At 59.1% G+C, this 57,472-nt stretch carries 53 protein-coding genes and 1 tRNA gene; 28 read left to right on the top strand and 26 right to left on the bottom strand.

Annotated elements, in window-relative coordinates; translation table 11 throughout:
* Window positions 1–61 precede the first annotated feature (61 nt).
* The 5 genes from secG to CPY51_RS22275 all read left to right on the top strand — a co-directional run bounded on the left by secG (window position 62) and on the right by CPY51_RS22275 (window position 5,969).
* On the top strand, window positions 62–526 hold the full coding sequence (secG, locus tag CPY51_RS22295; RefSeq protein ID WP_111162428.1) for a preprotein translocase subunit SecG: 465 nt from the start codon (window positions 62–64) through the stop codon (window positions 524–526).
* Between the two features lie 132 nt (window positions 527–658).
* A complete protein-coding gene (locus CPY51_RS22290; RefSeq protein ID WP_275540492.1) occupies window positions 659–2,296 on the top strand; it encodes a CTP synthase in 1,638 nt (545 codons plus the stop codon).
* Window positions 2,297–2,449: 153 nt separating this feature from the next.
* Window positions 2,450–3,499 (top strand): HoxN/HupN/NixA family nickel/cobalt transporter, encoded by a 1,050-nt coding sequence (locus tag CPY51_RS22285; RefSeq protein ID WP_111162426.1) that lies wholly within the window; start codon window positions 2,450–2,452, stop codon window positions 3,497–3,499.
* Window positions 3,500–3,576: 77 nt separating this feature from the next.
* Window positions 3,577–4,107: a FecR domain-containing protein gene (locus CPY51_RS22280; protein WP_111162425.1), complete on the top strand. Its 531-nt coding sequence runs from the start codon at window positions 3,577–3,579 to the stop codon at window positions 4,105–4,107.
* 11 nt (window positions 4,108–4,118) lie between these two features.
* Window positions 4,119–5,969 carry a CHASE2 domain-containing protein gene (locus CPY51_RS22275; RefSeq protein ID WP_111162424.1) on the top strand — a complete coding sequence of 617 codons (1,851 nt, stop codon included), beginning with the start codon at window positions 4,119–4,121 and terminating at the stop codon, window positions 5,967–5,969.
* Between the two features lie 9 nt (window positions 5,970–5,978).
* Here CPY51_RS22275 and CPY51_RS22270 read toward each other — a convergent pair whose 3' ends face one another.
* Window positions 5,979–7,847, bottom strand: coding sequence for an adenylate/guanylate cyclase domain-containing protein (locus CPY51_RS22270; RefSeq protein WP_244598755.1), 1,869 nt, complete (start codon window positions 7,845–7,847; stop codon window positions 5,979–5,981).
* A gap of 257 nt (window positions 7,848–8,104) precedes the next feature.
* Entirely contained in the window at window positions 8,105–8,701 is a 597-nt protein-coding gene (locus CPY51_RS22265; RefSeq protein ID WP_111162423.1) for a LysE family translocator, read from the bottom strand.
* 58 nt (window positions 8,702–8,759) lie between these two features.
* Between CPY51_RS22265 and CPY51_RS22260 the strand changes: the two genes are divergently transcribed.
* Window positions 8,760–9,671 (top strand): LysR family transcriptional regulator, encoded by a 912-nt coding sequence (locus tag CPY51_RS22260; protein WP_244598754.1) that lies wholly within the window; start codon window positions 8,760–8,762, stop codon window positions 9,669–9,671.
* Window positions 9,672–9,696: 25 nt separating this feature from the next.
* Here CPY51_RS22260 and CPY51_RS22255 read toward each other — a convergent pair whose 3' ends face one another.
* A complete protein-coding gene (locus tag CPY51_RS22255; protein ID WP_111162422.1) occupies window positions 9,697–10,785 on the bottom strand; it encodes a citrate synthase/methylcitrate synthase in 1,089 nt (362 codons plus the stop codon).
* Window positions 10,786–10,869: 84 nt separating this feature from the next.
* Here CPY51_RS22255 and CPY51_RS22250 point away from each other — a divergent pair, with 84 nt between their 5' ends.
* Window positions 10,870–12,009, top strand: coding sequence for a citrate synthase (locus tag CPY51_RS22250; protein ID WP_111162421.1), 1,140 nt, complete (start codon window positions 10,870–10,872; stop codon window positions 12,007–12,009).
* A 356-nt stretch (window positions 12,010–12,365) separates the two neighbouring features.
* On the top strand, window positions 12,366–13,397 hold the full coding sequence (gnd, locus tag CPY51_RS22240) for a phosphogluconate dehydrogenase (NAD(+)-dependent, decarboxylating) (RefSeq protein WP_111162419.1): 1,032 nt from the start codon (window positions 12,366–12,368) through the stop codon (window positions 13,395–13,397).
* A 106-nt stretch (window positions 13,398–13,503) separates the two neighbouring features.
* Here gnd and CPY51_RS22235 read toward each other — a convergent pair whose 3' ends face one another.
* The 5 genes from CPY51_RS22235 to CPY51_RS22215 are packed head-to-tail and all read right to left on the bottom strand — an operon-like array spanning window position 13,504 to window position 18,973.
* Window positions 13,504–14,718 carry a molybdopterin molybdotransferase MoeA gene (locus tag CPY51_RS22235; RefSeq protein ID WP_111162418.1) on the bottom strand — a complete coding sequence of 405 codons (1,215 nt, stop codon included), beginning with the start codon at window positions 14,716–14,718 and terminating at the stop codon, window positions 13,504–13,506.
* On the bottom strand, window positions 14,715–15,215 hold the full coding sequence (moaC, locus tag CPY51_RS22230; RefSeq protein ID WP_111162417.1) for a cyclic pyranopterin monophosphate synthase MoaC: 501 nt from the start codon (window positions 15,213–15,215) through the stop codon (window positions 14,715–14,717). Before moaC ends, CPY51_RS22235 begins: the two co-directional genes overlap by 4 nt.
* 1 nt (window position 15,216) lies before the next feature.
* Window positions 15,217–16,032, bottom strand: coding sequence for an indole-3-glycerol phosphate synthase TrpC (gene trpC, locus CPY51_RS22225; RefSeq protein ID WP_111162472.1), 816 nt, complete (start codon window positions 16,030–16,032; stop codon window positions 15,217–15,219).
* A gap of 14 nt (window positions 16,033–16,046) precedes the next feature.
* Window positions 16,047–17,063: an anthranilate phosphoribosyltransferase gene (gene trpD, locus CPY51_RS22220; RefSeq protein ID WP_111162416.1), complete on the bottom strand. Its 1,017-nt coding sequence runs from the start codon at window positions 17,061–17,063 to the stop codon at window positions 16,047–16,049.
* Between the two features lie 17 nt (window positions 17,064–17,080).
* On the bottom strand, window positions 17,081–18,973 hold the full coding sequence (locus tag CPY51_RS22215; RefSeq protein ID WP_111162415.1) for a peptidylprolyl isomerase: 1,893 nt from the start codon (window positions 18,971–18,973) through the stop codon (window positions 17,081–17,083).
* A 166-nt stretch (window positions 18,974–19,139) separates the two neighbouring features.
* On the opposite strand from CPY51_RS22215, the gene CPY51_RS22210 reads away from it, so the two are divergent.
* Window positions 19,140–19,421, top strand: coding sequence for a hypothetical protein (locus tag CPY51_RS22210; RefSeq protein WP_111162414.1), 282 nt, complete (start codon window positions 19,140–19,142; stop codon window positions 19,419–19,421).
* Between the two features lie 64 nt (window positions 19,422–19,485).
* Here the strand turns inward: CPY51_RS22210 and CPY51_RS22205 are convergent, their stop codons facing one another.
* The 6 genes from CPY51_RS22205 to CPY51_RS22180 form a co-directional block, all read right to left on the bottom strand.
* Entirely contained in the window at window positions 19,486–21,258 is a 1,773-nt protein-coding gene (locus CPY51_RS22205) for a GNAT family N-acetyltransferase (RefSeq protein WP_111162413.1), read from the bottom strand.
* Between the two features lie 149 nt (window positions 21,259–21,407).
* Window positions 21,408–21,899, bottom strand: a complete 492-nt coding sequence (locus CPY51_RS22200) for a hypothetical protein (protein ID WP_111162412.1) — start codon at window positions 21,897–21,899, stop codon at window positions 21,408–21,410.
* Window positions 21,900–22,038: 139 nt separating this feature from the next.
* A complete protein-coding gene (locus CPY51_RS22195; protein ID WP_111162411.1) occupies window positions 22,039–23,394 on the bottom strand; it encodes an HlyD family type I secretion periplasmic adaptor subunit in 1,356 nt (451 codons plus the stop codon).
* Between the two features lie 5 nt (window positions 23,395–23,399).
* Entirely contained in the window at window positions 23,400–25,589 is a 2,190-nt protein-coding gene (locus CPY51_RS22190; RefSeq protein ID WP_111162471.1) for a type I secretion system permease/ATPase, read from the bottom strand.
* A 342-nt stretch (window positions 25,590–25,931) separates the two neighbouring features.
* Window positions 25,932–27,980, bottom strand: a complete 2,049-nt coding sequence (locus tag CPY51_RS22185) for a hypothetical protein (RefSeq protein WP_111162410.1) — start codon at window positions 27,978–27,980, stop codon at window positions 25,932–25,934.
* A gap of 138 nt (window positions 27,981–28,118) precedes the next feature.
* The gene (locus CPY51_RS22180) at window positions 28,119–29,195 is read right to left on the bottom strand and encodes a fibrinogen-binding protein (RefSeq protein WP_244598753.1); all 1,077 of its coding nucleotides are present in this window, start codon (window positions 29,193–29,195) and stop codon (window positions 28,119–28,121) included.
* Between the two features lie 1,079 nt (window positions 29,196–30,274).
* Between CPY51_RS22180 and CPY51_RS22175 the strand changes: the two genes are divergently transcribed.
* The 4 genes from CPY51_RS22175 to CPY51_RS22160 all read left to right on the top strand — a co-directional run bounded on the left by CPY51_RS22175 (window position 30,275) and on the right by CPY51_RS22160 (window position 34,684).
* Complete coding sequence (locus tag CPY51_RS22175; RefSeq protein WP_111162409.1) at window positions 30,275–31,063, top strand: helix-turn-helix transcriptional regulator; 789 nt, start codon at window positions 30,275–30,277, stop codon at window positions 31,061–31,063.
* Between the two features lie 394 nt (window positions 31,064–31,457).
* Complete coding sequence (locus CPY51_RS22170; RefSeq protein WP_111162408.1) at window positions 31,458–31,922, top strand: MarR family winged helix-turn-helix transcriptional regulator; 465 nt, start codon at window positions 31,458–31,460, stop codon at window positions 31,920–31,922.
* A complete protein-coding gene (locus CPY51_RS22165) occupies window positions 31,915–33,141 on the top strand; it encodes an HlyD family secretion protein (protein WP_111162407.1) in 1,227 nt (408 codons plus the stop codon). The genes CPY51_RS22170 and CPY51_RS22165 overlap by 8 nt, the downstream gene beginning before the upstream one ends.
* The gene (locus CPY51_RS22160) at window positions 33,134–34,684 is read left to right on the top strand and encodes a DHA2 family efflux MFS transporter permease subunit (RefSeq protein WP_111162406.1); all 1,551 of its coding nucleotides are present in this window, start codon (window positions 33,134–33,136) and stop codon (window positions 34,682–34,684) included. Before CPY51_RS22165 ends, CPY51_RS22160 begins: the two co-directional genes overlap by 8 nt.
* 69 nt (window positions 34,685–34,753) lie before the next feature.
* Here the strand turns inward: CPY51_RS22160 and CPY51_RS22155 are convergent, their stop codons facing one another.
* The 3 genes from CPY51_RS22155 to CPY51_RS22145 all read right to left on the bottom strand — a co-directional run bounded on the left by CPY51_RS22155 (window position 34,754) and on the right by CPY51_RS22145 (window position 36,340).
* Window positions 34,754–35,308: a DNA-3-methyladenine glycosylase gene (locus CPY51_RS22155; protein ID WP_244598752.1), complete on the bottom strand. Its 555-nt coding sequence runs from the start codon at window positions 35,306–35,308 to the stop codon at window positions 34,754–34,756.
* 66 nt (window positions 35,309–35,374) lie between these two features.
* Complete coding sequence (locus tag CPY51_RS22150) at window positions 35,375–36,118, bottom strand: CbtA family protein (RefSeq protein ID WP_111162405.1); 744 nt, start codon at window positions 36,116–36,118, stop codon at window positions 35,375–35,377.
* 12 nt (window positions 36,119–36,130) lie between these two features.
* Window positions 36,131–36,340, bottom strand: coding sequence for a CbtB domain-containing protein (locus tag CPY51_RS22145; RefSeq protein ID WP_111162404.1), 210 nt, complete (start codon window positions 36,338–36,340; stop codon window positions 36,131–36,133).
* 240 nt (window positions 36,341–36,580) lie between these two features.
* Between CPY51_RS22145 and CPY51_RS22140 the strand changes: the two genes are divergently transcribed.
* Complete coding sequence (locus CPY51_RS22140) at window positions 36,581–37,156, top strand: histidine phosphatase family protein (RefSeq protein WP_111162468.1); 576 nt, start codon at window positions 36,581–36,583, stop codon at window positions 37,154–37,156.
* Between the two features lie 81 nt (window positions 37,157–37,237).
* On the opposite strand, the gene CPY51_RS22135 is transcribed toward CPY51_RS22140, so the two are convergent.
* The 4 genes from CPY51_RS22135 to CPY51_RS22120 form a co-directional block, all read right to left on the bottom strand.
* Window positions 37,238–37,618: a DUF6481 family protein gene (locus CPY51_RS22135; RefSeq protein ID WP_111162403.1), complete on the bottom strand. Its 381-nt coding sequence runs from the start codon at window positions 37,616–37,618 to the stop codon at window positions 37,238–37,240.
* Window positions 37,619–37,674: 56 nt separating this feature from the next.
* Window positions 37,675–37,890: a hypothetical protein gene (locus CPY51_RS22130; protein ID WP_111162402.1), complete on the bottom strand. Its 216-nt coding sequence runs from the start codon at window positions 37,888–37,890 to the stop codon at window positions 37,675–37,677.
* A 132-nt stretch (window positions 37,891–38,022) separates the two neighbouring features.
* Window positions 38,023–38,232 (bottom strand): cold-shock protein, encoded by a 210-nt coding sequence (locus tag CPY51_RS22125; protein ID WP_111162401.1) that lies wholly within the window; start codon window positions 38,230–38,232, stop codon window positions 38,023–38,025.
* Window positions 38,233–38,512: 280 nt separating this feature from the next.
* Window positions 38,513–39,541 (bottom strand): fatty acid desaturase, encoded by a 1,029-nt coding sequence (locus tag CPY51_RS22120; RefSeq protein ID WP_111162400.1) that lies wholly within the window; start codon window positions 39,539–39,541, stop codon window positions 38,513–38,515.
* Window positions 39,542–39,865: 324 nt separating this feature from the next.
* Here CPY51_RS22120 and CPY51_RS22115 point away from each other — a divergent pair, with 324 nt between their 5' ends.
* From CPY51_RS22115 to CPY51_RS22090, 6 genes are all read left to right on the top strand, one after another.
* Window positions 39,866–40,810, top strand: coding sequence for a transglutaminase family protein (locus tag CPY51_RS22115; RefSeq protein ID WP_111162399.1), 945 nt, complete (start codon window positions 39,866–39,868; stop codon window positions 40,808–40,810).
* A 46-nt stretch (window positions 40,811–40,856) separates the two neighbouring features.
* Window positions 40,857–41,669 carry a transglutaminase-like domain-containing protein gene (locus tag CPY51_RS22110; RefSeq protein ID WP_111162398.1) on the top strand — a complete coding sequence of 271 codons (813 nt, stop codon included), beginning with the start codon at window positions 40,857–40,859 and terminating at the stop codon, window positions 41,667–41,669.
* Window positions 41,670–42,022: 353 nt separating this feature from the next.
* Window positions 42,023–42,265: a DUF6894 family protein gene (locus tag CPY51_RS22105; RefSeq protein WP_111162397.1), complete on the top strand. Its 243-nt coding sequence runs from the start codon at window positions 42,023–42,025 to the stop codon at window positions 42,263–42,265.
* 98 nt (window positions 42,266–42,363) lie between these two features.
* Window positions 42,364–42,612 carry a BON domain-containing protein gene (locus tag CPY51_RS22100; protein ID WP_111162396.1) on the top strand — a complete coding sequence of 83 codons (249 nt, stop codon included), beginning with the start codon at window positions 42,364–42,366 and terminating at the stop codon, window positions 42,610–42,612.
* Window positions 42,613–42,860: 248 nt separating this feature from the next.
* Entirely contained in the window at window positions 42,861–45,521 is a 2,661-nt protein-coding gene (gene ligD / locus CPY51_RS22095; protein WP_111162395.1) for a DNA ligase D, read from the top strand.
* 91 nt (window positions 45,522–45,612) lie between these two features.
* The gene (locus tag CPY51_RS22090; protein WP_111162394.1) at window positions 45,613–45,816 is read left to right on the top strand and encodes a hypothetical protein; all 204 of its coding nucleotides are present in this window, start codon (window positions 45,613–45,615) and stop codon (window positions 45,814–45,816) included.
* Between the two features lie 27 nt (window positions 45,817–45,843).
* Here CPY51_RS22090 and CPY51_RS22085 read toward each other — a convergent pair whose 3' ends face one another.
* From CPY51_RS22085 to CPY51_RS22075, 3 genes are all read right to left on the bottom strand, one after another.
* Window positions 45,844–46,698 carry an alpha/beta fold hydrolase gene (locus CPY51_RS22085; protein WP_111162393.1) on the bottom strand — a complete coding sequence of 285 codons (855 nt, stop codon included), beginning with the start codon at window positions 46,696–46,698 and terminating at the stop codon, window positions 45,844–45,846.
* 86 nt (window positions 46,699–46,784) lie between these two features.
* On the bottom strand, window positions 46,785–47,675 hold the full coding sequence (locus CPY51_RS33530; RefSeq protein WP_244598751.1) for a hypothetical protein: 891 nt from the start codon (window positions 47,673–47,675) through the stop codon (window positions 46,785–46,787).
* A gap of 223 nt (window positions 47,676–47,898) precedes the next feature.
* Window positions 47,899–48,399, bottom strand: coding sequence for a YciE/YciF ferroxidase family protein (locus CPY51_RS22075; RefSeq protein WP_111162392.1), 501 nt, complete (start codon window positions 48,397–48,399; stop codon window positions 47,899–47,901).
* A 257-nt stretch (window positions 48,400–48,656) separates the two neighbouring features.
* Here CPY51_RS22075 and CPY51_RS22070 point away from each other — a divergent pair, with 257 nt between their 5' ends.
* The gene (locus CPY51_RS22070) at window positions 48,657–48,968 is read left to right on the top strand and encodes a hypothetical protein (protein WP_111162391.1); all 312 of its coding nucleotides are present in this window, start codon (window positions 48,657–48,659) and stop codon (window positions 48,966–48,968) included.
* Between the two features lie 67 nt (window positions 48,969–49,035).
* Here CPY51_RS22070 and CPY51_RS22065 read toward each other — a convergent pair whose 3' ends face one another.
* Entirely contained in the window at window positions 49,036–49,275 is a 240-nt protein-coding gene (locus CPY51_RS22065; RefSeq protein ID WP_111162390.1) for a hypothetical protein, read from the bottom strand.
* A gap of 102 nt (window positions 49,276–49,377) precedes the next feature.
* Window positions 49,378–49,467, bottom strand: a tRNA-Ser gene (locus CPY51_RS22060).
* Between the two features lie 330 nt (window positions 49,468–49,797).
* Between CPY51_RS22060 and CPY51_RS22055 the strand changes: the two genes are divergently transcribed.
* The 7 genes from CPY51_RS22055 to CPY51_RS22025 all read left to right on the top strand — a co-directional run bounded on the left by CPY51_RS22055 (window position 49,798) and on the right by CPY51_RS22025 (window position 57,230).
* A complete protein-coding gene (locus CPY51_RS22055) occupies window positions 49,798–50,751 on the top strand; it encodes a septal ring lytic transglycosylase RlpA family protein (RefSeq protein WP_111162389.1) in 954 nt (317 codons plus the stop codon).
* Between the two features lie 114 nt (window positions 50,752–50,865).
* Window positions 50,866–52,056, top strand: coding sequence for a D-alanyl-D-alanine carboxypeptidase family protein (locus tag CPY51_RS22050; RefSeq protein ID WP_111162388.1), 1,191 nt, complete (start codon window positions 50,866–50,868; stop codon window positions 52,054–52,056).
* A 154-nt stretch (window positions 52,057–52,210) separates the two neighbouring features.
* Window positions 52,211–52,903 (top strand): dTMP kinase, encoded by a 693-nt coding sequence (tmk, locus tag CPY51_RS22045; RefSeq protein WP_111162387.1) that lies wholly within the window; start codon window positions 52,211–52,213, stop codon window positions 52,901–52,903.
* On the top strand, window positions 52,900–53,934 hold the full coding sequence (locus CPY51_RS22040) for a DNA polymerase III subunit delta' (protein WP_111162386.1): 1,035 nt from the start codon (window positions 52,900–52,902) through the stop codon (window positions 53,932–53,934). The genes tmk and CPY51_RS22040 overlap by 4 nt, the downstream gene beginning before the upstream one ends.
* 123 nt (window positions 53,935–54,057) lie before the next feature.
* Window positions 54,058–55,608: a methionine--tRNA ligase gene (metG, locus tag CPY51_RS22035; protein ID WP_111162385.1), complete on the top strand. Its 1,551-nt coding sequence runs from the start codon at window positions 54,058–54,060 to the stop codon at window positions 55,606–55,608.
* A gap of 10 nt (window positions 55,609–55,618) precedes the next feature.
* Window positions 55,619–56,398 (top strand): TatD family hydrolase, encoded by a 780-nt coding sequence (locus tag CPY51_RS22030; protein WP_111162384.1) that lies wholly within the window; start codon window positions 55,619–55,621, stop codon window positions 56,396–56,398.
* A gap of 4 nt (window positions 56,399–56,402) precedes the next feature.
* Window positions 56,403–57,230, top strand: a complete 828-nt coding sequence (locus tag CPY51_RS22025) for an MBL fold metallo-hydrolase (protein WP_111162383.1) — start codon at window positions 56,403–56,405, stop codon at window positions 57,228–57,230.
* The last annotated feature ends 242 nt before the right edge of the window (window positions 57,231–57,472 follow it).

Below are 57,472 nucleotides of genomic sequence, written 5' to 3'. Positions count from 1 at the left end.
TCATGTAAAGAGCCGCGAGCTTTTCTTCATTATGCCTGCGCGAGCGGGCAGGACTGGACCCATGCAGACCGTTTTGATTGTCATTCATCTTATGATCGTGCTGGCGCTTGTCGGCGTCGTATTGATCCAGCGTTCCGAAGGCGGCGGTCTTGGCGTCGGTGGCGGCTCTGGCTTCATGTCGGCCCGAGGCACTGCGAATGCGCTGACCCGCACGACCGCAATCCTTGCGGCGCTGTTTTTCCTCACCTCGCTCGGCCTCGGCGTCCTGTCGCGTTACGAGGGCCGTCCGACCGATATCCTGAACCGTATTCCTTCGACCACCGGTCAGGGTCGCGGTGTTCTTGATTCGCTCGGCGGCGCCCAGCCTGCCAGCGGTCAGGCACCGGCAAATGGCGCGGCGCCCGCTGCTCCTGGTGCAACTGCTCCGCAGGCACCGGCTGCACAGCCGACCGCTGGACAGGCTTCTCCGGCACCCGCTCAGCCCGCACCGGCTAAAAGCGATACGGGCGTTCCGACAGGCAACTAAGCTTGTCTTGCAATAAACCTCCGGCAGGTCTTCGGATCTGCCGGTTTTCTTTTGTCGATATGCATCGTTCGCCTCCCAAAGTTCTGGAAAAGAATTTTTGGGCTGGCGGAATCGTTTGTTAGAAGGTATCCGGTGAATCCCATGGCGCGATATGTATTCATCACTGGCGGCGTGGTTTCCTCTCTAGGCAAGGGAATTGCGGCCGCGGCTCTCGGAGCATTGTTGCAGGCCCGTGGTTATCGGGTCCGCTTACGCAAACTGGACCCCTACCTGAACGTGGATCCCGGGACGATGAGCCCGACCCAGCATGGCGAGGTGTTCGTCACCGACGACGGCGCGGAAACAGACCTCGACCTTGGCCACTACGAGCGCTTCACCGGCCGCTCGGCGACCAAGACCGACAACATCACCACCGGCCGCATCTACAAGAACATCATCGATAAGGAACGACGCGGCGATTATCTCGGCGCGACGGTGCAGGTCATTCCGCATGTCACCAACGAGATCAAGGATTTCGTGACCGAGGGAAATGACGAATATGATTTCGTCATCTGCGAGATCGGCGGCACGGTTGGCGACATCGAGGCCATGCCTTTCATGGAAGCGATCCGCCAGCTCGGCAATGACCTGCCGCGCGGCACCGCGGTTTATGTCCACCTGACGCTGATGCCTTACATCCCGGCTGCGGGCGAGCTCAAGACCAAGCCGACGCAACATTCGGTCAAGGAACTGCAGGCACTGGGTATCCACCCCGACATTCTGCTGGTGCGCGCCGACCGTGAAATCCCGGAGGCCGAGCGCCGCAAGCTTTCGCTGTTCTGCAACGTCCGCCACTCCGCCGTCATCCAGGCCCTCGACGTTGCCAATATCTATGACGTGCCAATGGCTTACCACAAGGAAGGCCTCGACAACGAGGTGCTGGCCGCCTTCGGCATCGAGCCGGCCCCGAAGCCGCGCCTGGAGGCGTGGGAAGAGGTCTGCAATCGCATCCGCACGCCGGAAGGCGAGGTGACCATCGCCATCGTCGGAAAATATACGGGCCTGAAGGATGCCTACAAGTCGCTGATCGAAGCGCTTCATCATGGTGGCATCGCCAATCGCGTCAGGGTCAATCTCGAGTGGATCGAATCGGAGGTCTTCGAAAAGGAGGATCCAGCGCCCTATCTCGAGAAGGTCCACGGCATTCTGGTTCCGGGCGGTTTCGGCGAGCGCGGATCTGAAGGCAAGATCCATGCGGCCCGTTTCGCGCGTGAGCGTCAGGTGCCGTATTTCGGCATCTGTTTCGGGATGCAAATGGCTGTGATCGAGGCTGCCCGCAATCTCGGCGGCATTGAACATGCGTCATCAACCGAGTTCGGTGCGACTGCGGAGCCGGTCGTCGGCCTGATGACAGAATGGTTGAAGGGCAATGCGCTCGAGAAGCGCAACGCGTCCGGCAATCTCGGTGGCACGATGCGGCTTGGCGCCTATCAGGCCGCGCTGAAGAAGGGCACCAAGATTTCGGAGATTTATGGCTCGACCGAAATTTCCGAGCGTCACCGCCACCGATACGAGGTCAATGTCGACTACAAGGAACGGCTGGAAAGCTGCGGCCTTATCTTCTCGGGTATGTCGCCCGACGGCGTGTTGCCGGAGACGATCGAATATGCCGATCATCCCTGGTTTATCGGCGTGCAGTACCATCCCGAACTGAAGTCGCGCCCGCTTGACCCGCATCCGCTGTTTGCCAGCTTCGTCGAAGCAGCGCTCGAACAGAGCCGCCTCGTGTAAGACGTTGCGGTTTTGTTGACAGACAAAAGGAAGCCCGGCGTTTGCCGGGTTTCGTCGTTATAGGTCGATGGAAATTTTGGCCACTACGTCGTTTGACTATCGCATGCCAGCTGTTTCCATGCCAGTTTGCCGGCAGACACCGGGAATAGTTTGATGATCCTCAATCCATTTGACGACCGGTCCGAAAGGACCAGAACAAAGGTCGCCGCGACTTATATTTTTCTTACGGCCTTTAATATCGTGACATGGGCGTGGGCATGGTTTGCCTTTTCAGATCGCCCGACGCTTCTAGGGACGGCCTTTCTCGCGTACATGTTCGGGCTTCGCCACGCTTTCGACGCCGACCACATCGCCGCGATCGACAATGTCGTGCGCAAGCTGGTGCAGGAGAAAAAGGCGCCTTTCGCCGTTGGCTTCTTCTTCTCGCTCGGTCATTCGAGCATCGTGGTCCTCGCCTCTATTGCGATTGCGGCCACGGCTGCCGCGATGCAGACGCGGCTCGATGCTTTCCACGACATCGGCGGTGTTATCGGTACGACGATCTCGGCGCTGTTCCTTCTTATCATCGGCATCGCCAATCTTTTCGTTCTGCGAGGCATATGGGCGGCCTTTGGAAAGGCGCGACGCGGGGAGAGGATCGTTGACGAGGACCTGGATGCGCTGCTTGCCGGCAGCGGTTTCCTGGCGCGCATCTTCCGACCGATGTTCAAGGTCGTGACGCGCTCCTGGCATATGTATCCGATCGGCTTTCTGTTCGGTTTGGGCTTTGATACGGCCACCGAGATCGGCGTTCTCGGTATTTCCGCGGCTCAGGCGGCGCAAGGCATGTCCTTCTGGACAATCCTGGTCTTCCCGGCACTTTTCACCGCAGGCATGTCGCTGATGGATACCACTGACAGCGTGCTGATGACCGGCGCCTATGGCTGGGCCTTCGTCAAGCCTGTCCGCAAGCTATGGTACAATCTGACGATCACTGCTGCTTCAGTTGTCGTTGCCGTCTTCATCGGCGGCGTTGAGGCGCTGGGCCTTCTGGTGGACAAGCTTGGTCTCGAGGGCGGAGCGTGGAGCCTCGTCGGCGACCTCAACGACAACCTCGCAAATTTCGGCTATGCCGTCGTTGGAATTTTCCTTGCAAGCTGGCTGATTTCGGCCGTGCTCTATAGGGCAAAGGGCTACGATAACTTGCAAATCAGCAGCCCCTGACGCATCATCCTCATTGAAAATGGCCGCCATCAGCGCTTTCCGCTACGACAACGGCGAGATAATCCGGGAGTATGAACATGGGCCGGACAATCAGGCGCGTTCGCGTCGCACTTGCTGCGCTCTTTTGCATCGTCGGTTCCCACGCAGCGCTGGCGCAATCACCTGCAGGCTGCTCGCTGCAGCCGATCTCCGGGACATCGCGGCAGGTTCTCCATTGCAAGGGCGGGATCAGCATCACGGCTGAGGCAGGCGCGCGTTTTCAGTTGATCGACCATAACCGTGATGGACAAGTCGATGCGGTTTCGCTCAGCGAAAAAGCCGTGCTGCTCGACGTTGACAGCAAGCGGGTCAAGGGCGGCTTTGAAGTCGTGACTCCGCAGGCGATCGCCGCTGTGCGTGGCACCAGATGGTCGGTCGATGTACAGAGCGGCAAGACCTCTGTCCTGGTTCTCCGTGGCAGGGTCGCCGTCCACCGTCCGGATACGCGTGCTGGCGTGTCGTTGGGACGAGGGCAGGGCGTCGATGTCGATGGCGGCAGTAGCCCACTGGTCGTCAAGCGGTGGCCTGCGGCTCGCGTCTCCGCTCTCATGGCCCGGCTCGGCCAGTAAGACAATAAGCAATGCGCCGACCGGTTCGACAGACGTTGATTGCGCTCATCCTTGCGGCTGCCTGGGGTGCTGGGCTCGGCTTGGCTCATCTCAAGGGCGATATCCCGCTGGTTGACGGTCTGGAAGCGACATTGACGAATTTCAGGACGGTGTTGGGCGGGAAACACGCACCGCCTGATATCGTCACGATCGTTGCCATCGACGACGAAGCGGTGCGGGAGGCCGGCAGCTTTCCGCTATCGCGCGCAGCCGTCGCCAAGGTCGTCACCGCGATTGCAGCGTTGAAGCCCAGGGCCATCGCGCTCGACATGCTGCTGATCGATCCGGGGCCGGAAGACGGTGATCTAGCGCTCGCCCAGGCGCTCAAGGCGAGCAGGAGCGTCATAGCGGCGGCGGCGGTCTTTCCGGATAGCCGGCAAAGTGCTGCGAGCGGTGAGGGCCCGCTGGCACGCCTGCCCAACGCACAGGAACTGCTGTTGCCGCAGCGGCGCTTTACCGATGTGGCAGCGCTCGGCCTTGTCAACGTACAGACCGACAAATCGGGCGCGCCGCGGTTCATGCCAATGTTGTTTCTCAGCGGTGACAGGATCGAGCCGTCCTTTCCGCTGAGTGTCGCGACGGCGGCGACGGGAGCGGAGCCAGGGTTCGAACCGAACGGAGTTACAATCGGCGGACACACGGTCGCGACCGATATAGGTCAGCTGATGCCGATCTCCTTCTATGGCCCTCGCGGCACGATCCCGACGATCGGCGCTGCCGCGGCGCTGACTGGAAAATTGCCCGAGGCGTTGATCAGGGATCATATCGTCGTTGTCGGCGCGACGGTCACCGGCGGCGGCGATGTCTTTCCGACGCCGTTCGATCCCGTGCTGCCAGGTGTCGAGGTGATTTCGACCGCGATCTCCCACCTCATGGCCAATGATGGCCTGGTGCGTGATCGCGCGGTCCGCTACGTGGATTTCGGTTTCGCAGTTGCATTGCCGTTGATCCTCGTCGGTCTGCTCGCCTGGCGACGCAGCGCCATCGGGCTTGTCGCGATGCTGGCTGTGACGGTGATCTGGCTTTCGGTCAACTTCATCGCGTTCAGGAGCGGCATCTGGCTGGCGGCGGCGCTGCCGATCGCAGCGGCCGTGCCACCCGTCCTCCTGTTCGGCGGGGCGCAACTGCTTTCCGGACGGCGGCAAGCAACGCATTTCGCACAGCAAAGCGAACTGCTGCAGCGTATACAGGCGCCGGGACTTGCCGAGTTTCTGGCACGCGATCCTCAGTTTCTGGCCGAGCCGGTTCGGCAGGATGCAGCAGTGGTATTCATCGATATCAACGGCTTTACCGGGCTCAGCGAGACAATCGGTCCGAGCGCCGTGCGAGAGCTTCTGAACGGTTTCTACGATCTCGTGGACAGGGAGGTGACTGCCTGCGGCGGCGCCATCACCAGTTTCATGGGCGACGGGGCGATGATCCTTTTCGGCCTGCCGGCGCCGGCGGCGGACGACGCCGTCAACGCCGCGCGATGCTGCATTCAGCTTACACGGAGCATGCACGATTGGATCGACACACTTCCGCAGGCAAACGCATCGCGCATCGGCTTCAAAATCGGCGCCCATTTCGGGGTCGTCGTTGCCTCGAGACTCGGCGGCGGCAATCGGCAACAAATCACGGCGACGGGCGATACGGTCAACGTCGCCAGTCGCCTAATGGAGGTTGCCGCGCGACACCGCGCGGCACTGGCGATCAGCAACGAACTCCTGCTCGTGGCGCGCCGCGAGGGCGAGCCCTTCGAGGAAAACAGTCTCGAAGGGCCGATCGAAACCCAGCTGCGTGGACGCTCCGGATCGCTTTCGATCTGGCTCTGGCGAGGATAGCCGCCGGCCTCAGATTATCGGCGCGGGTTCGGCGGCAAGCGCTGCCAAAAGCTCCTGGAAACGCGGCAGCTCACGGAGTGGATCAAGATCGGAATCGTGGCTGAACCACAGCACGTGATACGCCGAGCCGTGCGGCAGCAACATTTCAAGCAGGTCAATGGCGGCATCGAGATCGCCCAGCATCGAATAGACGCAGGCTATATTATACTGGGCGACGATGTCTTCCGGGTCGATCGCGAGCGCGCGTGCCGACCATTCCCTTGCCCTGTCGGCTTCGCCAAGATGAGCAAGTGCGAGGGCACCGCGATGTGCAGGACCGGAGTTCTCCGGATTGAGGTCCAGGGCCCGCTCCGCTCGTGCAATCCCTATGCGTGCCCAACGCTCTCTTTCGGATGGTCGCCCCAGCGATCGATGGGCGCTCATCAGATGGACTGGCGACAGATAGTCGTCGGTCCGGATTTCCGCCGACCGCTCGAAGTAATAGACCGCCTCTTCGAAGCTGCCCTGCATGAACAGGCAACGCGCATAGTGGAAATTCGCCTCGTAGAGGTCCGGTTCCAGCTCCAATGCGCGCGTAAAGGCCGCGATCGCCTCTTCGTTGCGGCAGCTTTGATGCAACGCCAGTCCGCGCGAGGCGTGGGCTTCGGCAAGGTCGGGGTCGAGTTCCAGCGCCCGCGCACTCATCGCCATAATGGTTTCGAGCGGGAATTCGGCGGCGTTCCAATCCCTCAGCGCCGCATAGCAGGCAGCGATACCGGCATAGGCCCGGGCATAGTTCGGGTCCAGCTCGACCGCCTTCAGGAACATCCGACGTGCGAGCAGCAGGTAGGAACGGGTCCAGGCGTGGGAGAACTGGCGCCCCCTGAGATAATAGGTGTAGGCCTCGACGTTTGCTGTCGGTTCGCTCTCGATCGCCTTTTTCTCCTCCGGGAGCAACTTGACCTTGAGCTGGTCGACGATCGCATGCGTGATCTCGTCCTGGATGGCAAAGATGTCCGTCAGATCGCGGTCGTAACGGTCCGCCCAGAGATGGCCGCCGTTCCTGGCATCAATCAGCTGGCCGGTGATTCGAACGCGCTGTCCGACCTTGCGAACGCTGCCCTCGAGCACGAAATGAACGCCCAGCTCATGCGCGAGCTGCTTCACCTTGATGGACTTGCCCTTGTAGGTGAAGACCGTATTGCGAGCGGCGACATCAAGGCCGGATATTTTCGTCAGGTCCGTGATGATGTCTTCGGTGATGCCGTCAGAGAAATATTCCTGTTCCGGATCGTCACTCATATTGACGAAGGGCAGGACGGCGATAAGCCGCTTTCCATCGTTGGCCGACGGGGTTGGCAGCCGGCCGCGAAATGCAGAGGGCGCTCCGAATGAAATCGTGTAGACGCGAATGCTCTGGGCGATATTCTTCAGGCAATATTCGCCACGGTCGTCGAAGACCACGTCAACCCGCGATCCGACATGATCGCGGACAGAGGCCGAGACGGCGATACCACCTGGCTCCGCTATTCCTTCGAGCCTTGCGGCGACATTGACGCCGTCACCGAAGATGTCGCCATCCTCAACGATGACGTCACCGAGGTTGATACCGATTCGGAGCTCGATGCGCTGATCGCCTGGAACCCCCTTGTTGCGCAGAAACATGTTCTTCTGAATGTCCGCAGCACAGGTAACGGCATTCACGACGCTTGGAAACTCGAGCAGCATGCCGTCGCCGGTCAGCTTGACGATGCGTCCGCGGTGGGCGGCGATCGCGTTGTCGATCAGCTCGACGCGGTGCCGTTTCACCGCTGCCAGCGTTCTGGCTTCGTCGATGCCCATCAGTCGGCTATAGCCTACAATGTCGGCAGCAAGAATGGCGGTCAGACGGCGCTCCACGTGCCCTCCAAATTCTCCTTGTGGCCTAAAGCTACAATCTACCTCGATACTGTCCTGATGTCGTGCATGCCGTTCCATAAGTGCACCGCGAGGGTAAGGTTAAGCAAGGTCGCGCTGATACCTTGTTAGCGCAATCATTGCGAGATCGCATATCTGATTAGCCCGTTTGGAACTGAGGCTGGATTTCAAGCACTTCGACTAGCCCATATCCGTCGAAACACTGTGGTTTTGCAGCATATTCCGCGTTTAGAGTGTTGCTACTTCCACATCGGAATGACGGAGATGACGAGCAGGCCGGCCAAAATAAAATTGATTGTACGCCACTGCCAATCGGTCTTGAGGGCTCGACCGAGCCATTGTCCGGCCATGCACCAGAGCGACAAGGACAGCATTGCAGCGATTCCGAATGCCGATCCGAGAAAAACTGCCAGCGCAACAGAACTGTGAGTCGTTGCCGCAAACGACGCTGCCGCACTCGTCGTCATGGCCCAAGCCTTCGGATTGTACCAAAGCATCCATGCCCCGCCGAGAAAACCGGTTGGCGCGGCAATCTCGCGATTTAATCGCGGCGCGTTGCTTGCCCCGATCTTTACCGCGAGCCAGAGAAGGTAGAGCAAACCAGCCGATTTCATGGCCAGTTGTAAAGGCGGCGCTGCGAGCAACAACCCGCCGAGCCCAAATGCCGCGCCAGCCGCCATGGAGCTCAGTGCCGCGGAGATACCCATCACCAGCGGTATCGATCGGCCGAAGCCGAAGTGTGCTCCAGATGCTGTCGCCAATGTCGTGGCGCCGCCTGGGCTGACGGTGGCGACGAGCGCGAACAGAACGACAGGCAGTAGCGTCTCGATTGTCATGCCCCGCAACTCCTTGTGTATCAAAGGAATAGCGCCAGCAACCGCATTAGGAAAATTAATGTTGAAGGATGTGCCTATTAGCATCTATAATGCGGCCATGTCGCGCAATCTCGATATCAGCCTCCTGAGGACCTTCGTTGCCGCTGCCGATCATGGCAGCATGACCGTTGTCGCCAATATCCTTCATATGACCCAGAGTGCCGTCAGCCAGCAGATCAAGCGGCTCGAGGAGATGCTGGGCGAGGTCCTGCTGGAGCGGGGGAAGCGCGGTCTCGTACTGACGACAGCTGGCGAACGCCTGCTCGCAAGTGCGCGACGAATGCTCGCGCTCAACGACGGTATATGGGCCGATATGACCGATCGCCGGATCGAAGGCAGCGTGCGGCTGGGTGTCCCCTACGACCTTGTTGGCACAAGCCTTGCGCCGATACTCGGGGCCTATTCGAACCGTCATCCGGAGGTAGACATTTCGTTGGTCTGCCGATCGTCACCGGATCTGAAACTGGCGCTCGAGGCGGGCGATCTGGATCTTTGCGTCATGGAGGAGCCGCTCGGAACCACGACCGGCGAATGCCTGGCTATCGATCGGCTTGTCTGGGTTGGTGCCCGTTCGGGCAATGCCCATCGGAAGAGCCCACTCCCGGTCTCCATGGTGGCCGATACGTGCGCGTTCCGGCCAACGGTGTTCTCGGCGCTGGAAGAAGACGGCATGCGGTGGCGGACGGTGTTTGAAAACGGCAGCATCGATGCGACGACTGCTACGGTCCGTACCGATCTTGCCGTCACGGTCTGGCTTGCATCCACCGTTCCTTCCGATCTCGATATATTGGGCGCCGATGATGGAATGCCTGAGCTGCCGGCATTTTCGATCAACATGCATCTTCCCAAAGGTGCAACGGCTGCAGCCGTGGAACTTGCAAGCTATATCCGCGAGGGACTGATGCGACCGCGCCAGGTCGCTGCGGAATAGCGCAGCGCCTGACCGAATACCTTCCTCACGCCGCGCGCGGCACCGGCCCGATATAGCGAGACTGCGGCCGGATCAGGCGTCCGTCGAGCACCTGTTCGCGGGCGTGGGCGATCCATCCCACCGTGCGGCCGATAGCAAATACTCCCGTGAAGGCATCGCGTGGAAAGCCGAGGGCATCGAGCAGCAGCGCGGTGTAGAATTCCACGTTGGTCTCCAGGGGACGATCAGGCTTGCGTTCGCGCAACAGGGCAAGTGCAGCCTGCTCGACCGCTTCGGCAAGCGCCATGCGCGTGTCGTCGACTTGTCCCGCTGTCACGATCGGCCTCAGCGCGGCCTTGAGGGCGTCGGCCCGCGGATCGCGAACCCGATAGATGCGGTGGCCGAAACCCATCAGCCTCTCGCCGCGATCAAGCTCGTGGGCCAGCCAGGTGCGGGCATTTTCGGGTTTTCCAACGGCCTCGATCATGTCGAGTACCGGACCTGGAGCGCCACCGTGAAGTGGCCCCTTGAGAGCGCTGATGGCGGCAAGAACCGAGGAGGTCAGCCCGGCATGGGTCGAGGCAATGACGCGCGAGGCGAAGGTCGAGGCGTTCAGTCCGTGGTCGGAGATCGTCACCAGATAGGCATCGAGGCCGGCCGTCTGCTCCACCGTCGGCAAGGTGCCATTCAACATGCGCAGAATATCGGCAGCCTGCGAAAGACTTGCGTCAGGGCGAATGGCCGCCTTGCCGGATTTCAGACGCAGGACAGCTGGCAGGAAGACCGCAGGTGCGGCCATGAGCCGGATGGCGGCATTGAAATCCTCGCCATCCTCCAGCCGGGCAATCAGCGCGCGCATGGCTTCGACCGGCGGCAGCGCCAGTAGCGCCGGATCGGCGGCTGCGACGTGATCGAACAGTGCCACTCGAGCCGGGCCGAGCAGGGCCCGCAGTTTGCCGGCATCGAAGCCTTCCTGAAACAATCCGCCCAGTAGCAATGCAGAGACATCCTCATAGCGGCTTGTTGCCACGAGATCGTCCAGCGAGACGCCTCTGATGATGAGCCTGCCGGCAGCACCATCGACATCGGAAAGCTGTGTTTCGGCTGCAATTACATCGTCCAGTCCGCTTTTCATGATCTATCTCCTTTGACTATCGGATTAGATCGGGACTATTTTAATTGACGTCAATCTTGACCAATTAGATCAATGTGAGGCCTGATGTCGTGGCTGACTGCGGAGCAGGCTCTCGGCTTGCTCGGAACCAAACCCCAGACCCTCTACGCGAATGTCAGCCGCGGCCGCATTCGCGCCAAGGCGGATCCGTCGGATACGAGACGCAGTCTTTATTTCGGCGAGGACGTGAAGCGGCTGGCGACGCGGCATGCCGGCCGCCGCAAGAGCGAGGCGGTAGCGGCAGATGCGATCGAGTGGGGCGACCCTGTCTTGCCCTCGGCGCTGTCGACGGTTTCCGACGGCCGGCTGTTCTATCGCGGACGCGATGCGGCGCGGCTATCCGAGCATGCCACTCTGGAAGAAGTCGCGGCGCTGCTCTGGGATATGAAAGAGCCGTTGGTTCTGGCCGATTTTCAGCCAGGTGCTGGGCGCAAGCCGGCGCTGGAAGCCGCTTTCGTGGCCTTGGCTCATCGTGTGACGACGGATCTTCCATCGCTTGGCCGGTCATCGCTAGCCTTGAGGCGGGAGGCTGAGGCCGTGCTGGCCACAGTCGCCGACACATTGGCGCCGGGCACGCACGACATGGCCTTGCACGAGCGGCTTGCTGCAGCCTGGGACCGCCCCGAGGCAGCGGACATCATCCGCCGTGCGCTCGTGCTGTTTGCCGATCACGAACTGAACGCCTCGACCTTTGCTGCGCGGATCACTGCATCTGCCGGGGCGACGCTTTCAGCCGCCGCGCTCTCCGGTATTTCGACATTGACCGGCCCGCTGCATGGCGGTGCATGGCAAGGTGTCGGTCTCCTTGTCGAAAGCACGCGAAAGTTTGGCGCGCGGGAGGCTGTTCGCCGCTATCTCGCGCACGGGCATTCGCTTCCCGCATTTGGCCATCCACTTTACCCTGACGGCGATGTGCGTGCGGAGGCACTGCTGCAGCATTTTACGTTGCCGGCGATATTCGAAGATATTCGCGGCGCGGCGGAGGAAATGATCGGCGAGCGTGCCAATGCCGACTTTGCGCTTTCGGCTCTCGCGTCGGCTCACAACCTCCCAGACGATGCACCGATCATCATATTTTCTCTCGCCCGCACGGTCGGATGGCTCGCGCACGCGATGGAGCAGGCCTTGAGTGGCCGCCTTATCCGCCCCAGGGCGCGCTATGTCGGAAATCCGCTGGAGGTCTGACGACTTTAGGGCTGCTTCACGGTATCGGTCGTCTGATGCGAGAGGTTCGCCCAGGCGTCGACCAGGAGCGGGAAGTGTCTGCGAACGTGCCGGAGTGGCTGGGATCGGTTCACGTGCGCCTGAGGCGGGCGCTTGGCAGCTATCCCGCCGATTGAAATTCGATAAACGCGTCCATTTTTCACCTTGCCGTGTTCGCGGTCGATTCGGCTGCGTGCGGTCAACCGTTCATGACGCCGGTTTCGTTCTTCTGTAATGTTATCTCGGCATAGCTTTCCAACCATTTGATCGGTGGCAAATGGCTGCAAGATTCTTTATTGGATTCCTGGAATAGAAAAACCCTCCCAAGGAGATTTGATATGCAAATTGGAATGATTGGCCTCGGCCGCATGGGCAGCAACATGGTGCAGCGCCTGATGAAGAACGGCCATAGCGCCGTCGTGTTCGACGCCCGCGCTCAAAGCATCGAAGATCTCCATAAACTTGGTGCCACAGGCAGCTCGTCGCTTGCGGATTTCGTTTCCAAGCTCGAAAAGCCGCGCGCCGTCTGGATGATGTTGCCGGCGGCGATCGTCGACAACGAACTGACGAAGCTCATTCCGCTGCTCGAAGACGGTGACATCATCATCGACGGCGGCAATTCCCACTACCATGACGATATTCGGCGGGCGGCGATGCTGAAGCAGAAGGGCATCCACTATGTCGACGTCGGCACCAGCGGCGGCGTCTTCGGGCTGCAGCGCGGCTATTGCCTGATGATCGGCGGCGAAACGGCGACGGTCCAGCATCTTTCGCCGATCTTCGCGACGCTCGCGCCCGGTGCCGACGGCACTGTCGAGGGAACGCCAAACCGCACGGAAGTCGCCGCCGCCGGCAGCACGGCGGAGCAGGGCTTCCTGCATTGCGGACCGCACGGCGCCGGCCATTTCGTCAAGATGGTCCACAACGGCATCGAATATGGCCTGATGGCCGCCTACGCCGAAGGCTTCAATGTGCTGCGCCACGCCAATATCGGCCTGCAGACGGCGGAAATCGACGCGGAAACCACACCCTTGTCGCATCCCGAATATTATCAGTACAATCTCGACGTCGCTGAGATATCCGAGGTCTGGCGCCGCGGCAGCGTCATCACCTCGTGGCTGCTCGACCTGACGGCGGATGCGTTGCATGCCGATCCGGCGCTTTCGCAATATGCCGGCCGCGTTTCGGATTCGGGCGAGGGTCGCTGGACGATTTCGGCCGCGATCGACGAAGGTGTTCCGACGCCGGTGCTGAGTGCCGCGCTCTACGGCCGCTTCTCGTCGCGAGGCAACGACGATTTCGCCAACCAGGTCCTGTCCGCCATGCGCGCCGGCTTCGGTGGCCACCACGAAAAGCCGCCGGTCAAGTAAGGCGCAACGCCCGCTACAGAATTACGAACGGGCGGCATAGAGCCGCCCGACCTCGTTTATGTGCTTGTTTAATAATTCGCTACAACCAATTGAGCTTGCAGTAGCATTACGGCCGAAAGAGTAGGACCGGGCAGGGCGCACCGACATGCAATTCCGGAGCATGAGGCGGCCGGACGATGAGGCAGTCAGAATGGGCGAAGATGTTCATCATCGACGAATCCTGCTTGGCGAAGGGAACTGCCAGCAACTCGCCCGTCGAAGATTTCGATAGTTTCGCTCTGATGTAGTCCTGCCGAAGGTCGTTGGCAGCAAGCTTCACTCCCGCGAGCGCCGTACTTTCGCGGATGAACAGCGGTAGCGAGGCAAGCTTGCGGATCAACGGCTCAAGGAAGAGCAATCCGCAGACGAGGCTGGAAACGGGATTTCCAGGCAGGCCAAGCACCTGCGTCTTTCCGAAGCTGCCGACCATCAGGGGCTTGCCCGGCCGCATGGCGATGCGCCAGAAATCCAGTTCCATGCCCGCAGCCACCAGCGTCGATTGTACGATGTCATGGTCGCCGACCGACGCGCCGCCGAGCGTCACGATGACATCGGCGCCCGCTGCCCGGGCGTTTTCAATTGCCGAGGTGAGCGCGGCGCGATCATCCGGGATGATACCAAGATCGAGAACTGCGGCGCCTGCCTGGCGCGCGAGGGCCGCTATTCCAAAGGTGTTGGAGGCAATGATCTGAGCAGGACCCGGAGTGCTGCCCGGTTGAACAAGCTCGTCGCCGGTCGCGAGTATTGCCACCAGCGGCCGGCAAAGGACTTCGACCTCCGGGTGGTTCATGGCCGCGGCGACGGTCAGCCGGGCAAAATCCATCACGGTTCCGGCGGCAAGTACCGTGTCGCCCTCGGCAAAATCCTGGGCGCGAGGGCGGATATGCTGGCCCTTGCGCAGGGAATAGGTGGTGCGGATCTTGCTGGCTTCCAGCCGCTCCGCATCCTCTTGCAGCAACACACTGTCGGCTCCTTCAGGCACCGGCGCGCCAGTAAAGATGCGAACCGCCTCGCCCTTGCCGACGACACCGTTGAATGCGTGACCGGCGGCAGATGTGCCGATTACGGCTAGAATGGAACCAATTTCGGCCAGATCTTCGTGCCGCAGCGCATAGCCGTCCATGGCGGATGCATTAAACGGTGGCTGCGTCAGGCGCGCTTTCAAGTCTGCCGCCAGGACGTGACCGGCAGATTGATCGAGCGGCAGCACTTCAGTGCGGGCAACAGGGCTGGCCTTGGCAAGAAGGCGCTCTCTTGCCTCGCTGACCGGGAGCAAGCTCATGACTTATGCACCGGATGGCGAAAATCGCCGGACTTGCCGCCGGATTTTTCGAGAAGGCGGATGCCGCCGATTTCCATCGTACGGTCGACCGCTTTCGCCATGTCGTAGATCGTCAGGCAAGCAACCGACACGGCCGTCAACGCTTCCATCTCGACGCCTGTCCGGCCGGTCAGCTTTGTGGTCGCGGATACGCGAAGGCCCGGCAGCGCTTCATCCTCGGAAATCTCGACGGTGACTTTCGTCAGCATCAGCGGATGGCAGAGCGGAATGAGGTTGGCTGTCTGCTTGGCAGCCATGATGCCGGCGAGCCGGGCTGTGCCGATGACGTCACCCTTCTTGGCATTTCCCTGAAGGATCAACGCCAGGGTGGCCGGCAACATCCTGACATGGCCTTCGGCTGTTGCAACGCGAACAGTCTCGGCCTTGTCGCCGACATCGACCATATTCGCTTCGCCGGACGGGCCGATGTGGGTGAGGGCGCCGCGTTCAGCGCTCATCTTATTCGGCCGCCTGGGCGCCGGCCTCGCCTGTCAGAAGCGCCCGCGTTGCTGCTGCAACGTCTGTCTGGCGCATCAGGCTTTCGCCGACGAGGAAAGTGCTGATCCTGACGGCCTCGAGGCGCTTGCAATCGGCATTTGTGAATATGCCGCTCTCTCCGACGAGCAGGCGATCTTCCGGCACCATGGGAGCCAGCGTCTCACTGACGGAGAGGTTGACCTCGAAAGTGCGCAGGTTGCGATTGTTGATGCCGACTAGCGGTGACGACAGTTTCAATGCCCGTTCCATTTCTTTGGCGTCATGCACCTCGACCAGCACGTCCATCCCGAGGCCGAAAGCTTCGTCCTGCAGCCGTTCGGCGTCGTTGTCGGAGAGCGAAGCCATGATCAGGAGGATGCAGTCGGCGCCCCATGCGCGGGCTTCGTGCACCTGATAGGTTTCGAACATGAAATCCTTACGGAGCGCCGGCAACGAGCAAGCAGCCTTGGTGGCGCTCAGGAATTCGGGGGCGCCCTGAAAGCTTGGCTTGTCGGTGAGAACCGAGAGGCATGCGGCACCGCCGGCCTCGTAGGCTGCGGCCAGCGCCGGCGGGTCGAAGTCCGGCCGGATCAGGCCCTTCGACGGGCTCGCCTTTTTGATTTCGGCGATGAGGCCGTACAGTCCGGCATCGCGCTTGGCGGTTAGCGCCTTGTGGAAGCCGCGGGGAGGAGCCTGGTCGGCCTGCATCGCCTTCAGGTCCGCGAGGGAGACCGTGGCCTTCGCAGCGGCGATCTCTTCGCGCTTGTAAAGCTCAATCTTTGCCAGGATATCGCTCATCGCATCCACATCCTTCAATCAGTTTCGTTGGAGACGGCGATCAGCTTCTCCAGCGCTACCGTTGTCGCGCCGCTGTCCAGCGACTGGGTCGCCAGCCTCATGCCATCATTGATCGTTTCCGCCTTGCCCGCAATCACCAGCGACGCGGCCGCGTTGACAAGGGAAATGTCGCGATAGGCGTTCCTGACACCAGATAGCACGTCGCGCAGCGCGGCGGCATTCACAACGCCGTCACCGCCCTTGAGATCGGCCAGCACCGCATGGGGAACGCCGAAATCGGTCGGCGTCAATTCGAAGGTGCGTATCTTGCCCTTTTCCAGGGCCGCGACCGAGGTTGTTCCAGTCGTGGTGATTTCATCCAGTCCATCGCCATGGACGACCCAGACGCTTTCGGCGTCGAGGTCGCGCAACACTTCGGCAAGCGGCACCACCCACTGCGGCGCGAACACGCCCAGCAACTGACGTCGCGCGCCGGCCGGATTCGAGAGTGGCCCCAGCAAGTTGAAAATCGTCCGGGTGCCGAGTTCGACACGGGATGGGCCGACGTGGCGCATGGCGGAATGATGAAGCTGCGCAAACATGAAGCCGATGCCGGCCTCGCGGATGCAGCGGCTGATCATGGCCGGGCCGATGTCAAGCTTGACGCCGAGCGCGGAGAGGCTGTCGGCGGCGCCGGACTTCGAGCTCAAGGCTCGATTTCCGTGCTTGGCCACCGGAACGCCGGCGCCTGCGACAATCAGTGCCGCGAGCGTCGAGATGTTGTAGGTCCCGGTGCCGTCGCCGCCGGTTCCGACGATGTCGATCGCGTCGGCGGGTGCTTCGACGGGCAGCATCTTCGACCGCATCGTGGTGACCGCACCGACGATCTCATCGACGGTCTCGCCGCGCACGCGGAGCGCCATCAGAAAGCCGCCGATCTGCGAGGGTGTCGCCTCGCCAGACATCAATATTTCGAAGGCCTGACGGGCTTCATCCCGTGTCAGCGATTCGCGTCCGGCGACCTTGGCAAGAAGCGGTTTTAGTTCGGGCATCGGGTCTCCGTTCTGGACTAGCGGGACATTGCCTGTTCGGCGACGTTCCGGTTGACCGTGACACCATATTTCGTCTGAAGCTCGCTGACCATCTGGTCCAGGATGTCGTCGCCGGCCGCATTGGCGATGGCGACTGACTGCTGGTCCTGATTGTTGAGCATGTCGGTGGTCGGGCTCGAATTGACGCCGGTCACCTTCAGAAGGATCTGCGTCGTCGGATCGCCGCCAATCGCACTGGCGACCGTATCGATGGGGCCGGAAAAGGCAGCGCTGACGCCGCCGTGTCCGAGAACCGGATCGTCGGTGCTGCGCGAAACGCTGGACTTGCTTTCGATCGCGATCCCAAGGGGCGCGGCGATATCGGCGAGCGACTTGCCTTTCTTTGCTTCGGCGACGAGCTCGGTGGCTTTCGCGGCCAGTGCGACGGTCTGCTGTTCGGCCGTCCAATCTGCGACTGCCTTGTCATGAACTTCGGCAAGCGGACGATCGCGCTCAGGTGTCACTTCCGCTACGTCGAACCAGACATAGCCGTCATTGCCGAGCGTCACCGGGGGTGCCTGGACGCCGACGTCGGTCTTGAACACTTCGGCCAGCAGTTGCTGCTTCGACGGCAGGTCCTTTACGTCGTTGCCGTTCTTGTCGAGGCCACTGGCATCGATCGCGTCGATGGACGCGACCTTGAGCTTCGACTGTTGGGCGGCGTCCTGAAGCGTCGCGCCCGAACCGCGCAGGTCTTCAAAGCGGTCATGGGCGTCAAGGATTTCGCTGCTGGCAGCAGCGAGCGCGAGCTGCTTGCGGATGTCATCCTTGACTTCGTCGAAGGCCTTGGCGGTTTCCAGCTTGATATTGCTGATGCGCAGGATCACCGGTCCGAAGGAGCCTTCGGTCACTGGCGTCGTGCCGCCCTCCTTGGTGACGGCGAAAGCCGCGTCGGCGATTGCCGCGTCCGGCACCTTGTCCTTGCTGTACTCGCCGAGCATGACGTCGGCGGGCTTCTTGCCCTGGTCGCTGACGAGCTGGTCGAAAGTGGTGCCGGTCTTAAGCGCGGTTGCCGCGGCGTCGGCGAGGTCCTTGTTGGCGAAGGTCAGCTGTTCGATGGTGCGGGTTCCCGCGGTCTTGTAGCTGTCCTTGCGTTTTTCAAAATCGGCCTTGACGGCATCGTCGCTGATAGAGGCCGGGTCGGCCAGATCTGCGGACTGCAGCTTCACATAGGAAATCTTCCGGTATTCCGGGGCGCGATAGCGCGGCTTCGCGCCTTCGAACCACTTCGCGAGCACGTCGTCTGCAGGGGCCTTGATGGGCTCGATATTGGCATTTGTCAGCAGGAGGTAGTCGATGTCGCGGCTCTCGTCGTGGTACTGCTTGAGGGCGTCGACGAGGACGGTCGGCGCCTTGAAGCCGTTGGAAACCGCGTCGACGATCTGGCTGCGAACGGCAACCTTGCTGCGTTCCTTGATATAGTCGTCCTCGCCGATGCCGGCGTTGCGCAGCCGACTGGAGAACATGTCGCGGTCGAAGGCTCCGTTGGTGCCCTTAAAGGCTGGATCGGCGCCAATCAGCTGCGCGAGGCGATCCTGCGAAAGACCGAGGTTCAGATCGCTCGAAAGCTGGTCGAGCGAAGCGCCGGCGATAAGTTGCGAGTAGGTCTGTTGATCGACACCGAATGCGCGCGCCTGTTCGTTGGTGATCTGCATGCCAAACTGCTGGCTGAGCTGTTGGAGCTGGCGGCGGTAGGCAAGCCGGAACTCGTTCGCATTGATGTGCTGATCACCGACGGAAATAACGGTGTCGCTCGAACCCCCGCTCAGCTCACGGGTCACGACGCCCCATATACCGAACGACGCAACCAGCAGCAGCATCAGGCCCTTGGCAACCCAGGTCTGGGCCAGTCTTCTCAGCACTTCGAACATTGGTAAGCAAACCTCACGATATAAGCGACCCCGCCCGCGGGCGAAGCATTGGGAGTTCCTTAGAGCAATCCGAAACGGAATTGAAGAGCTTCGACTGAAAACACCGAAACCTCGGAACCTTTGCCAGTGAAAGGCGTTGAAAGGGCACCAACAAAAGGAGCTTACGATGGCCGAACTGAAATCCGCTTCCATCCAATCCGCAGCCGCGCGCCTTGAGACAGAGGTAGCAGCAGATGACCTGTCAGCTCAGATTGCTGCCTTGCGCGAAGATCTCTCGAAATTGTCGGAAAGCGTGATCGCCATCGGCCAAGGTGCAAAATCGGTTGTTGCCGAGGAAGCATCTCTGGCGACGGAGCGCGTTCGCGACAAGGTTCGGGAAGAGCCGCTTTTTGCGCTCGCCGTTACGGCAGGCGTGGCATATATGATCGGCCTACTCAGCCGTCGGTAGCATATTGCTTTAGGGCAGAACTTGGCGTCGTAGGGCTTCCCTACGGCGCTTAGCAGTGTTGCGGCTAATGTTTCGTTCGGGCCGCAAGTGACTGCCATTTTACCATGGCCGGAACGGAAGGCGGTGCGCGCGGCTGTGCAGGTTTCGGAATATCGAACCCCTTGAAACTGTCCGTGGCGGAGGTCATCAACTTCCGTCCAAAGTCGCGAGTGAAGCGCTCCGCGAGCGAGCCGGCCTCAAGTGGGAAACCACTGGGATGGATGGGAGGGAGCTCCAGCGGCGGCGAGAGCGTGGGTGCAAGTCGGGCAAGGACGTCCTTCGCCTTCTGCTGGAATGAAGCGTGCGCAGGATCGTCGGAATTCAGCTGCTCCAATACCTCGAATGCCTTTGCCGCTTCGGCATTACGGCCGATCGCGACCAGTGCGACACCCTTGCTGAAATGGGCGGCACTCGAATTCGGCTGCATCTCGATAGCCCTATCGTATGTCGCCGCTGCTTCGTGGAACTTCTTCAGGGCAACTTGGGTATCACCCAGGCGCAGCAGCACCGGTCCGATATCCGTCGCCGCGGCGAGAATGTTCTGATAGGCGGCTTCGGCGTCGCTTAGACGGCCCTTGTCGAGGAGAAGTTGTGCCAACGCCATGCGGGCACCGACGTGAGCCGGGGAGGCGGCAACCACCTGCTCGAACGCGGCCTCCGCCAGGCCCTTCTTTCCCTCGGTATAGAGCCGTCGCGCAAGATCGTAGACGTAGCGAATGCTACGGACGTTCAGTGTTTCAGAGCGATTGCGACCGGTGGCTGTTCGAAGGGTCGAGCAGTGCAGGGGGCGATCTTCAACGCCGAAGGCATATTTGTAGGTTTCGTTGCCGCGCAGGAAATCGTAGCTGCGGTAGCCTTGCGAGATCGCGTGCCGGATAGCATAGCCGTGGAGTACAAGGCCGGGTGACGGCGTCTTCCACTCTTCATCGCGGCCGGCAATGTAGAACAGCACCGCCTTCTTCTTCCGATCCAGCATATTGGCGATCGCACCAAGCGGCCGATCCCCGTGCCAGAGGACGGGAAGGAAGAGATTGCCGTGACGAAAGGCGTCCAGCAGCACCTCGCGGGCGCAGGCCATGATGGGCTCGATGCGCTCGCCTTTTTCAGCGTGCCATTTGGCGTGCCAAAGCTTGAACAACGCATCGAGGTCGCGCTCGATCGTTTCGGAGGTTGCAATCGTGATGCGATAGGCATCGTCACTCTCGATCTGTCGGAGAAAGCGGCGGAGCTTCTGCCTGGTTTGACCGCTCAGCTTCGTCTCCAGATATGCCTCCCAGCTGTCCGGCAAAGTTACGACCGGGCAGACCGCGTGATCTATATTCCTGTTGTCCAGGCGGGTGACACGTTTGTGCCCGATATCAGGCCCTCGCAATGCCTGCACGAAAGCATCATGGCGCTCGATGGGGCCGGAAAAATTGTCGAGCCGGAGATGGGTCCAGCTCTGGGCGCGAAGGAACTGCGCAAATCCCCTGACAGCGTGCGCCTCGTAGGCGGGGTCACAAAGGATGCCGGTGTAGTCGGCGGCGTGATTGCCGGCCATGATGATGTCGTCGGTGCAGATGCCAGTCTTTTGATCCTGTGTCGTCGCCATGCGCAAGGGAAAGAAGGCGACGTAAGGGGAGCCCTCAGGCTTCTCCCGCAGCGCGAGGATGAACCAGCGATCACGTCGATGCAGATAGCCGTACAGCCATTCCCACGACAGGAAATATTGCGCGTGTGGATCGCCTGAATAGACGCAATCCCAGTTTTCGCGGATTTTCTCAAAATCCGCATTGCTTTCGATGACGTCTATACGCACCCGCGCCTCATCCGTAACATCATGTCCAGTCGGCAATATCGTGAAGCATCTTAGCCGTATTCAAACGGCTTCAAATATCCCGTTCGTATTATTTGCGATGTCTAATATGATTAGGTGCGCCCACGGATTTTGGCGCACGACCAGCAAGGCTACATCTCGTCGGTGAAGCGCGGGCTGGCGCGTATGAAAACCCAAAGGGCCTTGCTGATCGCGACGATCTCGCTGATCGATTTTTCCAGCCGGTCAACCTCTTTCAGGTCGAGAAGTTCAACTTTGCCATAGCGCACTTCCTTGTCGTCCTCGACCAGGCGCATCAACTGCGTGCTGGAGATGTCTCCATTTTCATCGAAGGAATAAATGCAGTGATTGTACTTGTTGCGCGTCTTGGATTCGCGCTTCAGGCGCCCCATCAGAGCCAGAACCGTCTTGCTGTCTTGCGGCGGCCGCGACGGCAGTTTTGCCAGGCGTTCGACCAGGTCGATGCGAGAGCGAGTGGTGTTCAAGGTCAGGAAGACTACAATCGCCGCATCCTTCTCGATGTCGAGAAGATGGGCGATGATATAAATCAAAAGGCTTTCCGTGTTCGTCCAAACATAGTTTAGACGCCCGACACGCAAGAGCACATCCGACATTGCGGGCATGGAACTGTCCTGGCGCTAAAATTCTGTAGTATGCGGCCAGTATAAATCAAATTCTCTCGGCGCCACGTATTTCTTCAGCCTCTCCCCCGCTCAATCGATACCAATTAAGGGTAAGGCTATCGGCCTAAGGGCGCAGCAATCAACGCTCCTTGAAGGCATGCGACATACTGTCGACCACAGGCTTTGCCAGATACTCGAAGAAGGTGCGGTGCGACGTTGCGATCAGGACGTCGGCCGGCATTCCGGGAACGGGGCGGAAGCCTGGAATTCGCTTCAGCTCATCTGGCGCAATCTCGACACGCACCACATAGACGTCGCGCTGGGCGCTCGCGCCATCCTCCTGGATCGAGTCCGCGGAGACGTAAAACACCTTGCCATCCAGCACCGGCGTTGTCCGGCGGTTGAGAGAGGTCAGCCTGATCGCTGCGGTCTCGCCTTCGTGCAACTGATCGATCGAGGTACGCAATACCTGCGCCTCGATGATCAGAGGAACGTTATTTGGCAGAATTTCCATGATCGGCTTGCCGGTCGTGATGACGCCGCCGGCTGTATGATAATAGGCGCGCACGACTGTGCCGCCGACGGGCGAACGGATGATGGTGCGGCCCAGCACCTCGCTCGCCTCACGAGCCTGCTCGCGCACGCTTTCAAGGTCGGACTCGGCCGTTTCAAGCGCGTCCAGCGCGGATTGCTTGTTGGCGTTAATGGCGATGACGGCTTCCTGCCGATACTTGGCGACCTGCGATTCACTCTGGTTGATCTCTGAATCGAGGCGGGAGAGTTCGCCCATCGCGTCGGCGACGGCGCGCTGGATGGCGAGCAGATCGGTGCGGCGCATGACGCCGGCATCAGCAAGCTTCTGGCGCGACGTCTGTTCCTCAGTCAGCAGGTTCAACTGGGTGACAAATGCCTGTCTTTGGCCGGCATAACCCTTGTTGCGAAAGTCGAGGGACGCGATGTTCTTGTCGATGAGGTCGAGTTGCTCCTCGAGCTTTTCAAGCCTGCTATGGAAGATGATGTTCTGGCTGTCGATGATCGCCTTGACATCAGGATCGTTTGACTGCTGCTTGACGGTCTCGGGAATGGCAAACTGGCTGACACCCTGTGCTTCGGCCTTGAGGCGCGAAGTGACGGTTTCAAGACGCAGCCGCCGCAGGGTCAGTGCCCGTTCATTGGCGGTGGCTGCCGTTGGATCGAGGGTCAGGAGAACATCGCCCTCGTGGACGACGTCGCCTTCGTTGACCATCAGATCCTTGATGATGCCGCCTTCGAGGTGCTGGATGATTTTGTTGTTGCCGGTGGCGACGAAGCTGCCCTGGGCGATGACCGCAGCCGAAAGTGGGGCGGTCGCGGCCCAATAGCCGAAGCCGCCGAAGGATGCCAGCAGGATAGCCAAACCGGAAAAGCTATGTAGCCGAATGGAGCGTGGCACTTCGCTGTACCATTCCACCTGTCCCGGTTCTTCCCCTGCCGCGTCTCTTTTTTTTCTTGCCATGATACTCAACCTTGAATTCTAGGAACTTGCTGGCCATTGCCCAGCCCGTCATTGGCAGGCTTGCCGCTCAACGCCTTCAGCACTTCCGTGCGCTCGCCGAACATGGCGACCGATCCTTCTTTCAGGACCAGGATCTTGTCGACGCACTGCAGCAGGGCCGGGCGCTGGGTGATAGTCACGGTCGTGATGCCCTGACGCTTGGCATGGATTATGGCGCGCGCAAGCGCGGTTTCGCCGGCGGAGTCGAGATTCGAATTCGGCTCATCTAGGACGACAAACTTCGGATTGCCGAAGAAGGCGCGGGCAAGGGCGATGCGCTGCTTCTGGCCGCCGGAAAGCGGAGATCCGTCTGACGCGACGACCGTTTCATACCCTTGCGGGAAGGTTGCAATCAGCTCGTGGACATCGGCAAGAACCGCGGCTTCGTAGATCAGCCGGTCCTCGACGTCGTCGCGCATGCGGCAGATATTGGCCTTGATCGTTCCGGGGAACAGCTGGACGTCCTGTGGAAGGTAGCCAATGCTTTCGCCGAATTGCCGTTGGTCCCAGTTGCGAAGGTCCATGAGGTCGAGGCGGACATTGCCCGAGGTTGGAAGGATCGAACCGACCAGCATCTTTCCGAGTGTGGTCTTGCCTGATCCCGAATTTCCGATGATCGCCAGGGATTCGCCCTTCTGCAGTGAAAACGAGATGCCGTTGAGGACAACGCGTTTCTGAGGCGGCGGAACAAAGAGAATGCGCTCGACATCGAGCCTGCCTTCCGGATTGGGAAGCTTCAGACGCGGAAAGTTGAGGGGTGAATTCAAAAGGAGCTGCTTGATGCGACCGTAGGCGGCGCGGGAATGATTGAACTGGTTCCAGCCTTCAATGGCGCCTTCGATCGGCGCCAGCGCGCGGCCGGAAACGATGGAGGCAGCAATCACCATGCCACCGGTCAATTGCCCCGACAGAGATAGATGCGCGCCCCAGCCGAGCAGGATAACTTGCGTGATCATGCGGCAGGCCTTTGTGAGGCCCGAAAAGACGATGTTGCGATCCTGCGCTGCGACCTGGGATTTCAGTGAACCCGCAGTTTCGCGGCCCCACATCTTCACCGCCTCGGGGATCATGGCCAGCGCGTTGATGATCTGCGAGTTGCGCGCCATGGAATCCAGATGGAAGTTGGCGCGACCGAGGTAGGCGTTGGCCTCGGCGAAGGAGCCGGCGGTCATCTTCTGATTGAAATAGGCGATGAGGAACAGGACCGCACAGCAGCTGAGCACGATCATGCCGAGATCCGGATGAACGAGATAGACCAGGACCACGAATAGGGGCATCAGCGGCGCGTCGAGGAATGCGATCAGAGTACCGGAGGTGATGAACGAGCGCAGTTGCTGCAGGTCGCCGAGCGTCTGATAGTCACGTCCGTTGCCGTGCAGCGAAGCGCGCGCCGCGGCACTCAAAATTGGCGCGCCCAGTTGCACTTCCAGTTCGACCGCGGTGCGCATCAGAATGAAGCGACGTACAGCGTCGAGAATGACCTGGAGAAGGACGGCGCCGACGACCGCGACGGTGAGCATAACCAGGGTATCGACCGAGCGGCTTGTCAGAACGCGGTCTGAAATCTGGAAGAGATAGATCGGGATCGACAGCACCAGGATGTTGATCGCGAGGGTAAAAACCATGACAATCAGCATGTTGCGGCGGACCGCTGCCATGCCGTTGCGCAAGCTGAGCGCAAAATTAATCGGCTGGGCGCTGCGCTTGTGGAAGACGCTGCCGCCATTGCCACCGCCACCGCCATTGCCCCTTCCGTTGTCGCCATTGCCGCCGCCGCCGCCGCCACGCTCGACGTCCTTTATCGGGCCAGGATCATTGTCGATCGTCTTCGGCAAAGGGGCCGAGGGCGGCATCTTCATCTCGATCTGTTCACTTTGCGGCAATGGCGGAACATTGCGCATCACCGGCTCATTCGGAGCGACACTCGGGATCTCGTCCGGGGTTGCCGGCGCAAGCGGGGCGTCCGGCATGATCGGTGGGAGTATCTCCTGTCGAGCCGGTGCAATCGGGGAGGGCGCAACGGCGACGAAGGGTTGAGACGCCTGAAAGAGTTGAGATATCTGCCTGGGGGCCTCAGTCCGAGGCGCTGCTCGCGCCGGCAGCGGATCAAAGGCCTTGGGTCGCGGCAGGTCCTGGGCTTGTGCCTGAACATCCATTGACGCCGCGAAAGTCGCCCTTGCTATCGACAAGGGAGCGGCGAGATGCTCGCGACGGACCTGCGGTAAGGGCCTTGCTACCTCGTCAATGCTGATCTCGGCGCTGTTGGATGCATCGGCATTGAGAGGGACTTCGTGGGGCTTCGGACGGTCACCCCTTGGCTTGAAAAGACTTTCGACTGCGTTGTCGACTGCGGAGACGACCTCGACGGGCTCAATGTCACCTAGCGAACTGCCCAGATCGGACACCGATGTCCGCAGGTGCAAAGTCCGGCTTTCCGCGATCCTCAACTTCGAAATCTGGTTCATATGCTGCAGATCTCCCCTCTGCGTATTCCGTTACTAGGCCGTGACCGACTGCATGACATCGCCGAGACTGCCGTTGTGAAACGATAGGTCGTGGCCGGCGTCGATTGTCGTGGTGTTGTGGTCTGTATCTGTCGACGTAACCGGGTCATGTTCGCCCAGAAACGCGATCGCCTCATTGGCGAGCTGGCCGGTTGGCTGGTTGTGGTTGACGCCGTTGTCGTGGTCGACAAGGCCCCCCTGAATCAGGACTGCGTCCGAATAGACATTGCCTGCCACGTATGTGGTGTGGCCGAAGCTGTCATAGTCAACGATGCTGGCGACGTTGATCAAGGCGTTGCTGCCGGTATCGATGTGCACCGTCGCATCAGTGTTGTCCTGCAAAACACTGTTTGCAACCTTGGTGACGCTGTCCGCGTCGCCGACGATATTGACCTGCTTGATGACGTTGACGTCGTAAAAATTGCCGGTGATGTAGAGGACGTTCAGACCCTGGTAGCCGGCGAAATTCGGGTCCGCAGCCAGACCATCAGGCATGGAATCATGATGGTCCTGAATGTTCTTCATCGTTTCGTTCATGTAATCCGGCATCGCCGCGAAGCGATTTGGATCACCGACGTTTTCGATCGAGGCCTGATTCCAGATCAGATTGTTTCCGGTCTGAATCTGCGTGTTGCCGCCACTGCCATCCATCTTGACGGTATCGTTGTCGTAGAGGACCGAAATCTGGGTGATGGCATTCATGTTGTAGGCTTGGCCGCCGACGATCACCAAATCATACTGGGTACCGATGCCGAGGTAGGAAGCAAGATCCGTGACAGTGTTGCCGCCCGTCAGGACCGAAGTCTCGACGCCGCTCGTCTGTACCGTCATGGAGTCGTTATCCGACAGGAAGTTGTATTGTTCGATCCAATGGACGAAGGAGACATCGCCCTCGACGACGCTCACATGCCAGGCACTTGGCATCGAGTGGCTGTTTGCATCCCACTGGTCGGCGGCTCCCGGATTGAACTGGTCGTGGGCGAAAATGGCGATATTCTTGCCGATCGTCGGCGCGTCCATGACAGAATTGGAGCTGTCGTTGGATACGCCTTCAACCTTGTCGTGATCGCTGTAAATGTAGATCTGCGAGATCGAATTGATCGAGTGATAATCGCCCATCACCGCCATAAGGGGCGTGATCATATTGGTGTCGACGATGCCTGCAAAATTGGCGACGACGTTTGCGCCAGCTTCGATATCCAGCGAATTCGGGCCGGCGCCCGAGAGATGCTGCGCGCTGTCGGCGCCGACCGGCTGCTGGTCAGGCGCGCCAAGACCGCGATCCGGCAGAAAGTCGTGCAGGCTCGGCATGCTGCCTGCCGCCATACTGCTCGCATCACCGTTGATATAGACGAAGCCGTCGAGATTGTTTGAGGCAGTCACGACGTAGTGACTACCATCCGGGTCCTGCAGGTTGGTGCCGCCGCTTTGCTCGGTATTTTGCGCGTAGTCGTGAACATCGTTGGCGATCTTGACGATCCCGTCGGGACTGTCTGTCCGCGCCCAGGTACTGAAGGGTGACAACGCTTCCGCCCTGGCGCTCATCTCGCCGAGCAGTATGTCAATTTGAGCAATGTTCTGGACGGGGTGATTGCCATTCGTCATGTCGAGAATATCATCGTCCCGCACGGAATTGGCCTGAAGAATGTGGGCAACGTTCGAGTCCGCGCCGCTATCGGGATGGAGCCGTCCCGGTTCATCGATAGTCAGCGGTTCGGGCTGGTGATAGAAATGGGGTAGGTCGGCGTTTGCCAGATCCTGCAGCATCTTGAGGCTTTGCGCGTAGGTCTGGTCATAGAGGCGAGCCTGCAGATGATCATAGCTCTCGTGGGCCGGATCGTATTTCAGATGCGGATCATAGTCTTTCAAATCCAGGTTTGATTGAAAAGCAGCCTGTTGTTCGCCGGGGTCTGCCAAGTGCGCCGCATCGTCCCGCAGCGCCTGGCCATCGAGATTGAGCTGGCGAAGGCGTGCTTCCTCTGACTGCGGATCAAAGAGGCCGATAAAGTGCGCGATAATTTCCGAGAATTTTTCCGCGTGCATGGCGTTCTCCCCAACAGCCGCCAATTTTTTCCCAGCTTGGCGGTCCGCATCGCAACAACCGCCTCTCTGAGGGGGCGATTAGAAAGATGCACCGGCCGGACTGGCCGGTGCACTTTTTCACGTGAGTTGCGATGTAGTTCAGGAGGAGGTGGTCACGTCGTGGTGGTCGCCGCCGGTGATCGCGATGTCGCTTGTATTGCTGACCATGTTCGCACCCTGGACCAGTTCCTGATGGTATCCGGAATTGGCGAGGATCGAAGAAGAGTCAGCAGTGCTCGTTCCGGTCAGGTCGTGGCCTGCGACCGGTGTGCTCGGATCCCAGCTCAGCTTGCTGTCGAAGCCGATGCCTGCGTCGCTGTGAGCATCTCCACCCTCGGAACTAAGGTCGTTGTGAGCGTGGGCATTGTTCATGCTGACATTGTAGGCAGTGTCCTGATCAGCGAGGTTGTTTGCCTGCACCAGGCTGAAGCCGGTGTGGTTGCCGTCGCCGTTCAACGAGTTATTGAGGATGTTGTCCAGGTTCAGGTTGAACGAGTAGTCATCACCCAGATTGAAGGCCAGGTCGCCGCCGGCGATGCCGACATTGCCACTAACTTCGCCGATGTCCTTCAAGGTGCCGAAGTCATAGTCGGAGCTTGAATGCGTACTGGAGTCGGAGGAGTAGTTGCCGCTGTCCTTGGTGTAGGACTCAGACAGGCTATTGTTGCTATCCTTCACATGCGTGCTCGAGTCCGAATAGTTGTAAGCGTTGCCGCTGTCCTTCGTGCTCGTGTTGTAGCTGTCCTTCGTGTCGGTAATCGAAGTTACCTTGGTATCGGTGTCCTGGTGATTGTACGAGCTGGTGATGTCATTGGTCGTTGTGTTGACCTTGCTGTCGAAATCATAGCTATTGTCACGATTGTCGCCGTTACCATTCGTCTGGGAGGCGTCTGTATTCGTCGTGTCGGTACTGTTGTCATTATGGCTGTTGGATGAATTGCCAACGCCCACCAGACCAGTGGAACCATCGTCAATGTTCGTCGAGTTGACAGCGCTGTTGGCGAAGCCATCGGCAAGCGCTGCGACCTTGCTATGATCGTCGGTCAGTGACGTGTCCGTCGTAGTATTAGTGTTCGTATTGGTATTAGTCGAGTTGTTGCTGTTGTCCGAGTTGTTGCTGTTGTCTGTGTTTCCGTTGTTCGAATTGATATCTGCGTCTATGTCGAGAAGAGCCATTTCATTTCCTCCGAATGAGGAGGCCGTCCCGAAATCCCTCTCATCTTAAATGGGATTTTACTCGCGGCGGCCCCAACTCTGTTAACATTTCAGCAGATTTACGAGATACTTATCTGCCGTCGAAACCGGCTTGTTGGTTCAAGCCTGGCGCATTTGGGATTTGTTCCTAATCAAAACCCGGGCGAACAAATCCATTTCGACGCTCGCTAGAGCGCCAATCCTCCATTCTCCGATCATTTTTCACTAGGTGCGGGGAGGGTCTGCCGGTTACGCGAATACAAGAACTGGTGTGACATTCCCCCGAGTTCCGCGGCTTTGCGGAACGTTATGAATGTGGCTGAAAAATAAGCAATCTAATAGATACCAATTCGGGCTAGCGGGTGGTAAAGGCGAGATTTTTACCTGCGGCAAAGTTTGAATTAAGCAATCAATACATTGTTTATATTCAGGCTTCAGCGGGAAGCTTCCGTAACGGAATGCAAAATCAAATTGACGTTGCGGTATGAAGTAAACGCTACTGAAATCGTGCCTGCTAATCCATCCTACTTATCCGTTCGCAATAGCGTCAGCGGCGACCGAAGTAAATTTTCTGACGCCTTCGAAATCATTCATAACCGTTGCAATAATGAACCACTCACGCCGATTTTTACCATGTAATAAAAAAGATACCGACTCTTACTATGCTTAGCGCTATCGTCACTCGGAGTAGACACCCGTCCGGATAAGCCAATAGTTACAAGCTGCTTAACGGTAAGATGAAGATGCGCTTCCTCTCGGGCACGGACCGCACGTTGCCTAGTACCCAACCAAATGTAAAAGATCGGAAACGTGCGAAACTGCACGGAAAAGGGGGTGTCATATTAGTCATATTCCCACATTTACCATAAAATTTAACGCATTTGCCGCAAAACTAACCCGTTTGGGCAATTTGCATTTTCTCGTACGTGTATTAGTGTTATTAAAAATAAGTTAAGAAGACTGCAGAAGCAGTTCCTATATAAGAGCACAACGCTCATACAACAAAATTCAATAAAAGCGGGTTAACCAACTAATAGCTGCGAGCTTTGGGGGATGCACAAATGTACATCGCAAGCACAAGAGCAGGGAATACAGACGAAAGCCACAGTATCATACCTCTAAGAGATACAATCGTTGTACTGGCCGACGCCGATCTATTTTCGGAATGCTTGGCTCAGGCATTGGGAGTGCGATTTACTGGATATGATGTCGTCAGTATCGCTGATCCGAAGGCCCTTCAGGGGGGAATCCTTGAAGGTGTTAGACTGGTTCTGCTTTATCATCTACCATCAGATGACCTGCAGGATACTTTAAAGGCGCTACGCGCCAACTCGCCTGGAGTATCGATCGGACTGGTTGTTGAGACCATCGACCTCCTGGATCCTTACGTCGGTCGACTTGTCGAAGGACGGAGCATCCACGGCGTGCTGCCACTTAATCTTCGCCTTGACGTGTTCATGGCGGCGATCGATCTGCTGATGAAGGGCGGCGAACATTTCCCTTCAGCGCTTCTGCGCAGGCTGACTGTCGAAGGACAACATTCCAATTCGTCCTTCTACGCAGCGCCGGCTCAGCTGGCTGCAAACCACAGACCCTATGACGACAACATGGGATCGCGCGGCGGAAACCTACAAGCGCTAACCACGCGGGAAGTTCAGATTCTCGACCTGATCTGCAAAGGGACGCAGAACAAAATTATCGCGGATCAACTCAACCTGTCGGAAAATACAGTCAAGGTTCATGTCAGGAACATCTATAAGAAGATGAACGTTCGTAATCGGACGGAGGCAGCCTCGCGCTTCTTCAATTCGGATGTCGGGCAGGAGTCGTCGCGCAAGTGGCGCAACTGATCGGAACCTGAGATATCAAAAAAGGTCGCCGCGCATCGGTCCCTTGGGCCAGCGGCGGCCTCGTTCTGCGCAGCACTTTCTGTTTGAAAGATGACGTCGCGTGCAATGCCATCCGGTCTTGTTCAGATGGCGCGCCCCCTGATGACATTTCAGCGAGACCGCCCACGGTGCGGATCGCGCATGGCCGTCGGCCCCAATAGTCCAATTTACTCCTACAGCGATACGATGCGACAGCGGCGCGGACGGCGATCCTCATTGTGATGCGTTGGCCACAGCGTTGCGACATTTTGGCTCGTCAACAGCTCCAGCGATTTATGCGCTTGTATAATGGCGTGCACTTACTATATGCCAATAAATTATAAGGTTGCTTATGAATAGTAGGCTTTCCAATTAAATGACTTCGGCACCAACCCTCGGCTTTCTTCTGCATGACGTTGCTCGGCTTCTTCGCAAGCGGTTCGAGCAGCGCGCGAAAGGCTTGGGCTTGACACGGTCGCAATGGCAGACCCTTGCCTATCTCGCCACAAACGAGGGCATTCATCAGGCGGGCCTGGCAGAGATGCTGGAGATCGAGCCGATCACGTTGGTCCGCATCCTGGACAAGATGGCGCAACGTGGATTGATCGAGCGGCGCCAGCATCCAACCGATCGCCGCGTCTGGCTGCTTTACATGCGCGAAGAGGCACGGCCCCTGCTTGCCCACATGCGAAGCCTCGGGGACGAAACCAGAGGCGAGGCCTTGGAAGGCATCTCGGGCGAGGACCGCATTCGCCTGTTCGAAACGCTTACCCTTATGAAAACCAACCTGGTTCAAGGCTGCCGTCTGGCTGCGGCCGACAAAGAGATAAATCATGGCTGACTCACCTTCATCTATTCGGATACATGCCAACGCAAACACCAGCGAGAAGAACGTCGCGCAGGAAGAGGTTGCGGAGGCACCGGCTGCCAACCCGACGCCTGCTCCAGCAACCGTAGGCGTAGCGACGCCGGTGGCTGCGGCAGTCAAGCCTCGCAAGCGCCGGAGCCCGACCCGGCCAATCCTCTTTGCGCTCCTGCCGGTCGCGCTCGTCGTTGGCGGCTATTACTACGTCACCGGCGGACAGGTGATGTCGACCGACAATGCCTACGTCCAGGCAGATATGGTCGGCGTCTCGACAGACGTCTCCGGTCTGGTCGCCTCTATCGACGTCCACGAGAACGAACTGGTGAAGAAGGGGCAGGTGCTTTTCCGCCTCAAGCCCGACACCTTCCAGATCGCGTTGGAAGGGGCTCAGGCGCAGCTCGGAGCTGCCCGCAACCAGATATTGAACCTGAAGGCGAGCTATCAGCTGACGCTTTCGCAGATCGCCCAGGCACAGGCAGATATTCCGTATTTCCAGACGGCATTCGACCGCCAGCAGAACCTTATCAACAGCTCAGTCGCCTCAAAAGCTGCCTTCGACGAATCCAAGCACAATCTCGATGCTGCCCTGCAGAAGGTCGACGTTGCGAAGGCTCAAGCGGCATCGACGCTTGCCCAGATCGGCGGCGACGTGAACCAGCCGGTCGAACAGAACCCAATTTATCTGCAGGCCAAGTCGACGGTCGACAACGCTCAGCGGGAGCTTGACGACACGGTCGTCAGGGCCTCCTTCGATGGCATCGTCACCAATGTCAACGCGCTGCAGGTCGGAGCCTACCTGACAGCTGCGCAACAGGGTTTTTCGCTGGTCTCAGCCAATAACCTATGGATCGCGGCAAGCCCGAAGGAAACTGAGCTGACCTACGTCAAGCCCGGACAGACGGTCGACATTTCGGTCGATACCTACCCCGGTATCGTCTGGAAGGGGACCGTCGCAAGCATCAGCCCTGCGTCCGGCTCGAGCTTCTCGCTGCTGCCGGCACAGAACACGACCGGCAACTGGGTCAAGGTCGTGCAGCGCATTCCGATGCGGATCAGCATCGACGATCAGGCCGGCAAGCCGCCGCTTCGCGTCGGAATGAGCACTGTCGTCGGCGTAAACACGGGCCACGCCCGCGGCCTGCCGGATTTCATCGCCAAACTTTTGGGCCGTCCCGACGGCAAGGATCATGAGTAACGCTTCCGCAACGGCCGGTGCCGAGCCCATCGTCGCCAATCGCGGCGCTATCACGGCCTGCGTCATTCTTGCCGTCATCATGCAGGCGCTGGATACGACCATCGCCAATGTCGCGCTGCCCTATATCCAGGGCAGTGTCTCGGCCAGCGCCGACCAGATCAACTGGGTTCTGACGTCCTATATCGTCGCGGCTGCGATCATGACGCCGCCGTCCGGCTTCCTGTCGGCAAAATTCGGTCGCAAACGCGTACTTCTGACCGCGATCGGCGGTTTCGTCGTTGCTTCCGTCCTGTGCGGGTTCGCGCAGTCTCTGGTGCAGATTGTCGCTTTTCGCCTGCTGCAAGGCCTGTTCGGCGCAGCACTCGTGCCGCTGTCGCAAGGTATCCTGCTTGACATCTACTCGGTCGAGGAGCGCGGCAAGGCAATGGCGCTATTCGGCGTTTCGGTCATGGTGGGGCCCGTGCTCGGGCCGGTTATCGGTGGCTGGTTGACAGATCATATCAGCTGGCGGTGGGTCTTCTACATCAATGTGCCGATCGGGATGCTGGCGTTCATGGGCATCGTGGTTTTCGTCAGGGAAACGAAGATCGATGCGCTCGCCAAGCTCGACCTGTTCGGCTTCAGCATGCTCAGCCTAGGTATTGCGTCGCTGCAGCTTTTCCTCGACCGCGGGGAACAGCTCGACTGGTTTTCGTCCGGCGAGATCATCATGGAGGCGCTTGTCTGCGCGGCCGCATTCTATCTGTTTCTGGTCCATACGTTCACGGCGAAGAAATCCTTCGTCAATCCACGGCTGTTCCTGGACCAGAATTTTGCCGTCAGCATGCTTTTCATCTTTATCGTGGGCGTGACCTATCTGGCATCGCTAGCGTTGATGACACCGTATCTGCAGACGCTGATGGGATATCCTGTCGTTACCGCCGGTATCGTGATGGGGCCACGTGGCCTCGGTACGATGGTCTGCATGTTCGTTGTCGGCCGGCTGATCGGCAAGGTCGACACGCGCTGGCTGTTGTTGCTCGGCCTCGGACTGACCGCCTGGGCGATGTACGAGATGACCGGCTGGACGCCAGACGTCTCGCAATGGACGATCATCACGGTCGGCTTCGTACAGGGCGCCGGCCTCGGGTTCCTGTTCGTGCCGCTGACGACCATCGCCTTTGCGACGCTGCCGGCGCACATGCGCGGCGAGGGGACCGGCCTTTACAATCTCTCACGCAATATCGGATCGAGTGTCGGTATCTCCGTCGTCTCGGCGCTGATCACGGAGAATACGCAGAGCAATCACGAGTCGATCGCAGCTTATGTGACGCCGTTCAACCATGCATTCGATGCACCGGCGGCCGTCCACAGCGTCGATCCACTGACTGCAATCGGCAGGGCGAGCCTCGATGGCATCATCACGCTGCAGGCGACGATCATCGCCTATATCGATGACTTCAAATTGCTGATGCTGATGTCGCTCTGCGCGATGCCCCTGGTCATTCTGCTGAGGAAGCCGGCTACCCCGGCTGCGGTCGATCACAGCATCGCCATGGAGTAGGGCATCTCGCCATACCATCTAGCGGCGGCCGTCTGGGCGATCCCGGCGGCCGTTTGCGTTTCGGGACTTTTAGAGGAACCGGCGGCTGACGAACCGCGAGCCGACCACGCCGAACCGCCAAAGCGGATCGACGTTCTTGGTAATGCCTATTCGCTTGTCCTCGGCGACCGGCACAGGGGCGGCTGGCGAGAGCTCGAATGGATCTTCCGCGAGCGAGCAACCGTTCAATCTCAGATCGATACCAAGGGCCTGTGTCAATTTGCCGGGACCGCTGCAGAGATGGTATGGATCGGTCATTCCACGCCGCTCGACCATCTTGTCGATGCCGCCTTCCGGTTCCAATGCGCGGATCAAGACGGCGCTGCCTGGAAGGCAGACGAAGTTGATGCACCAATGGATGCCGTAGGATCGATAGATGTAGACATGTGCGGGAGCACCGAACATGGCTGCGTTGCGCTCAGTCGGACCCCGGAAGCAGTGCGAGGCCTCGTCATCGGCCCGGTAGGCTTCAGTCTCGACGATCCTGCCGCCGACCCCGTCAACAGAGAAACGCCAGCCTATGAGCTCGCGTGCGACACCGACGACATCTCGGCTGAAAAAGCTGTTCAAGCTATCTGAGGACAAGGACTGGCGCCCGATGGAAGTGCTTCCGATCGCCCTAAGAAAGCGACCGGAAGCCAATGCTGGATACTAGCGATGTGCGAGGCGCGGGGCTCCGCGCCGATGGTTGTTGCCGATCCGGTGCTCGGCCAGGGCGCCGAACGCAAGTCCGAGGGTCGCCCAGAGAATCGCGTGCATGCCGAGCGACGTTACCCGGAACCGCCAGAGAACCACTGCCGAGAAGTTTTCAGGCACTTCGTTGATTGGCGGCATGGCATATTGCACCACCGCGATGACGGCGATGAAGGCGACGCCGGCGACAATTGTTGCGTTCCACTGGCCATAACGCGGCAGGAGGGTTCGCGCCAAGGCAACTGCTCCTACCATTGCTGCAATCGAAATCACAATCATGACAAAGAAGTATTCCGTCCTGACGCCGATCGTATCGGGATTTCCGACCGAAGGCGGATTTGCGGGATACTTGATATCGGGCACAAGGGCGATCGCGACGAAAGCTGCCAGCGCAATCAGCGCTGCCGTGCCGCGCGGGCCGAACGGGCTGACCCGACCGTACGCATAGGAGAAGGCGAGGGCGAAAAGGCCGCCGATGCCGACGCTATAAGCCATAATGCCGGTGAACAGCCCCAGGCCTGCCTGGGTCTCGCGACTGACGATCTCAGGCTCCGGCGCTTCGCCCTTTGCCTGATTGACCTGGTCCTCGAAAGCGATAGCGCTATCGACAAGCGGTTCTCCGAACGTCCGGGCGAAAGCAAATACCAACAGGCCTGCCAACACCCCGGCGATCATGCCGCGGAGCAAAAGATTTCCAACCATGTGGGCTACTCCTTAGTGGCAGGGAAAGCCGAGGAGATGGCGACCGTCATGCACGAATTCGTGGACGTACATGCCTGATATGAGCGAGGTCGCGCCTTCTTCTGCGCCGACGAAGTAGATGGCCAGCATCATAAGGAGGCCGGCGAAGATCGCCCAGGGCAGAATCTCGCCAAGCGGGATGGGGGCCGGGCCGATAGCCGCTCCGAATGTGGTGTCGGACATATGTTAGTTCCTTTTAGAATGACGCGTTCCGTCGGTGACAAGGATTTGTTGGCGTAGGGTCTGGCTTACGACTGGCTGAAACCTTCAACCCGTCGATTACAGTGGCGCGACCGCGCCGGGCTTTCACCGGCTTCCATAGCGACAACCCAAACGTTATATCTGCGCCGCAAGCTTATTGTCAACGAACGCATATGCGCGCCAGCAAGGCTGCAGGCCGTTCATTTTGGAAAGATTTTCGCCTTGAAGGGACTTTTGACCTGGGTTTGTCACGGAGCGACGGTCAGCAACAGAACCGCGACGTTTCCAGGCGACGAGCCATTGGAAGAAAAGGCCATTGCGCAGACAAAAATGTTGAAGGGATTGTTGGAGCGGGCGGATCGCGTCTGGATCAGCCCGACGTTGCGCACTAGGCAGACCTCGGAGATTCTTTCACTACAGGGCGAACCGGATACCGCCTTGCGCGATTGCGACTACGGTCGGTGGAGCGGCAAAGCCATTGGGGATTTGCACGTGATTGAGCCGGAAAATGTCGCCGTATGGCTGACGGACATGACCGCTGCGCCGCACGGAGGAGAATCCCTTGCCGCGCTGTCCGAACGCGTTGCAGTTTGGGTAGATCATCGGCTTGGTGAAAGGGGCCACACTATCGCCATCACCCATGCTTCTGTGATCCGTGCGGCTTTGCTGCACGTTCTGCAGGCGCCGCCGTCGGCGTTCTGGAAAATCGATGTAGAGCCGCTGAGCGTCGTCCAAATGAGCGGCGACGGGCGCAGGTGGACCTTACGGTTCCCCAGCCAAGCTCGTTCCATCATCTGAAGGATTGCGCGGCGCCAAACGAACAAAGCCCGATCGAGACCGACCGGGCTTGAGTTTTCATATCTTGCAAGCGTCGAGCGACTAGCGCTGACGGGCCTTGCGCGCCGCGTAACGGCGGTCGCGCTCGGCCTTGCGTTCCGCTTCATCAGCGATGACGCGTGCGATGCGATCCTTGGCAGCCGATTCCCGGGCTTCCGCGTCGGCTCGTTCGGCAGCGGTAGCAGCTTCCGTCAGTGCTGCGGCTTCCGCAAGCTGGCGTTCGTTGGCCTCTTGCTTAAGTCGCTCGCGCTCGGCACGGCGAAGCTCGCGCGCGGCAGAAATAGCCTCGCGCTCGGCGCGCTTGGCGACCATTTCCGGGTCGTCAGCCTTTGGAGCGGTTTCGAACTTTTTCAGAAGCAGCTTTTTGGCCTCGGCAGCAGCCTTACGGCGCTCGGCAAAACCATTATCGTTAACGTGTCTCAATCCAACGTCGTCCTTGTCGGTCCAGAATAATCAGGATTCGGGTTTCAAAAAGCGTCTCAGCGCTTCGTGGCTTTTTTGGGCTTGGTGGTCTTGGGAGCAGAATTCGCTTCTTTTTCCAGACGAAGTTCACGCAATCTAGCGGTCTTCGCATCACGCTCGGCCGCCACCGCGTCTATCTCGGAAATCGTTCGGCTGCGCGCCAGAAATTCAGTCTGTGTCTTGCTGAAAGCCAGCTCAGCCTGTTCTCGTGTCTTGCTCGAATTCTCGGTCAAGTCCTCAATCCTTCAAAGCATGGTGACGCAGACGATAAAGCGAAAAAAGGCCAGACAATCGTCTGACCTTCTGTTGGTAATCGCCTCAGCAACATGCCAGTACATCCGTGGTCATGGCGAGGCTGAAAACCTTTAAGCAGCGCGAAGCTGTGCAGCGGACATCTTGCCCGACTTGCTATCGCGTTCCAGTTCGAAGTCGAGCTTCTGACCTTCAACGATTTCGCGCATGCCAGCGCGCTCAACAGCAGAGATGTGAACGAAAACGTCCGCACCGCCGTTGTCAGGCTGAATGAAGCCGAAGCCCTTGGTGGAGTTGAACCATTTTACTGTGCCAGTGGTCATAACGAACCCTTTCTGTAGCAACAAGTGTTAACCGCCGTACGACGCACGACAGCATTTCATCTCGATTTTTGAAGGGGAAGTTCGTCAAGTAAGCGCACCGGGCGCCAGCAAAAACAAATATCAGTCAAACAACTATCGATGCGCAGTAGATAGGCCCTTCACACCCGCTTGTCAACTTTTAGTTAGGTTTCGTTGACGATGTACCTCAAGCAAGATGCTGTCTTGTCGAATTTCGCCGCTGTAAAGGCGGCGAAATTGCTGCGCTGAAAAGGCGATGACCTCAGGCTAGCTTTCGCGCTTCGCGAAAGGAGACCAGTCGCCGGCTATTTTCGTCCCAGAGCACGAGATTGACGCAACGCAAGCTCTGCATGATCGTGATTCGGCCGATGTCGCCAAGTTCCGGATAGTCTCTGAGCACCTCGGGAAGCCTGTAGTAGGGCACCTTGCTCGACAGGTGGTGCACGTGGTGGATGCCGATGTTTCCGGTCACCCACCGAAGCACCAGCGGCAGGTCGTAGTGGGAGGCACCATGCAGTGCCGCCTGCTGGAACTGCCATTCGCTACCTTCCGACCAATGCGTATCTTCAAACTGATGCTGCACATAGAAAAGCCAGACGCCGGCTGCTGCGGCCAGGACAACGATCGGAAGATGGACCAGCAGAAACGGAATGACGCCGATCCACCAGATCAGCAGTGCGGCGAGAACCGCGATCGCACCATTTGTTGCCATCGTAGAGACCCACGGGAGCGCGCCGGAGCGCATCATGCCGAAGGGCAATCGCTGCTTGAAGATGAACACCCAGATCGGTCCGATGCCGAACATGACAACAGGATTCCGATACAGCCGGTATTTCAGCCGCCCGAAGGCGGAGAGAGCCTTGTATTCCTTGACGGTCAAGGTCGCGATATCGCCCACTCCTCGTTCGTCGAGGTTGCCGGCCGATGCATGGTGGGTCGCGTGGGCGCGCCGCCAGTAGTCATAGGGCGTCATTGTCAGCACGCCGATCACACGACCCGTCCAATCGTCCACGCGGCGGCGCGCGAAAAAGGAGCCGTGACCGCAGTCGTGCTGGATCATGAACAATCGCAGCAGGAACGCCGCCGCCGGGATAATCAGGACCATTCCGATCCATATGCCGTAGTGAACCGCGAGCCATGATAAAATCCACAGCGCAGTGAACGGGATGACCGTCACGGCCAGTTCAAAGGTGCTGCGGCCGGCGTGAGGCTGGCGGTATTTCGACAGGATCTTGAGCCAGGCTTTTTCGCTTGGTCCGCTCGCCTGATCGAGGGTGGGGGCCATGTTCATTGGGGGACGTTCTTTCGGAGAGTTGCGCGATCGTTTCGACGCGTGTGGATAGGGATGCTCTAGACTGGCAATACAAATTCAGTCTCGGTCCCATCGCCGTACGAAATTTCGCTTGCGGCAGGGGTTATAGCACAGCCTGATGCTAACGGCACTAGGGCTGGCCGGGGTGCGGCGATATTTCGTATGCACCTTGAAGGTCGTCATCGGGAAAGGCCGTTGGCAAGCTCATGCATACATGATCGTCAAAAAGCGCTAATCTTTTGCTTTGTCCCGAATCGATGCAGCCCGCCGTTGAAATCGCGCTGATCAAGGGTAAATTCCAGGATGACCATTTTTTCCGTCAGGCACATCACGGCCTATCGTTATCGGCGTCCGGTGGAATTCGGCCAGCACCGGCTGATGTTTCGCCCGCGCGACAGTTTCGACCAGCGGCTGCTCGATGCGACGCTTATCGTCGATCCGGGGCCAAGCCATGTGCGTTGGATACATGACGTGTTCGGCAATTGCGTGGCGCTTGTCGATATCTCCAGGCCAGCTTCCGAACTGCACTTTGAAACCCGGATAAGGCTTGATCATACGGCACAGGTTGCACTCGATCTGCAGATCGACGACGAGGCGCTGAGCTACCCCTTCGCCTATGAGGCGGACGAAGTCGCCGATCTGGAGCCAACGATCACACGTCACTATCCGGATGCCAACGACGAGGTCGGCCAGTGGGCGAGACGGTTTGTGCGCATCGGTCGACCCACCGAGACAGGCCATCTGCTGATGACGATGTGCTACGCGATCCACGAGAGCTTCGGCTATACGAGGCGATTGGAGCGGGGGACGCAGACGCCGTTGCAGACGCTGGAGCTGAGGCGAGGCACCTGTCGTGATTTCGCGCTGCTGATGATGGAGGGTGCTCGTTCGCTTGGGCTGGCTGCCCGCTTCGTCACCGGCTATGTCTATGTTCCCGATCGTGACGGATCGAGCATACGCGGCGGGGGCTCCACCCATGCGTGGTGCCAGATATATCTTCCCGGTGCCGGATGGGTGGAGTTCGACCCGACCAACGGTATTGTCGGCAATCGCGATCTCATCCGTGTCGGTGTTGCCCGCGACCCACGGCAAGCCATCCCGCTGACGGGGAGCTATGACGGCGAGGCGACCGACTACCTGGATATGTCCGTGCAGGTCAATGTGACGACCGGGGATGCGGCGGGCGATTCTCGCAAAACAGATAGTAGACAAATGGAACACTCATCGCGCATCGGCGTTCATCGGTAAGTTTTTTTGCCAGGCCCGGCAAAAATCTTTCACTGAAGGATATGCAATGAAGATCCGTGCCGGATTCCATATTGGCTACGAATGCCCGCAACCCACTCCGATGTTGCTTGTTCTCAATATTCATCCGTCGCGACGTATCGACCTTTTGACCGACCAGGTTCTGGGATTCGATCAACCGATAGATGCGCGAGAATACACCGATGCCTTTGGCAATGCCTGCACGCGGATCGTCGCGCCGCCGGGTTTGACGACCATAGCGACCGATTTTGAGATCTATGACAGCGGCCTTCCCGACGTCATTCCCGACGATGCTATTCAGCACGACATCAAGGACCTGCCGAACGAAGTGCTCGTCTTTCTGCTGGGCAGCCGCTATTGCGACACGGATCGGCTTGCCGATTTCGCCTGGGCGCAGTTCTCGCTAACCCCGCTCGGATGGCCGCGGGTGCGGGCGATCAGCAATTTCGTTCACGATCATATTGTTTTCGATTATCAGAAGGCCGATCCGCTGCGTTCTGCGCACGGCGGATACCTCGAGAAAACAGGTGTTTGTCGCGACTTCGCCCACCTGGCGATTACCCTTTGTCGCTGCATGAACATTCCTGCGCGCTACTGCACAGGCTATCTCGGCGACATCGGTGTGCCTGTCGATCCCAATCCTATGGATTTCAGCGCCTGGTTCGAGGTCTATCTTGGCGGCCACTGGCATACCGTCGACGCCCGCCACAATACGCCCCGCATCGGCCGGATCCTGATGGCGACTGGTCGCGACGCGACGGACGTCGCCCTGACAACCAACTTTGGCCCCGCAACGCTTGCTCGCTTCGAGGTAATTACCGAGGAACTGCCGCACGGCTAGATAGGCAGTGAGGGGGCAGATCATGATTCGAATCACCTCAAATCAACCGCCCGCCGCGCTATCTGATGCTTGCCGTCTTCGGATTTGGCGTTGTAAGCCGACGTTGAAAATCGACTTGGTGAAAATGAAAGGCCAGAGGGCGATAGCCTCTTCGCCGCATTTTCCGATAGATCGGCCGAAGCCTCCCGGCAAACGAGACACGCATTTCCGCTTCACTTCGACGTTGCTGGAACGTTTCTCAACCTGCGACTTTTATCGCGGCTTTGGACGTGTCGGTTCGATTTTCGCTTTGGCATCCCGTTAGTCGTTGGAACTTTTAAGGTTGGCATCCATTGGAAGAAAGAGGAGCGCTGATGTCAAAATTCTACTTTAAAACCAATGACAACGATGGAACGTGGCCGGGAGACTCGTCGTTCGAATTTCCGACGCTGATGACCGCGATCGAGCAGGCAAAGAAGGTATTGGCGGAAATGGCTATGGATGGAATTCCAGATGGTAATGGTCGGGAACTGTCCGTGGAGGTCGAGAACAACGATCATCAGGCGGTGGTTGTCGTCAGCCTTGTCCTAAACGTGGAATACATGGCGCCGAGCTGATGACGGCCGGTGACAGCCCGTTACGAAAATTGCGAAAATGAACGCAGGATGAACAAGATTATGGTTTAAACGTTAGTTCTAAGAAAGGAGCACTGATCATGTTCATGTCCATCCTTCCAGCCGGCGGTATAGTCGGCGCGCAAATGGCGGGCCTTCGCGCAGCTGTCTCTTCGGCCATCGCTTATGCAGCAGGTCTCGAAGATGCCAGAATAAGCGTTACTGAAGATAGCGGCGTCATTTACCTCGATGGCTCGGCTCCCAGTCTTCGTGTGTTGGAGACCGCGATAGGCGTTGCTCGTGACATCGCCGGCAATGCGATCTGCAATAGAATAGAGCCTGCATACTAACTGGTACCATTTTTTTGAAAACGAATTGCAATCGCCGAGGACATTCGCTCGCCGCAAGCTTTGCTACCTTGTATCGCAATGAATTCTTGGTGAGCGCCTTGCCGCGTCGGGCTGCGCGCAACCGACTGCTGATGCCACGTCTACAGAGATCGGCTGCCGCATAAATTCGTTCGATTGACGCCTGATCAAGAACAAAGCTCCGGCTCTTGCGTTGTCCCACCGACATATTTGTGTGACGGGAGACAACGATGGTCGACGCCGGCAAGCTCAACACCTATCGATCCAAGCGCGATTTTAAGAAGACCAGGGAACCGAGCGGCGCGACCGAAATTGCCTCGTCCAACCGTCGTCGGTTTGTCATTCAAAAACACGATGCGACACGATTGCATTACGACCTTCGCCTCGAGCTGGACGGCGTGTTCAAATCATGGGCCGTCACCCGGGGGCCCTCGCTCGATCCGCAAGACAAGCGCCTGGCCGTCGAAGTTGAGGATCATCCGCTCGACTACGGTGATTTCGAAGGGACAATACCGAAGGGCCAATATGGCGGCGGGACGGTTCTCCTGTGGGATCGCGGCTACTGGGAGCCTGAGGGCAACAGGAGCCCCGAGGATGCTCTCGCCGAAGGCGATTTGAAGTTCACCCTGGACGGCAAGCGCCTGCATGGCAGCTGGGTGCTGGTGCGCATGAATCACGACAGAACTGGCGGCAAGCGGACCAACTGGCTGCTGATCAAGCACCATGACGATGCTGCCGTCGATGGCAATGGTGATGCCGTCCTTCAAGAGGATAGCTCAGTCGCGTCGGGGAGGTCGATGGCGATGATTGCCGGGGGGAAGGGACGGGGTCCCAAACCCTTCATGCTGGCGGCGAAAGGCTCGGCCGAGCCGGACGCGGCGTGGGATAGCCGGGCCGGGCTGGCGGCCGAGCGAAGGGCAGGCGGAGATGATCCGAAACCGGCAAATGTCCAAAGAAAATCCAGGCCAAGGAAGGCGGTGTCGGCGATGCCCACCTTCATTGCGCCCCAGCTCTGCGACACTCTTGCACGTCCTCCCCAGGGTGAAGGGTGGGTGCACGAGATCAAATTCGATGGCTATCGAATCCAGATGCGCGTCGAGGACGGCAAGATCACACTCAAGACCCGAAAGGGACTGGATTGGACGGAGAGATTCCAGGCCATCGGAGCTGCGGCGAAAGGGCTACCGGATTCTATCGTGGACGGAGAGGTCGTGGCGTTGGACGAACACGGTGCTCCGGACTTTGCGGCGTTGCAGGCGGCTCTTTCGGAGGATCTGACGGACAATCTCGTCTTTTTCGCCTTTGACCTTCTTTACGACGCCAATGAGGATATGCGGGCACGCCCGCTTTCGGAGCGAAAGGAACGGCTTCGGCAGCGACTTCCCGGCGCTGACCCGCTTATCCGTTTCGTGGAGCATTTCGAGACCGGCGGGGATGCCGTGCTTCGCTCCGCGTGCCAGTTGTCTCTCGAGGGGATCGTCTCGAAGAAACTTGACCAGCCCTACCGGTCCGGACGGACCCGCAGCTGGGCAAAATCGAAATGCCGTGCTGGCCATGAAGTCGTCATTGGTGGCTGGTCGACGACGAGCGGCCGTTTCCGCTCGCTGCTGGTCGGCGTCAATCGCGGCGACCACTTTGTCTATGTCGGGCGTGTCGGTACCGGTTTCGGCGAAGCCAAGATCCGGACACTGCTTCCGAAGCTGAAGGAGGTTGAGGCCGACCAAAGCCCGTTCACCGGCATCGGTGCGCCGCTCAAGGAAGCCGGTGTCGTCTGGGCTCGGCCGGAGCTGGTAGCGGAGATCGAGTTTGCCGGGTGGACCGGCGACGGCCAGGTGCGGCAAGGCGCATTCAAGGGGTTGCGGGAGGATAAACCGGCTGCGGAAGTCGAAGCCGAAACGCCTGCAACGCCTGATACGACCGCCGTGCCAGAACCGATCAAGGGCGCGCCTGCCAAGAGCCGCCAAGGATCAAGTGGAAAAGCGTCTGTCTTGGGCGTGCTGATATCACACCCCGACAAGGTGATGTGGCCTGACGCAAGCGATGATCACCCGGTCTCGAAACTTGATCTGGCTCAATATCTGGAAGCTGTGGGTCCATGGATGATGGAACACATCAAAGGGCGCCCCTGTTCGATCATCAGGGCTCCGGACGGCGTGGGGGGCGAACGGTTCTTTCAGCGACACGCAATGCAGAGCACGTCCAATCTCCTCGACCTCGTCACCGTATTTGGCGACAAGAAGCCGTATCTTGAAATCGATAGGCTGGAGGGGCTGGCAGCGGTTGCCCAGGTTGGCGGACTGGAGCTTCATCCCTGGAATTGTCAACCGAACGAGCCGGAGGTGCCGGGACGATTGATCTTCGATATCGATCCAGGCCCCGATGTGCCGTTCTCCACCGTGGTCGAAACCGCGCGCGAGCTGCGGGACCGATTGGAAGAACTCGGTCTTGTCAGCTTCTGCAAGACGACGGGAGGCAAGGGTCTCCATGTGGTGACACCGCTTGCCCAAGGGAAAAGGGACAAACTCACCTGGCCAATCGCGAAGTCCTTTGCGCATGATGTCTGCGCGCAGATGGCACGTGACAATCCTGATCGCTATGTCATCAACATGGCCAAACGGTTGCGGAATGGAAGGATGTTCCTCGACTATCTTCGCAATGATCGGATGGCGACGGCCGTAGCTCCTCTGTCGCCCCGCGCAAGGTCAGGCGCCACGGTATCCATGCCGCTGAACTGGTCGCAGGTGAAAGCCGATCTAGACCCGAGGCGTTTCACGATCCGGACTGTCCCCGCGCTGATGAAGACCAGCACCGCATGGACGGACTATTGCGACGGCGAGCGCTCGCTGGAAATGGCAGTCAAGCGTCGAGGAAAGGTCAACGAGGCGGCTTGAGCAATGCGAAAATAGTCTCTGGCTCTGCGGGAACAATCAATTGCGACAGACATTTAGCTGTTACTAATTTATGTTGAAAGGAACGCGCCCAATGACCCAGATCGGAGATTTTCAGCGTCGTAGGCCAGTGCGCGGACGCCCTTATACGCTTGAAGAATTTGCGGACAGATATCGCCTTTCGAAGCATGCGGCAGAGGATCTCTACGTCCGCTTCGGCCCTTCCGCCATTGAGCTCGATCTCCTCATGGCTGCAAAACGCCATGTTCCCGACATGCCTGAGCGGTTGGCCGAATAATACGCTGCAACGGAGCAGCAGAGTGCGTCATTTCAGAAAATTGATTAGCGCCTCCGCGAGTACGCCGGGGGCTTCCTCGGCCATGTGGTGGCCGGAATCGATGCCGAAACCTGTGACATCCTTTGCCCACGGCCGCCACACCTCCAATACATCTCCATATAGCAGTTGGAGGTCGTCGCGTTCTGACCAGAGGCAAAGCATCGGGCATTGGACGACGCGTTGTGCCGCCCTGTCTTCAAGGTCGTGCTTGCGATCGATCGTGAGCCCAGCCCGGTAGTCTTCCACCATCGTATGCACAGTCGGGGGATCGCGCGTCGCGCGCCGAAAGTCTTCATAAGCTTCAAGCCCCATTTTATCGGGCGATCCGCCGTACCATGCGTCCGGATCGGCGACTATCGCGCGTTCCGGCTTTTCAGGGACACCGAAGAAGAACCAATGCCACCAGCGCTGGGCAAACCGCTCGTCCGCCCTCTCCAGTGCCTCGAGGATAGGCACACAATCGAGCACTACGAGCCTTGCAATATTTTCCGGATAGTCCATCGCCGCCCTGAAGGCGACGTAGCTGCCGCGATCGTGGCCGACGATCGCAAAGCGCTCGTGGCCGAGGGCGCGCATGAGTTCGACGGCGTCGCGGGCTTTGGCGCGCTTAGAGGATCCTTCATGATCGGCGCTGTCGGCGGGCTTGAACGACCGGCCGAAGCCCCTGAGGTCAGGACAGACAACGGTAAAGGATTTTGCGAGCCGGTCCGCGACCTGCCCCCACGTCATATGTGTACGCGGATGCCCGTGCAGTAACAGGACGGGCGGCCCCGATCCTCCGTGCCTGACATGCAACTTGCCATCCGAAACCTCGATATCTTCCAATGTGAAACCTTCGAACATCGTCACGCTCCCAACCTGAACACCCGGGTCTGAAAACAACAAAAAACCCGCCGATGTGGTCATCGGCGGGTTTCTGATTTGAGCCTTTAGAAGGTTTTCATGTCGTCTCGTTCACGTCCGCCCAATACAGCCGCCACGCTGGCGATAAATGCGCCAATGAGGAGGGAAAGGGTGCCAAACAGTGCGATCTTCGCGCCGGTCTTGCGCGCGGCGTCTGCTGCCTGTTGCGCCTTAACCTTGGCATCATCAGCCTTCTTCAGGATCGCATCCACGCGTGCCTTGGCGTCCGCCTCCGACAATCCGGTTTTGGCCGCGACAAGCTGGACGAGATAGCTCTGATCATCCGGCGATACCGATCCGGCAACGGCGCTGTTTGCGAGAATCGTCGCGATCTGAGCGCTTGCATTGTCGTCACTGCCCGGCTGCTGGCCTGCAGCTGGCTTGCGTGGGTCCGCAGGTCGAAGCAGGCTGTCAACGAAATAGGACGAGCTTCCGCTCGCGCCATCGACGGCTTTCGTAACGCCGGCGGCAGCGGCACCCGACGTTACGGTCGAAGCGGCTTGTATGCCGGTGCCGATCATCGAAGTCAGCGCCGACCCAAGTACTCCCGCGAGTAGAACGGTTGCCAGAGCCCAGGTGAGCAGGCCATGAGCTGTGTCACGGAAATAGACTTCATCCGTGTGAACCGCCACCCACTTTGTACGCAAGCGCCCGGTCATATAGCCTCCAAGGCCTGCCGAGAGCCATTGGACGATTACAATCCAGATGGCCGTCGTCACCGACAGCGTCATCACCGAGGCGCTCTGAGAGGACCACGGAGATATCATGGTCAGGCCAAGTCCAGTGCCGAGCAATGTAAGCAGCAGGGTTACAGCCGCCGCCACGACGCCGCCGGCGATGATTGCACCCCAGCTTACAGCAGAGACCGATGATTCCGGCCCTGCGGACACCTCTGAATTCGAGGAGAATACGGTCATTCCGCCATCCTATCGAAAAAAGAGTGCGAGAATGATGATGATCGGGATCGGAACACCCAACATCCAAAGTAAAATACCGCGACCCATGTGATTTCTCCTTTGTCAGATTTGTCTAACGTTGTTTGGTTTAAGAAGCCTCCGACGAGAGACGGGACCGGAGCCTTCTTGACTGTGGTTCAAGACCCGCAAGCCCATTCGGGAGCTTGCGAATTTCCAATGACGATCAAGCCGTCTTCTTTTGAGCGGCCAAGTTGACGGCAGACTTCGCAAGCGTGGTCAGGTCTGCATCCGTGGCGGACTCTTCCTTCAAGGTGGCATCGAGAAGGGTGACGGCGTCCTTGTAGCCGAGCTGTGCGGCCCAGGTCTTCAGGGTGCCGTAGCGGGTGATTTCGTAGTGCTCGACGGCCTGGGCCGACGAGATCAGCCCAGCGTCCAGGGCAGCGGTGCCTTTGAACTCCTCGATAATCTCTTCGCCCTCGGCGATGATTCCCTGGATAGCCTCGCAGGTCTTGCCCTGCGGACGCTTGCCAATGATCTCGAACACCTGTTGCAGGCGCTCGACGTGACCTTCGGTCTGCTGCAGATGCTTTTCAAACGCGGCCTTCAGCTGTGGCGCGGTTGCGGCGCGTGCCATTTTTGGCAGTGCCTTCACGATCTGTCGTTCGGCGAAATAGATATCCTTGAGCGTGTCATGGAATAGATCGTTGAGTGTCTTCTCGGCCATTGGGTCTCTCCTCGTGATTGTGTGTCAGTGAACGGTTGCGGAGATCAACGTGTTGTCTGCGCAAATGTTCCTGCCCTTTTGAACGTGGTCGGATCGCCATCCTGTGGGAGCCACTGACCCCGGAAACTACCGCTCCGAAGCAGATCGAGCACTCCAAACGGGCCATCGACAGGTTGACAAACTCCCCGTTTGCGGTTGAACAGACGCACGCCGGAGCTAACGGGCCGAGCGCCACCAATTCACGCGAGGAAGAAAACATGAAGTATTTTACTGTCGAAATCGGTGGACGACCGATCGCATGCTTTCGCTCGGAAGATCAGGAAGATGCAGAGCATTTCTTCGAGGCTGAAGACTTCCGTGAAGACCTGACTGTCATGCTGTCGGACGGAAAGCCGCTGTGGGATGGTCTTGCTACCCTCAATCTCAGAGATGCCACGGCCGAAGAACAGCGCGAAGTCGACCAGGCCTACGAGTTCGACGAGGATCTGCCAAAAGAAGCCGACGATGAGTTCGTCGTCTTTCTGGTGCCGGTCTCGGATCCGGCTGACGATACGGACGACGAAGAATAACTGTCGTCAATCCTGCGCCGTGTTGCGCGCTGAATGCGAAACGCCCGCGCCCGGAGTTGTGCGCGGGTCAGGTATGGGCGGGTTCGGTGATCGATCTAAACGGGAACTTGCGGCCGCATTGGCAGCGGATGACGTAGCTCTCCTGAAAGTTTGACGAACGCTGCTCGAAGAAGCCCTTGGGCATCGTGTCGACTGCGAAGCCCGGATGTTTTCGAACACGATGTTCGTCTTCCGAGGCTTCAGCAAAGCCACTATTTCCACATTGGGGGCAGGTGATCTTCTTTGAGAATCGATCGCGCGCAGCCATTACATTCTCCAAGCTAATCCAATGACAGCCCGCGGCGGCCATTTGCGATCGTGCAACCGCTGGGAAGCACGGCAAACCGAAGGCCTCCAATTGAAAATCGGATGGCGGAAGAGGTGGGATTCGAACCCACGGTACGGTTTCCCGCACGCCGGTTTTCAAGACCGGTTCCTTAAACCACTCGGACACTCTTCCGTGACGGCCTTATGACCCAAACGGCGCCCTTGTGGCAAGGCCGTCTTGGCCGTTCTCGCGGACTTTTTTGGGTCGGCCGCGCCCATCGACAAGCGCCTGCGAAAATCCCCGACTGTTAACGTCTGCCTGGTTGGCGGGCTAGTCGGGAAGGGATGCGTTAACCATAATCGTTAGAATTGTTCCTACTTTGGCAAATTGCTTCGTAATTTCGGCAAGATGCAATCATGATTAAAGCCCCGTTAGGTGGTTGAGGCGTATGCGGAATCTGGCTCGGGAAGATGTTCGCATTCTTCTTAACCATGTTCACTATCAGTAACGGCGTATAGACACATGAAGTTCGAAAATGGTGCGGGGACATACGCGACAGGTCTGCGATGGCTGGGTATATCGCTCATGTGCGCGACCGTGACTGCATGCGGGACAACCCACGCCCCGGCGCCGGCGAAACGCACGCATGGCAAGGAATACTTCTCCGAAGCGGAATACGGCGTGAAGGCAAGCCCCCGCGTCGCCACCGGCAATAATATCCCGAAGGGCGGCGGCCGCTACATGGTCGGCAATGCCTATCAGGTGAAGGGCCAGTGGTATGTCCCCAAGGAAGACTATTCCTACAACAAGATCGGCATCGCCTCCTGGTATGGTTCCGCATTTCACGGACGCCTGACCGCCAATGGCGAGGTTTACGACCAGTTGAGCCTATCCGCTGCGCATCCGACTTTTCCGCTCCCGAGCTATGCGCGCGTCACCAACGTCGAGAACGGTTCGTCGGTCGTTGTCCGCGTCAACGATCGCGGGCCGTACCATCCCGGCCGCATCATCGACCTTTCGAACAAGACTGCAGACCTGCTGGACCTGAGGGACAGCGGCACCGGTGATGTTCGAGTGCAGTATGTCGGGCGGGCGCCGCTCGACGGGCACGACATGCCCTATCTGATGTCATCCTATGTCAAGAAAGGCGATCGCTTCCCGGGTTTCAACCCGCAGATCGCAACCGGTGTGATGGTTGCCTCCAATTCGAAGCAGATCTCGGCCGATCAGCTGCCGCCGTCCTACACGCCGACGCCCACCCGTCAGCCTAGGACATTCATACCGGCGGCGGCGCCTGTTCCGGCTCGCAATCCTGCGCCCGCCACCAGTATGGCCTATGCCGGGTCGACGCCTGTCGCGCCGCCGGTCAACCAGTTGCCGCCGATGACCTGGAGCGGCGGTCAGCCGACGGCTCCGTCGATCTTGGTCGTGCTACCGGAAATCGGGCCTATTCCACACGACCGGCCTGACTTCTAATCAATTATTTTCTCTGTTCGCACGAAGTGACTGAATGGAGCGACCGGGTAATCCTTGCCGGATTTTTCGGCCATCGTTAATATGGCGCTAGGCTCGATCGGAGTAGCGACTGGCATGCTGAAGCGCCTTCTTCTAATGGTTTCCTTCGTTATCGTCGGAGGGGTTTCTGCGTTTGCCCAGACGCCGCCGCCCGCCTTCGATACGAAGGCCGCGCAGGCATTCATGATCGAGGCCTCCACCGGTACGATCCTGCTGGCAAAGGGTGAGGATAAGCCGATATCACCGGCTTCGCTTGCCAAATTGATGACGATGGATGTGGTCTTCGATGCCATCGCTCGCGGCGAAATCAGCCCGGATACCGAATATCTCGTCTCCGAAAACGCCTGGCGTACGGGCGGGGCGCCGTCCCGGGCTTCGACCATGTTTGCAGCGTTGAAGTCGCGTGTCCGGGTGGGTGATCTCATTCAGGGTGTGGCTGTCCAGCAAGCAAATGATGGCTGCATCATCGTCGCCGAGGGCATCTCGGTCAGCGAGGCCGAATTCGCGCGTAGGATGACCCAGCATGCCCGCGAGATCGGCATGCCGAAGGCGATCTTTGCAAATTCGACCGGCCTGCCCGATGGCGACAGCAAGGTGTCGGTCCGGGAGCTGGTGACGCTGGCTCAGGACCTGCAGCAGAAACATCCCGATCTCTATAAATATTTCGGCCAGGCGGACTTTACCTGGAACAAGATCTACCAGCGCAATCGCAATCCGCTTCTGCCTCTGAGCATGGGCGTCGACGGGCTGGGCACCGGCTTTGCCGAGGGGGAAGGGTTCTCCATCGTCGCTTCCGTAGAGCGCAACGGCAGGCGCCTGTTTCTGGCGCTAGGCGGTCTTGGTTCGGACAAGGAACGGACGGAGGAGGCCAAGCGGGTTCTCGAATGGGGTCTCAGCAACTTTCGTAGCCAGAGGGTCTTTGCAGACGGCGAGGTCATTGCTGCGGCCAGCGTTTATGGCGGAGCCTCGTCGAATGTCGGCCTCGTCGCAAAGACACCCGTCGATGTCTATATTCCGGTCAACAACCCGGACCGGCTGGCCGCCCGGATCGTCTATCGCTGGCCCCTGACCGCCCCTGTCGAAGGGGGATACGAGGCGGGCACTCTGAAGGTATTTTCGGGTGCGCGGCTGGTGCGGGAGGTGCCCCTGTATACAGAGACGGCGGTTGGCCGGGGTGGGCTTGGCAGCCGTGCGTTCGATGCGTTGATCGAGTTGTCCGAATCGATGCTGTTCTCCTGGCTTTGGGATACACCGACGGCCACTTGACGAGGGCCGATCGTTGACGGGGCGTCCGGAATTTTCCCTTTAGGCCCATCAAAGAAAACCTGAGTTCGTCGCGGCAGTGGTTTCGCCGTCGCGCGTCTTGCGATAAACAGGGCCACAGGGCGCTTCGGCGCAAGCCAGCGCAGGACGCAGATCATTGTCGAACGGAAACGGATTGTTCGTAAGCTTCGAGGGCGGGGAAGGGGCCGGAAAATCCACCCAGATTCGCCGGCTGGCGGAAGCGCTGCGCCAACGCGGCAACGACGTTCTGATGACACGGGAACCGGGCGGTTCACCCGGGGCTGAGGCCGTCCGCCACGTGCTTCTGTCGGGGGCCGCCGAGCAGTTCGGAACGCGGATGGAGGCAATCCTGTTCGCCGCAGCGCGAAACGATCACGTCGAAGAGGTGATCCGTCCGGCGCTTGCCGCGGGTAAAGTCGTGCTCTGCGACCGTTTCATGGATTCCTCGCGTGTCTACCAGGGAGTGACGGGCAATCTCGAGCCGGAATTCGTGGAGGCATTGCAGCGTATCGCGGTGAACGGGGTAGTGCCAGACTGCACGCTGATCCTTGATCTCCCCGCGAGCGTTGGTCTGGAACGAGCCCGTAAGCGTGGAGTAGCCATTTCGGCGAGTGCCGAGCCGGATCGTTTCGAGAAAGAAGAAATGGAAACTCAGGAGAAACGCCGTGAGGCTTTCCTTGATATTGCTGCCCATGACCCGGCCCGTTGCCATGTGGTCAACGCGCTGCGGGCGGAAGATGTGATTGCCGAGGAAGTTCTTTCAATCGTCGGGCAATTGCTGGGGCCGCGTATCGAGAAGCAGCTCAGCAGTCCGGAACCGGCACGATGAGCGAGGAGCGGTCCGGCGTTCTCGATGGTGCGATACCTCCGACGGAGAATACCCGACTCTTCGGCCATGAGGCTGCCGAGGAGTTTCTCGCGCATTCCTATCGCTCGGGAAAGGGCCACCACGCGGTGCTGATCGAGGGGCCGGAGGGCGTAGGGAAGGCGACGCTTGCGTTTCGCTTTGCAAATTACGTCCTTTCAAACCCGGAGCCCGCGACAGCGCCCGAGCGCATGGCGGACCCGAACCCCGCTTCCGCCGTCAGCCGCCAGATCGCTTCCGGCGCTTCGCACAATTTGCTGCATCTGGCCCGGCCGACCGACGAGAAGACCGGAAAGGTGAAATCGGCCATCACGGTCGACGAGGTTCGCCGGGCGGGCAAATTCTTCTCCCAGACATCAGGGACCGGCAATTGGCGCATCGTCATCATCGATCCTGCCGACGATATGAACCGGAGTGCGGCAAATGCAATTCTGAAAATCCTGGAGGAGCCGCCGAAGAGGGCACTCTTCCTCGTGCTTTCGCACGCCCCCGGGAAATTGCTGCCGACGATCCGTTCGCGCTGCCTGCCGTTGAGATTGGCACCGCTCGACGACCAGGCGCTCGGGAGCGCTCTTTCAAACCTCGGCATTGCCGCCGGCGAGGGACAGACCGCAGCGTTGCTCACGGAAGCGAAGGGCAGCGTCAGCGAAGCGCTGAAATTGCTGAACTATGGCGGCGGCGACATCATCGCTGCCTACCAGCAGGTGATTGCCTCGGAAGGCCCAACGGCGCGCAAGGCCATGCACAGGCTGGCCGACGCGCTGTCGGCCAAAGACAGCGAGACGATCTTCAGCTTCTTCGTTTCGCATCTCGGTGACGACATAATGGGCCGGGCGAGGGCCGCCGCCATTGAGGGGCACGTGGTTGCTGCCGAAAGGATGGCGAGACTTTATTCCGAGGTCACCGAACGGCTGACCGTATCCCAGGCCTACAATCTCGACCGAAAGCAGACTATCTTGACAGTGCTCGGAGAATTGAAGCAGCAATTGTCCTAAGAACAGCCAGTGCCCGCTGCACACACACCGAGCCTGCGAAACTTAGTGTTTCGCTGCGCTGCAACTTGCGTTAATAGCCACAGACAAATTTATCAAAATAACAAGACGGGCTCGATGCCGCTTATGAAAGACAACTCTCCGTTTTACATCACGACCGCGATCTCCTATCCGAACGGCAAGCCGCATATCGGCCACGCCTACGAATTGATCGCGACCGATGCCATGGCGCGTTACCAGCGGCTCGATGGACGGGAGGTATTCTTCCTCACCGGAACGGACGAGCATGGCCAGAAGATGCAGCAGACGGCGCGCGCCGAAGGCATAACTCCGCAGCAACTCGCCGACAGAAACTCCAGCGAATTTCGCGCGATGGGCAAGCTTCTGAATGCATCGAATGATGATTTCATCCGCACCACGGAGGAACGTCACCACGAGACCTCGCGCGATATATGGAACCTGATGGCCGAGAATGGCGACATCTACAAGGACTCCTACGCGGGCTGGTACGCGGTGCGCGACGAGGCCTATTATCAGGAGAACGAGACCGAACTGCGCGCCGATGGCGTTCGCTACGGACCACAGGGCACGCCGGTCGAGTGGGTGCAGGAGGAGAGCTATTTCTTCCGGCTTTCCAACTATCAGGACAAGCTTCTGGCGCTTTACGAAGACGATCCGGATTTCGTCGGGCCTTCCGAGCGTCGCAACGAAGTGGTCTCTTTCGTCAAATCGGGGCTTCGCGACCTGTCCATTTCGCGCACGACATTCGACTGGGGCATCAAGGTGCCGAACGACCCGGCGCATGTGATGTATGTCTGGGTCGATGCGCTCACCAACTACCTGACGGCTACCGGCTACCTAGAGGATCGGAACGGTCCGCGCGCCAAGTTCTGGCCGGCCAATGTGCATATCATCGGCAAGGACATCATTCGCTTCCACGCGGTCTACTGGCCGGCTTTCCTGATGTCGGCAAAGCTGCCGCTGCCGAAGCGGGTCTTTGCCCACGGCTTCCTTCTCAACAAGGGCGAGAAGATGTCGAAATCCGTCGGCAACGTCGTCGACCCTGTCGATCTCGTCAATCATTTCGGCGTCGATCCTGTGCGCTACTTCTTCCTGCGTGAAGTCTCCTTCGGACAGGACGGAAGCTACAGCGAAGAGGCGATCGGCACGCGCATCAACTCCGATCTCGCCAATGGCATCGGCAATCTCGCCAGCCGTTCGCTGTCGATGATCGTCAAGAACTGCGACGGCAAGATTCCTGAATGCGGACCGCTGACCGACGAGGACAAGGCGATGCTCGCTGCGGCCGATGCGCTGCTCGAAACCACGCGCGACGACATGGGCAAGCAGATGATCCACCGCGCCCTTGCCTCCATCATAGCGGTTGTCTCCGAGACCGACCGCTATTTCGCGGGCCAGGAGCCCTGGGCGCTTAAGAAGACCGATCCAGCCCGCATGGGAACCGTGCTCTATGTCACGGCCGAAGTCGTGCGCCAGATTGCAATCCTGATGCAGCCGTTCGTTCCCAGCTCGGCCGAAAAACTGCTCGATCTGGTCGCTGCACCTGCCGACAAGCGTGATTTCGCTGCGCTTGGCGAGGCCGGTCGCCTCGTCGCAGGGACACCGCTCGAAGCGCCGAAGCCTGTATTCCCTCGCTATGTGGCGCCGGAAGCCTGAGGTTTCGTCAATGTTGATCGACACCCACTGCCACCTCGACTTTGCCGACTTTGCCGAGGAGCGCGACGCAATCGTGGCACGCGCTCACGCTGTCGGCGTCCGACAGATGGTGACCATCTCGACCCGGGTCAAGAAGTTGGACGAACTGCTGGAGATCACAAGAGCATATCCGTCTGTGTTCTGTTCCGTCGGAACACATCCGAACAACGCGGACGAGGAGCTCGATATCGAAGTCGAGGACCTGGTGCGGCTGTCGCGGCACGAAAAGGTCGTGGCAATCGGCGAGGCGGGGCTCGACTATTTCTATGACACAGTGAAGCCGGAAGACCAGAAAACCGGCTTGCTCAGACATATTGCAGCCGCGCGCGAAACCGGACTTCCGTTGGTGATCCACAGCCGCAGCGCTGATGACGACATGTCCGATATTCTGACCCAGGAAACAGGGAAGGGGGCCTTCCCTTTCATCCTCCATTGTTTTTCGTCGGGCCCCGACCTCGCCCGGACAGGCGTCGAACTTGGCGGCTACGTGTCCTTTTCCGGCATCCTGACCTTCCCGAAATCCGAGGAATTGCGCGCGATTGCCAAGACGATCCCGTATGATCGCCTGCTGGTCGAGACAGATGCTCCGTACCTTGCGCCGAAACGTTGGCGCGGCAAACGCAACGAGCCGTCCTACGTTGTCAACACGGCGGAAGTCTTGGCCGAGACGCTCGGCGTGAGTGTCGATGAGATCGCCGATATCACCACGGAAAACGCGTTTCGTATCTTCTCCAAGATGCCGAGGGTCTGACGGCGTGAGCTATCGAAGGCGTTTCACTATCCTGGGCTGCTCATCGTCTCCGGGCGTGCCGAGGATCACCGGAGACTGGGGCGCCTGCGACCCGAGGAATCCGAAAAATCGCCGTACCCGTGCGGCCTTTCTCATCGAGCAGATTGCGCCTGATGGAGGCTTGACGACCGTCGTCATCGACACCGGTCCGGATTTTCGAGAACAGATGATCCGCGCTGGCGTGAGTGACATCGATGCCGTGCTCTATACGCACGCCCATGCGGACCACATTCACGGCATGGACGATCTTCGCGGCTATTTTCACAACTCGCATGATCGTATCCCGATTTACGCCGACCAGCCGACGATGGATCGCATCCGAGAAGGTTTCGGCTATTGCCTGGAAACTCCACCCGGCAGCAGCTATCCACCGATCGTGCGGGCGATCATACTCGATGATATCCAGAAGCCTTTTGTCATCGACGGCAAAGGCGGTCCGATCACAATTCGTCCCCATGTCCAGCAGCATGGCGACATCCGCTCGCTGGGCTTTCGAATCGGTAATCTCGCATATTGCAGCGATATCAGCGACTTCGGACCAGAAGCTATCGCCAACCTGCAGGATCTCGACATCCTGATCATCGACGCCTTGCAATATCATTTCCATCCAAGTCATCTGTCGCTGGAGCAATCGCTTGGCTGGATCGAGAGGCTCAAGCCGCAACGCGCCATCCTGACCCACATGCATACGCCGCTGGACTACGACACAGTTATGGCCGAAACACCTGACCATGTCGAACCAGCCTACGATCAGATGCAGTTGGAGTTCGAGGTGGACGACGGGTCGCTTTAATTGAGAGGCGCGCTGAAGTGCGAAGGCCGATATATAAGCGCGTTCAATGACTTATCTTTCACTCTGACGTGGTTTTAGTTCCATAATCTATCTTATGTGATCTTTATTTGTAGCCGGGTGGGTTCAAGGATGAAGTGCGACTTGCGATAGATAACAGCGGCTTATCGCTTGCAAGGAACATGACATGAAACGCACCTACTCCCAGATCGACATGGATGAACGCCGCAAGATCGCGCGGTGGC

This window comes from Arminella tubonensis, assembly GCF_003240585.1.
Classification (GTDB): domain Bacteria; phylum Pseudomonadota; class Alphaproteobacteria; order Rhizobiales; family Rhizobiaceae; genus Rhizobium; species Rhizobium tubonense.
The sequence above is the reverse complement of the archived record's forward strand: the minus strand, read 5'-3'. Positions and strand labels throughout refer to the sequence as shown.

Coding starts and splice junctions, on each gene's coding strand:
- secG (WP_111162428.1), top strand. CDS start 62: ATGCAGACCGTTTTGATTGTCATTCATCTTATGATCGTGCTGGCGCTT.
- CPY51_RS22285 (WP_111162426.1), top strand. CDS start 2,450: ATGATCCTCAATCCATTTGACGACCGGTCCGAAAGGACCAGAACAAAG.
- CPY51_RS22280 (WP_111162425.1), top strand. CDS start 3,577: ATGGGCCGGACAATCAGGCGCGTTCGCGTCGCACTTGCTGCGCTCTTT.
- CPY51_RS22275 (WP_111162424.1), top strand. CDS start 4,119: ATGCGCCGACCGGTTCGACAGACGTTGATTGCGCTCATCCTTGCGGCT.
- CPY51_RS22265 (WP_111162423.1), bottom strand. CDS start 8,701: ATGACAATCGAGACGCTACTGCCTGTCGTTCTGTTCGCGCTCGTCGCC.
- CPY51_RS22260 (WP_244598754.1), top strand. CDS start 8,760: ATGTTGAAGGATGTGCCTATTAGCATCTATAATGCGGCCATGTCGCGC.
- CPY51_RS22255 (WP_111162422.1), bottom strand. CDS start 10,785: ATGAAAAGCGGACTGGACGATGTAATTGCAGCCGAAACACAGCTTTCC.
- CPY51_RS22250 (WP_111162421.1), top strand. CDS start 10,870: ATGTCGTGGCTGACTGCGGAGCAGGCTCTCGGCTTGCTCGGAACCAAA.
- gnd (WP_111162419.1), top strand. CDS start 12,366: ATGCAAATTGGAATGATTGGCCTCGGCCGCATGGGCAGCAACATGGTG.
- CPY51_RS22235 (WP_111162418.1), bottom strand. CDS start 14,718: ATGAGCTTGCTCCCGGTCAGCGAGGCAAGAGAGCGCCTTCTTGCCAAG.
- moaC (WP_111162417.1), bottom strand. CDS start 15,215: ATGAGCGCTGAACGCGGCGCCCTCACCCACATCGGCCCGTCCGGCGAA.
- trpC (WP_111162472.1), bottom strand. CDS start 16,032: ATGAGCGATATCCTGGCAAAGATTGAGCTTTACAAGCGCGAAGAGATC.
- trpD (WP_111162416.1), bottom strand. CDS start 17,063: ATGCCCGAACTAAAACCGCTTCTTGCCAAGGTCGCCGGACGCGAATCG.
- CPY51_RS22215 (WP_111162415.1), bottom strand. CDS start 18,973: ATGTTCGAAGTGCTGAGAAGACTGGCCCAGACCTGGGTTGCCAAGGGC.
- CPY51_RS22210 (WP_111162414.1), top strand. CDS start 19,140: ATGGCCGAACTGAAATCCGCTTCCATCCAATCCGCAGCCGCGCGCCTT.
- CPY51_RS22200 (WP_111162412.1), bottom strand. CDS start 21,899: ATGCCCGCAATGTCGGATGTGCTCTTGCGTGTCGGGCGTCTAAACTAT.
- CPY51_RS22195 (WP_111162411.1), bottom strand. CDS start 23,394: ATGGCAAGAAAAAAAAGAGACGCGGCAGGGGAAGAACCGGGACAGGTG.
- CPY51_RS22190 (WP_111162471.1), bottom strand. CDS start 25,589: ATGGATGTTCAGGCACAAGCCCAGGACCTGCCGCGACCCAAGGCCTTT.
- CPY51_RS22185 (WP_111162410.1), bottom strand. CDS start 27,980: ATGCACGCGGAAAAATTCTCGGAAATTATCGCGCACTTTATCGGCCTC.
- CPY51_RS22180 (WP_244598753.1), bottom strand. CDS start 29,195: ATGGCTCTTCTCGACATAGACGCAGATATCAATTCGAACAACGGAAAC.
- CPY51_RS22175 (WP_111162409.1), top strand. CDS start 30,275: ATGTACATCGCAAGCACAAGAGCAGGGAATACAGACGAAAGCCACAGT.
- CPY51_RS22170 (WP_111162408.1), top strand. CDS start 31,458: ATGACTTCGGCACCAACCCTCGGCTTTCTTCTGCATGACGTTGCTCGG.
- CPY51_RS22165 (WP_111162407.1), top strand. CDS start 31,915: ATGGCTGACTCACCTTCATCTATTCGGATACATGCCAACGCAAACACC.
- CPY51_RS22160 (WP_111162406.1), top strand. CDS start 33,134: ATGAGTAACGCTTCCGCAACGGCCGGTGCCGAGCCCATCGTCGCCAAT.
- CPY51_RS22150 (WP_111162405.1), bottom strand. CDS start 36,118: ATGGTTGGAAATCTTTTGCTCCGCGGCATGATCGCCGGGGTGTTGGCA.
- CPY51_RS22145 (WP_111162404.1), bottom strand. CDS start 36,340: ATGTCCGACACCACATTCGGAGCGGCTATCGGCCCGGCCCCCATCCCG.
- CPY51_RS22125 (WP_111162401.1), bottom strand. CDS start 38,232: ATGACCACTGGCACAGTAAAATGGTTCAACTCCACCAAGGGCTTCGGC.
- CPY51_RS22120 (WP_111162400.1), bottom strand. CDS start 39,541: ATGAACATGGCCCCCACCCTCGATCAGGCGAGCGGACCAAGCGAAAAA.
- CPY51_RS22115 (WP_111162399.1), top strand. CDS start 39,866: ATGACCATTTTTTCCGTCAGGCACATCACGGCCTATCGTTATCGGCGT.
- CPY51_RS22110 (WP_111162398.1), top strand. CDS start 40,857: ATGAAGATCCGTGCCGGATTCCATATTGGCTACGAATGCCCGCAACCC.
- CPY51_RS22105 (WP_111162397.1), top strand. CDS start 42,023: ATGTCAAAATTCTACTTTAAAACCAATGACAACGATGGAACGTGGCCG.
- CPY51_RS22100 (WP_111162396.1), top strand. CDS start 42,364: ATGTTCATGTCCATCCTTCCAGCCGGCGGTATAGTCGGCGCGCAAATG.
- ligD (WP_111162395.1), top strand. CDS start 42,861: ATGGTCGACGCCGGCAAGCTCAACACCTATCGATCCAAGCGCGATTTT.
- CPY51_RS22090 (WP_111162394.1), top strand. CDS start 45,613: ATGACCCAGATCGGAGATTTTCAGCGTCGTAGGCCAGTGCGCGGACGC.
- CPY51_RS22085 (WP_111162393.1), bottom strand. CDS start 46,698: ATGTTCGAAGGTTTCACATTGGAAGATATCGAGGTTTCGGATGGCAAG.
- CPY51_RS33530 (WP_244598751.1), bottom strand. CDS start 47,675: ATGACCGTATTCTCCTCGAATTCAGAGGTGTCCGCAGGGCCGGAATCA.
- CPY51_RS22075 (WP_111162392.1), bottom strand. CDS start 48,399: ATGGCCGAGAAGACACTCAACGATCTATTCCATGACACGCTCAAGGAT.
- CPY51_RS22070 (WP_111162391.1), top strand. CDS start 48,657: ATGAAGTATTTTACTGTCGAAATCGGTGGACGACCGATCGCATGCTTT.
- CPY51_RS22065 (WP_111162390.1), bottom strand. CDS start 49,275: ATGGCTGCGCGCGATCGATTCTCAAAGAAGATCACCTGCCCCCAATGT.
- CPY51_RS22055 (WP_111162389.1), top strand. CDS start 49,798: ATGAAGTTCGAAAATGGTGCGGGGACATACGCGACAGGTCTGCGATGG.
- CPY51_RS22050 (WP_111162388.1), top strand. CDS start 50,866: ATGCTGAAGCGCCTTCTTCTAATGGTTTCCTTCGTTATCGTCGGAGGG.
- CPY51_RS22040 (WP_111162386.1), top strand. CDS start 52,900: ATGAGCGAGGAGCGGTCCGGCGTTCTCGATGGTGCGATACCTCCGACG.
- metG (WP_111162385.1), top strand. CDS start 54,058: ATGAAAGACAACTCTCCGTTTTACATCACGACCGCGATCTCCTATCCG.
- CPY51_RS22030 (WP_111162384.1), top strand. CDS start 55,619: ATGTTGATCGACACCCACTGCCACCTCGACTTTGCCGACTTTGCCGAG.